The organism is Streptomyces regalis (assembly GCF_001509475.1).
Lineage (GTDB): Bacteria > Actinomycetota > Actinomycetes > Streptomycetales > Streptomycetaceae > Streptomyces > Streptomyces regalis.
The window spans coordinates 1-53,878 of record NZ_LLZG01000368.1; the positions used below are offsets into that span (position 1 = coordinate 1).

50 protein-coding genes and 1 pseudogene are annotated in these 53,878 nt (G+C 69.8%); 35 read left to right on the forward strand and 16 right to left on the reverse strand.

Annotated elements, in window-relative coordinates; genetic code table 11:
- The 25 genes from ADL12_RS51375 to ADL12_RS34705 all read left to right on the forward strand — a co-directional run.
- Positions 1–139, forward strand: a 139-nt coding sequence (locus ADL12_RS51375) for a DALR anticodon-binding domain-containing protein (RefSeq protein WP_244188155.1), incomplete at its 5' end; no start/stop codon positions are given.
- 17 nt (positions 140–156) lie between these two features.
- Complete coding sequence (lysA, locus tag ADL12_RS34590; RefSeq protein ID WP_062709703.1) at positions 157–1,548, forward strand: diaminopimelate decarboxylase; 1,392 nt, start codon at positions 157–159, stop codon at positions 1,546–1,548.
- A 169-nt stretch (positions 1,549–1,717) separates the two neighbouring features.
- Positions 1,718–3,010, forward strand: a complete 1,293-nt coding sequence (locus ADL12_RS34595; protein ID WP_062709705.1) for a homoserine dehydrogenase — start codon at positions 1,718–1,720, stop codon at positions 3,008–3,010.
- A 6-nt stretch (positions 3,011–3,016) separates the two neighbouring features.
- Entirely contained in the window at positions 3,017–4,075 is a 1,059-nt protein-coding gene (gene thrC / locus ADL12_RS34600; RefSeq protein WP_062709708.1) for a threonine synthase, read from the forward strand.
- A 330-nt stretch (positions 4,076–4,405) separates the two neighbouring features.
- Positions 4,406–5,323 (forward strand): homoserine kinase, encoded by a 918-nt coding sequence (gene thrB / locus ADL12_RS34605; RefSeq protein WP_062709711.1) that lies wholly within the window; start codon positions 4,406–4,408, stop codon positions 5,321–5,323.
- 408 nt (positions 5,324–5,731) lie between these two features.
- On the forward strand, positions 5,732–7,765 hold the full coding sequence (gene rho, locus ADL12_RS34610) for a transcription termination factor Rho (protein ID WP_062709713.1): 2,034 nt from the start codon (positions 5,732–5,734) through the stop codon (positions 7,763–7,765).
- Positions 7,766–7,940: 175 nt separating this feature from the next.
- On the forward strand, positions 7,941–9,728 hold the full coding sequence (locus tag ADL12_RS34615; RefSeq protein ID WP_062709818.1) for a trypsin-like serine protease: 1,788 nt from the start codon (positions 7,941–7,943) through the stop codon (positions 9,726–9,728).
- 205 nt (positions 9,729–9,933) lie between these two features.
- Positions 9,934–11,070 (forward strand): LCP family protein, encoded by a 1,137-nt coding sequence (locus ADL12_RS34620; RefSeq protein ID WP_062709716.1) that lies wholly within the window; start codon positions 9,934–9,936, stop codon positions 11,068–11,070.
- 196 nt (positions 11,071–11,266) lie between these two features.
- On the forward strand, positions 11,267–11,491 hold the full coding sequence (gene rpmE, locus ADL12_RS34625; RefSeq protein WP_062709720.1) for a 50S ribosomal protein L31: 225 nt from the start codon (positions 11,267–11,269) through the stop codon (positions 11,489–11,491).
- Positions 11,492–11,606: 115 nt separating this feature from the next.
- Entirely contained in the window at positions 11,607–12,683 is a 1,077-nt protein-coding gene (gene prfA, locus ADL12_RS34630; RefSeq protein ID WP_062709723.1) for a peptide chain release factor 1, read from the forward strand.
- 72 nt (positions 12,684–12,755) lie between these two features.
- The gene (gene prmC, locus ADL12_RS34635) at positions 12,756–13,595 is read left to right on the forward strand and encodes a peptide chain release factor N(5)-glutamine methyltransferase (protein WP_062709725.1); all 840 of its coding nucleotides are present in this window, start codon (positions 12,756–12,758) and stop codon (positions 13,593–13,595) included.
- Positions 13,596–13,647: 52 nt separating this feature from the next.
- The gene (locus tag ADL12_RS34640) at positions 13,648–14,295 is read left to right on the forward strand and encodes an L-threonylcarbamoyladenylate synthase (RefSeq protein ID WP_062709728.1); all 648 of its coding nucleotides are present in this window, start codon (positions 13,648–13,650) and stop codon (positions 14,293–14,295) included.
- Positions 14,292–14,972: an arsenate reductase/protein-tyrosine-phosphatase family protein gene (locus tag ADL12_RS34645; protein ID WP_062709731.1), complete on the forward strand. Its 681-nt coding sequence runs from the start codon at positions 14,292–14,294 to the stop codon at positions 14,970–14,972. The genes ADL12_RS34640 and ADL12_RS34645 overlap by 4 nt, the downstream gene beginning before the upstream one ends.
- A 72-nt stretch (positions 14,973–15,044) precedes the next feature.
- Positions 15,045–16,283, forward strand: a complete 1,239-nt coding sequence (locus ADL12_RS34650; RefSeq protein ID WP_062709733.1) for a serine hydroxymethyltransferase — start codon at positions 15,045–15,047, stop codon at positions 16,281–16,283.
- A 140-nt stretch (positions 16,284–16,423) separates the two neighbouring features.
- Positions 16,424–17,785, forward strand: a complete 1,362-nt coding sequence (locus ADL12_RS34655; RefSeq protein ID WP_062709736.1) for an MraY family glycosyltransferase — start codon at positions 16,424–16,426, stop codon at positions 17,783–17,785.
- Between the two features lie 317 nt (positions 17,786–18,102).
- Positions 18,103–18,540, forward strand: a complete 438-nt coding sequence (locus ADL12_RS34660) for a Cg1360 family ATP-synthase-associated protein (protein WP_062709738.1) — start codon at positions 18,103–18,105, stop codon at positions 18,538–18,540.
- 225 nt (positions 18,541–18,765) lie between these two features.
- Entirely contained in the window at positions 18,766–19,584 is an 819-nt protein-coding gene (gene atpB / locus ADL12_RS34665; protein ID WP_482262715.1) for a F0F1 ATP synthase subunit A, read from the forward strand.
- A gap of 75 nt (positions 19,585–19,659) precedes the next feature.
- Positions 19,660–19,896 (forward strand): ATP synthase subunit c family protein, encoded by a 237-nt coding sequence (locus tag ADL12_RS34670; RefSeq protein WP_062709742.1) that lies wholly within the window; start codon positions 19,660–19,662, stop codon positions 19,894–19,896.
- Positions 19,897–19,935: 39 nt separating this feature from the next.
- Positions 19,936–20,484 carry a F0F1 ATP synthase subunit B gene (locus ADL12_RS34675; RefSeq protein ID WP_062709745.1) on the forward strand — a complete coding sequence of 183 codons (549 nt, stop codon included), beginning with the start codon at positions 19,936–19,938 and terminating at the stop codon, positions 20,482–20,484.
- The gene (locus tag ADL12_RS34680) at positions 20,481–21,296 is read left to right on the forward strand and encodes a F0F1 ATP synthase subunit delta (RefSeq protein ID WP_062709748.1); all 816 of its coding nucleotides are present in this window, start codon (positions 20,481–20,483) and stop codon (positions 21,294–21,296) included. Before ADL12_RS34675 ends, ADL12_RS34680 begins: the two co-directional genes overlap by 4 nt.
- 126 nt (positions 21,297–21,422) lie before the next feature.
- Positions 21,423–23,030, forward strand: coding sequence for a F0F1 ATP synthase subunit alpha (gene atpA, locus ADL12_RS34685; RefSeq protein ID WP_062709751.1), 1,608 nt, complete (start codon positions 21,423–21,425; stop codon positions 23,028–23,030).
- A gap of 21 nt (positions 23,031–23,051) precedes the next feature.
- Positions 23,052–23,966 (forward strand): F0F1 ATP synthase subunit gamma, encoded by a 915-nt coding sequence (locus ADL12_RS34690; protein WP_062709754.1) that lies wholly within the window; start codon positions 23,052–23,054, stop codon positions 23,964–23,966.
- On the forward strand, positions 23,966–25,402 hold the full coding sequence (gene atpD, locus ADL12_RS34695) for a F0F1 ATP synthase subunit beta (RefSeq protein ID WP_062709758.1): 1,437 nt from the start codon (positions 23,966–23,968) through the stop codon (positions 25,400–25,402). The genes ADL12_RS34690 and atpD overlap by 1 nt, the downstream gene beginning before the upstream one ends.
- Positions 25,403–25,530: 128 nt before the next feature.
- Entirely contained in the window at positions 25,531–25,905 is a 375-nt protein-coding gene (locus ADL12_RS34700) for a F0F1 ATP synthase subunit epsilon (protein ID WP_062709761.1), read from the forward strand.
- A 162-nt stretch (positions 25,906–26,067) separates the two neighbouring features.
- Positions 26,068–26,514: a DUF2550 domain-containing protein gene (locus ADL12_RS34705; RefSeq protein WP_062709764.1), complete on the forward strand. Its 447-nt coding sequence runs from the start codon at positions 26,068–26,070 to the stop codon at positions 26,512–26,514.
- Between the two features lie 76 nt (positions 26,515–26,590).
- Here the strand turns inward: ADL12_RS34705 and ADL12_RS34710 are convergent, their stop codons facing one another.
- The 3 genes from ADL12_RS34710 to ADL12_RS34720 form a co-directional block, all read right to left on the reverse strand.
- Positions 26,591–28,414: a glycoside hydrolase family 18 chitinase gene (locus ADL12_RS34710; protein ID WP_062709767.1), complete on the reverse strand. Its 1,824-nt coding sequence runs from the start codon at positions 28,412–28,414 to the stop codon at positions 26,591–26,593.
- A 138-nt stretch (positions 28,415–28,552) separates the two neighbouring features.
- Positions 28,553–29,203: a response regulator gene (locus ADL12_RS34715; RefSeq protein ID WP_062709770.1), complete on the reverse strand. Its 651-nt coding sequence runs from the start codon at positions 29,201–29,203 to the stop codon at positions 28,553–28,555.
- A complete protein-coding gene (locus tag ADL12_RS34720; protein WP_062709773.1) occupies positions 29,200–30,396 on the reverse strand; it encodes a sensor histidine kinase in 1,197 nt (398 codons plus the stop codon). Before ADL12_RS34720 ends, ADL12_RS34715 begins: the two co-directional genes overlap by 4 nt.
- Positions 30,397–30,548: 152 nt before the next feature.
- On the opposite strand from ADL12_RS34720, the gene ADL12_RS34725 reads away from it, so the two are divergent.
- Complete coding sequence (locus ADL12_RS34725; RefSeq protein ID WP_062709775.1) at positions 30,549–31,136, forward strand: hypothetical protein; 588 nt, start codon at positions 30,549–30,551, stop codon at positions 31,134–31,136.
- Positions 31,133–31,321, forward strand: coding sequence for a DUF5708 family protein (locus tag ADL12_RS34730; RefSeq protein WP_062709777.1), 189 nt, complete (start codon positions 31,133–31,135; stop codon positions 31,319–31,321). Before ADL12_RS34725 ends, ADL12_RS34730 begins: the two co-directional genes overlap by 4 nt.
- Positions 31,322–31,516: 195 nt before the next feature.
- On the opposite strand, the gene ADL12_RS34735 is transcribed toward ADL12_RS34730, so the two are convergent.
- From ADL12_RS34735 to ADL12_RS34745, 3 genes and pseudogenes are all read right to left on the reverse strand, one after another.
- Positions 31,517–32,089, reverse strand: a complete 573-nt coding sequence (locus ADL12_RS34735; protein ID WP_062709778.1) for a cob(I)yrinic acid a,c-diamide adenosyltransferase — start codon at positions 32,087–32,089, stop codon at positions 31,517–31,519.
- A gap of 13 nt (positions 32,090–32,102) precedes the next feature.
- Positions 32,103–32,768, reverse strand: a complete 666-nt coding sequence (locus tag ADL12_RS34740) for an ABC transporter permease (protein WP_062709779.1) — start codon at positions 32,766–32,768, stop codon at positions 32,103–32,105.
- A gap of 12 nt (positions 32,769–32,780) precedes the next feature.
- Positions 32,781–33,574: pseudogene (locus tag ADL12_RS34745) on the reverse strand (ABC transporter ATP-binding protein).
- On the opposite strand from ADL12_RS34745, the gene ADL12_RS34750 reads away from it, so the two are divergent.
- The 4 genes from ADL12_RS34750 to ADL12_RS34765 all read left to right on the forward strand — a co-directional run bounded on the left by ADL12_RS34750 (position 33,511) and on the right by ADL12_RS34765 (position 38,457).
- Positions 33,511–34,098, forward strand: coding sequence for a TetR/AcrR family transcriptional regulator (locus tag ADL12_RS34750; protein WP_062709824.1), 588 nt, complete (start codon positions 33,511–33,513; stop codon positions 34,096–34,098). The pseudogene ADL12_RS34745 and the gene ADL12_RS34750 sit on opposite strands and share 64 nt — an antisense overlap.
- 137 nt (positions 34,099–34,235) lie before the next feature.
- Entirely contained in the window at positions 34,236–35,084 is an 849-nt protein-coding gene (locus ADL12_RS34755) for a 3-hydroxyacyl-CoA dehydrogenase family protein (protein WP_062709780.1), read from the forward strand.
- 214 nt (positions 35,085–35,298) lie between these two features.
- Positions 35,299–35,622 (forward strand): STAS domain-containing protein, encoded by a 324-nt coding sequence (locus tag ADL12_RS34760; RefSeq protein ID WP_030046661.1) that lies wholly within the window; start codon positions 35,299–35,301, stop codon positions 35,620–35,622.
- Positions 35,623–35,883: 261 nt separating this feature from the next.
- The gene (locus ADL12_RS34765; RefSeq protein WP_062709782.1) at positions 35,884–38,457 is read left to right on the forward strand and encodes a hypothetical protein; all 2,574 of its coding nucleotides are present in this window, start codon (positions 35,884–35,886) and stop codon (positions 38,455–38,457) included.
- 99 nt (positions 38,458–38,556) lie between these two features.
- Here the strand turns inward: ADL12_RS34765 and nucS are convergent, their stop codons facing one another.
- A complete protein-coding gene (nucS, locus tag ADL12_RS34770; RefSeq protein WP_062709784.1) occupies positions 38,557–39,228 on the reverse strand; it encodes an endonuclease NucS in 672 nt (223 codons plus the stop codon).
- Positions 39,229–39,493: 265 nt separating this feature from the next.
- Here nucS and ADL12_RS34775 point away from each other — a divergent pair, with 265 nt between their 5' ends.
- Positions 39,494–39,886 (forward strand): SCO5389 family protein, encoded by a 393-nt coding sequence (locus ADL12_RS34775; RefSeq protein ID WP_062709786.1) that lies wholly within the window; start codon positions 39,494–39,496, stop codon positions 39,884–39,886.
- Positions 39,887–40,001: 115 nt separating this feature from the next.
- Here ADL12_RS34775 and ADL12_RS34780 read toward each other — a convergent pair whose 3' ends face one another.
- Positions 40,002–41,030, reverse strand: coding sequence for an LLM class flavin-dependent oxidoreductase (locus ADL12_RS34780; protein ID WP_062709787.1), 1,029 nt, complete (start codon positions 41,028–41,030; stop codon positions 40,002–40,004).
- Positions 41,031–41,253: 223 nt separating this feature from the next.
- Between ADL12_RS34780 and ADL12_RS34785 the strand changes: the two genes are divergently transcribed.
- The gene (locus tag ADL12_RS34785) at positions 41,254–41,595 is read left to right on the forward strand and encodes a hypothetical protein (protein ID WP_062709788.1); all 342 of its coding nucleotides are present in this window, start codon (positions 41,254–41,256) and stop codon (positions 41,593–41,595) included.
- A gap of 19 nt (positions 41,596–41,614) precedes the next feature.
- On the opposite strand, the gene ADL12_RS34790 is transcribed toward ADL12_RS34785, so the two are convergent.
- The 7 genes from ADL12_RS34790 to mce all read right to left on the reverse strand — a co-directional run bounded on the left by ADL12_RS34790 (position 41,615) and on the right by mce (position 51,325).
- Positions 41,615–42,484, reverse strand: coding sequence for an ABC transporter permease subunit (locus ADL12_RS34790; RefSeq protein ID WP_062709789.1), 870 nt, complete (start codon positions 42,482–42,484; stop codon positions 41,615–41,617).
- Positions 42,481–43,716: an ABC transporter ATP-binding protein gene (locus tag ADL12_RS34795; RefSeq protein WP_062709790.1), complete on the reverse strand. Its 1,236-nt coding sequence runs from the start codon at positions 43,714–43,716 to the stop codon at positions 42,481–42,483. The genes ADL12_RS34790 and ADL12_RS34795 overlap by 4 nt, the downstream gene beginning before the upstream one ends.
- Positions 43,717–43,860: 144 nt before the next feature.
- Positions 43,861–44,631 carry an ABC transporter permease gene (locus ADL12_RS34800; protein WP_062709791.1) on the reverse strand — a complete coding sequence of 257 codons (771 nt, stop codon included), beginning with the start codon at positions 44,629–44,631 and terminating at the stop codon, positions 43,861–43,863.
- Positions 44,632–44,633: 2 nt separating this feature from the next.
- Positions 44,634–45,599: an ATP-binding cassette domain-containing protein gene (locus ADL12_RS34805; protein ID WP_062709827.1), complete on the reverse strand. Its 966-nt coding sequence runs from the start codon at positions 45,597–45,599 to the stop codon at positions 44,634–44,636.
- Between the two features lie 86 nt (positions 45,600–45,685).
- Positions 45,686–46,621: a coiled-coil domain-containing protein gene (locus ADL12_RS34810; RefSeq protein WP_062709803.1), complete on the reverse strand. Its 936-nt coding sequence runs from the start codon at positions 46,619–46,621 to the stop codon at positions 45,686–45,688.
- Between the two features lie 183 nt (positions 46,622–46,804).
- Complete coding sequence (gene scy / locus ADL12_RS34815; RefSeq protein WP_062709806.1) at positions 46,805–50,653, reverse strand: polarized growth protein Scy; 3,849 nt, start codon at positions 50,651–50,653, stop codon at positions 46,805–46,807.
- Between the two features lie 231 nt (positions 50,654–50,884).
- Positions 50,885–51,325 (reverse strand): methylmalonyl-CoA epimerase, encoded by a 441-nt coding sequence (gene mce / locus ADL12_RS34820; protein WP_062709809.1) that lies wholly within the window; start codon positions 51,323–51,325, stop codon positions 50,885–50,887.
- 148 nt (positions 51,326–51,473) lie between these two features.
- On the opposite strand from mce, the gene ADL12_RS34825 reads away from it, so the two are divergent.
- Both ADL12_RS34825 and meaB read left to right on the forward strand, forming a co-directional pair.
- On the forward strand, positions 51,474–52,676 hold the full coding sequence (locus ADL12_RS34825) for an acetyl-CoA C-acetyltransferase (protein ID WP_062709812.1): 1,203 nt from the start codon (positions 51,474–51,476) through the stop codon (positions 52,674–52,676).
- 50 nt (positions 52,677–52,726) lie between these two features.
- Complete coding sequence (gene meaB, locus ADL12_RS34830; RefSeq protein ID WP_062709815.1) at positions 52,727–53,683, forward strand: methylmalonyl Co-A mutase-associated GTPase MeaB; 957 nt, start codon at positions 52,727–52,729, stop codon at positions 53,681–53,683.
- Positions 53,684–53,688: 5 nt separating this feature from the next.
- Here the strand turns inward: meaB and ADL12_RS55735 are convergent.
- Positions 53,689–53,878: hypothetical protein (locus ADL12_RS55735; protein WP_208614678.1), on the reverse strand; the 190-nt coding region annotated here is incomplete at its 5' end.

Genomic DNA, 53,878 nt, shown 5'->3' on the forward strand with positions numbered 1-53,878 from the left:
CCTGCCCGCCGTCCTCCCCCGCGGTGCGGAGAAACCCTCGGCCGCCCACCGTGCCCGGCTCGCTCTCGCCGAAGCCGCCGGGACGGTGCTGGCCGGTGGCCTTTCCCTGCTCGGCATCGACGCACCCGAACACCTCTGAGAGAGCCCACGACAGTCATGAGCCGTTCCGCCCACCCCGCCGGGCCCCGCCACGCCGACGTCCTCCCCGAGGGGCACTACTCCGCCCCGCCCACCGACCTCAACGCCCTCGACCCGAAGGTGTGGGCCCAGACCGTTGCCCGCAACGCCGAGGGAACCGTCACCGTCGGCGGCATCGACGTGAAGACCCTCGCCGAACAGCACGGCACCCCCGCCTACTTCCTCGACGAGGCCGACTTCCGGGCCCGGGCACGGGCCTGGCGCAGCGCCTTCGGGTCCGAAGCCGACGTCTTCTACGCCGGCAAGGCGTTCCTGTCCCGTGCCGTCGTGCGGTGGCTGCACGAGGAAGGGCTCAACCTGGATGTGTGCTCCGGGGGCGAGCTCGCCACCGCCCTGTCGGCCGGCATGCCCGCCGACCGCATCGCCTTCCACGGCAACAACAAGTCCGTCGACGAGATCACCCGGGCCATCACCGCCGGCGTCGGCCGTATCGTCCTCGACTCCTTCCAGGAGATCGTCCGCGTCGCCCACATCGCCCAGTCCCTCGGCAAGCGGCAGCGCGTCCAGATCCGTATCACCGTCGGGGTCGAAGCTCACACGCACGAGTTCATCGCCACCGCCCATGAGGACCAGAAGTTCGGTATTCCGCTCGCCGGCGGGCAGGCCGCCGAGGCTGTGCGGCGGGCCCTTCAGCTGGACGGGCTCGAGCTCATCGGGATCCACAGCCACATCGGGTCGCAGATCTTCGACATGTCCGGGTTCGAGGTCGCCGCGCACCGGGTGGTCGGGCTGCTGAAGGACATTCGTGACGAGCACGGGGTCGAACTGCCCGAGATCGACCTCGGGGGCGGGCTCGGAATCGCCTACACCAGCGACGACGACCCCCGCGAGCCGCACGAGATCGCCAAGGCCCTCACCGAGATCGTCACCCGTGAGTGCGAGGGCGCCAAGCTGCGCACGCCGCGCATCTCCGTCGAGCCGGGGCGTGCCATCGTCGGGCCGACCGCCTTCACGCTCTACGAGGTCGGCACCATCAAGCCCCTCGACGGGCTGCGCACGTACGTCTCCGTCGACGGCGGCATGTCCGACAACATCCGTACGGCGCTGTACGACGCCGAGTACAGCGTCGCCCTCGTGTCCCGGACGAGCGACGCCGAGTCCATGCTCGCCCGCGTCGTCGGCAAGCACTGCGAGAGCGGGGACATCGTCGTGAGGGACGCGTTCCTTCCCGCCGACCTGGCACCGGGTGACCTCATCGCCGTACCGGCGACGGGTGCCTACTGCCGGTCCATGGCCAGCAACTACAACCACGTGCTCCGGCCGCCGGTCGTCGCCGTGAACGACGGTGAGGCCCGGGTGATCGTCCGGCGCGAGACGGAGGAGGACCTCCTGCGTCTCGACGTCGGATAGTCCCGAATGGACCCGGGACAGACCCGGGACAGACCCGGGGTGGAAGATCTCCTGTCTTCCACCCCTGTACAAATGAAATAGATGTCTCACGATCCGGACGAAGGGCAGAAACTCCCGTCCGGTGAGTGAGACTGGTGCAACCGTAGACGGTAAGAGGAAACGAGGTCGGATGATGCGTACGCGTCCGCTGAAGGTGGCGCTGCTGGGCTGTGGGGTTGTCGGCTCAGAGGTGGCGCGCATCATGACGACGCACGCCGACGACCTCGCCGCCAGGATCGGGGCTCCCGTGGAGCTCGCGGGGGTGGCCGTACGGCGGCCCTCCAAGGTTCGTGAGGGCATCGACCCCTCGCTCATCACCACCGACGCGACCGCCCTCGTCAAACGCGGCGACATCGACGTCGTGGTGGAGGTCATCGGCGGCATCGAGCCCGCCCGTACCCTCATCACCACCGCCTTCGAGTACGGCGCGTCGGTCGTGTCGGCGAACAAGGCGCTCCTCGCCCAGGACGGCGCCGCTCTCCACGCGGCGGCGGAAGCGAACGACAAGGACCTCTACTACGAGGCCGCCGTCGCCGGTGCCATCCCGCTGATCCGTCCGCTGCGCGAGTCCCTCGCCGGCGACAAGGTCAACCGGGTCCTCGGCATCGTCAACGGCACCACGAACTTCATCCTCGACAAGATGGACTCGACCGGCGCCGGATATCAGGAGGCCCTCGACGAGGCCACCGCCCTGGGGTACGCCGAAGCCGACCCGACCGCCGACATCGAGGGCTTCGACGCCGCCGCCAAGGCCGCCATCCTCGCCGGAATCGCGTTCCACACGCGCGTGCGCCTCGACGACGTCTACCGCGAGGGCATGACCGAGGTGACCGCGGCCGACTTCGCCTCCGCGAAGAACATGGGCTGCACCATCAAGCTGCTCGCCATCTGCGAGCGGGCCGAGGACGGCGCCTCCGTCACCGCGCGCGTGCATCCCGCCATGATCCCGCTGACCCACCCGCTCGCCTCCGTGCGCGGCGCGTACAACGCCGTGTTCGTGGAGTCCGACGCGTCCGGCCAGCTCATGTTCTACGGCCCCGGCGCGGGCGGCTCCCCGACCGCGTCCGCCGTACTCGGCGACCTCGTCGCCGTCTGCCGCAACCGGCTCAGCGGGGCAACGGGGCCCGGCGAGTCGGCGTATGCCGCCCTGACCGTGTCGCCGATGGGTGACGTCGTCACGCGCTACCACATCAGCCTCGATGTGGCGGACAAACCGGGTGTTCTCGCCCAGGTGGCGACCGTGTTCGCCGAGCACGGAGTCTCGATCGATACGGTTCGCCAGCAGGGCAAGGACGGCGAGGCCTCTCTCGTCGTCGTCACCCACCGTGCGTCCGACGCGGCCCTCACCGGGACCGTGGAGGCGCTGCGCAAGCTCGACACCGTGCGGGGTGTCGCCAGCATCATGCGGGTTGAAGGAGAGTAACCAGCAATGACCCACCAGTGGCGCGGAATCATCGAGGAGTACCGGGACCGGCTGCCCGTCTCCGACACCACGCCGGTCGTGACGCTCCGCGAGGGCGGCACGCCCCTCGTGCCCGCGCAGGTGCTCTCCGAGCGCACGGGCTGCGAGGTCCACCTCAAGGTGGAGGGTGCGAACCCGACCGGGTCCTTCAAGGACCGCGGCATGACCATGGCCATCAGCAAGGCCAAGGAGGAGGGGGCCAAGGCTGTTATCTGTGCCTCCACCGGTAACACCTCCGCCTCTGCCGCCGCCTACGCCGTGCGCGCGGGAATGGTTTCGGCCGTTCTCGTGCCGCAGGGCAAGATCGCGCTCGGCAAGATGGGCCAGGCCCTCGTGCACGGCGCGAAGATCCTCCAGGTCGACGGCAACTTCGACGACTGCCTCACGCTCGCCCGTGACCTGAGCGACAACTACCCCGTGGCACTGGTCAATTCGGTCAACCCGGTGCGTATCGAGGGGCAGAAGACGGCCGCCTTCGAGATCGTGGACATGCTGGGCGACGCCCCCGACATCCACGTCCTGCCGGTGGGCAACGCGGGCAACATCACCGCGTACTGGAAGGGCTACACCGAGTACGCCGCCGACGGTGTCTCGAAGCAGACCCCGCGCATGTGGGGTTTCCAGGCTTCCGGCTCCGCGCCCATCGTGCGCGGCGAGGTCGTCAAGGACCCGTCGACCATCGCCACCGCCATCCGCATCGGCAACCCGGCCTCGTGGCAGTACGCGCTTGCCGCGCGGGACGAGTCCGGCGGCTTCATCGACGAGGTGACGGACCGTGAAATCCTGCGCGCCTACCGGCTGTTGGCCGCGCAGGAGGGCGTCTTCGTGGAGCCCGCGTCCGCCGCGTCGGTCGCCGGTCTGCTGAAGGCCGCCGAGCAGGGCAAGGTCGACCCGGGCCAGACGATCGTGTGCACCGTCACCGGCAACGGCCTCAAGGACCCCGACTGGGCCGTCGCAGGCGCCCCGCAGCCTGTCACCGTCCCGGTCGACGCGGCGACGGCGGCCGAGCGGCTCGGACTGGCGTAAGCGGGGCCACACCCCGTCGTAGCGGCGCCCGAACCCGTCGTACGGGGCTCGTGTCCGCGCGTAAGAGGGCGCTTACCTGGGGAACTTCCCTACGGGGGGTGCACAGGGGGCATACGACACGCATCGTGCGCCTCCTGTGCGCCCTATGTCGCCACAGAACCCACCTTCGATAGGCTGTACTGAACCCGCCCGCCGCATATGCCTCCGCATGGGGTGCGGTGCCGCGCCGTCTCCGCGGCCCGGAAGCGGCCCCAGGGGTCTTCGTACGTCATCGAATGTCGTCATCGAATGTCTTCGACAATCACGCAGCTCAAGGAGAGTCATCGAGCGATGGCCGGTCCAGCCTTCCGCGCCGCCGCCGTCCGGGTGCGCGTCCCCGCCACCAGCGCCAACCTCGGCCCGGGCTTCGACGCCCTCGGCCTGTCGCTGGGGCTCTACGACGACGTGGTCGTCCGGGTGGCCGACTCCGGGCTGCACATCGACATCGCGGGTGAGGGCAGCGAGACGCTGCCGCGTGACGAAAAGCACCTTCTTGTACGATCCCTGCGCACCGCCTTCGACCTGCTGGGCGGCCAGCCGCGCGGCCTGGAGATCGTCTGCGCCAACCGTATCCCGCACGGCCGGGGCCTGGGATCGTCCTCGGCCGCCATCTGCGCCGGCATCGTCGCCGCGCGCGCCGTGACCATAGGCGGCGAGGCCAAGCTCGACGACACGGCCCTCCTGGAGCTCGCCACCGAGATCGAGGGCCACCCCGACAACGTGGCGGCCTGTCTGCTCGGCGGATTCACCCTCTCCTGGATGGAGGCCGGTGCCGCGCGGGCGATCAGGATGGATCCCGCCGATTCCATCGTTCCGGTGGTTTTCGTGCCCGGAAAGCCGGTCCTCACCGAGACCGCGCGCGGCCTGCTCCCGCGCACCGTGCCGCACGTCGACGCCGCCACCAACGCGGGCCGTGCAGCCCTACTCGTCGAGGCCCTGACCAGGCGCCCCGAGCTGCTGCTGCCCGCCACCGAGGACCGCCTCCACCAGGAATATCGTGCGCCCGCGATGCCGGAGAGCGCGGCGCTGGTGGAGCGGCTGCGGGCCGACGGCGTCCCGGCAGTCATTTCCGGCGCGGGCCCCACCGTTCTGGCGTTGGTCGACGCCGACAACGCCGACAAGGTGGCCCATCTGGCAGGCGACGGCTGGGCCGCGAACCGGCTCGAGCTGGACGCCCAGGGAGCGAGCGTGCTGCCGCTTGCGACCTGACACACGGTTGCCGGATTTCGAGAGGGGGAATGTTTGTTGGATCCGGTAGTGTTAATCTCAAGTCTGCACCCGACCCCACCATGGCGAGGTGCTTGTTGTCCCCGTCCGGGACAGACATTCTTCCGGGAGCCTCCCAAGCCGCACTGTGTTCCGTACGACGTACGCGGGCAGTACCTCGTACGCGGGCATTGAGCGACTTGCCGGGCACGCTCCGGAACCGGCGCGACCGAGCCGAGTGACACAGACACTGAGTGCCACAGCTCTGGGAAGCGCCATCACCAGATATTTCCTCCGCCGCTTCGGCGGAACACCGCCCCGGCACGGTCCACACACCAAGGACCGAAGCCGGACAGCACAACCGGTCGCCGAGCCAGACAGGCCGACGTCCGCTCCAGGGAAGGACCCTTCGTGAGCGACACCACCGATCTGATGGGCGCACGTGTCGAGGAGACCGCTGCCGCGCCCGCCACGGACGCCTCCGCGCCTGCCAGCGGTGCCGGCTCCCGGCGGCGCCGCGGTACCGGCCTCGAGGGCATGGTGCTGGCCGAGCTGCAGCAGGTCGCATCCGGCCTCGGCATCAGGGGCACCGCGCGCATGCGCAAGAGCCAGCTGATCGAGGTCATCAAGGAGGCGCAGGCCGGGGGAGGTGCCGCGGCTCCCAAGGAGGAGGCCGCCACCGAGACCAAGCCCAAGCGCCGCGCCACCTCCAAGGCTCGTACCGGCGAAGACGCCGAGAAGAAGGCGGAGAAGGCGGCTGCGGCCCCCGCCGAGAAGGCCGTGGCCCAGCAGCAGATCGAGATTCCCGGCCAGCCGGCTGGGGGCCCCTCCCGCGCGAGCGAAGCCGAGCGTGGGGGAGAGGACGCCCCGGCCGAGCGTCGGCGTCGCCGCGCCACCGCCGACGCCGGAGCCCCCGCGTCCGCCCCCGAGACGGTCGCGGCCGAGGCGAAGAGCGAGCCGAAGGCCGAGACGCCCGCGCAGTCGCAGGCCCAGCAGGGCGACGCCGGTGAGGGCGGCGAGGGCCGCCGTCGCGACCGCCGTGAGCGCGGTCGGGACCGGGACCGCGGTGACCGCGGTGACCGCCGCAAGGGCGACGACCAGCAGGGCGGCGGCCGTCAGGACCGCGGTCAGCAGCAGAGCCAGCAGCAGGGCGGCGGCCGTCAGGACCGTGACCGCGACCGCCAGCAGCAGGACGACGACGACTTCGAGGGCGGCCGCCGTGGCCGTCGCGGTCGTTACCGCGACCGCCGGGGCCGTCGTGGCCGCGACGAGATGGGCAGCGCGGAGCCGCAGATCAACGAGGACGACGTCCTGATCCCCGTCGCGGGCATCCTGGACATCCTCGACAACTACGCCTTCATCCGTACGTCGGGCTACCTGCCCGGTCCGAACGACGTGTACGTCTCCCTCGCCCAGGTCCGCAAGAACGGCCTGCGCAAGGGCGACCACATCACCGGTGCGGTCCGTCAGCCCAAGGAAGGCGAGCGGCGCGAGAAGTTCAACGCGCTGGTCCGTCTCGACTCCGTCAACGGCATGGCGCCCGAACACGGCCGTGGCCGCCCGGAGTTCAACAAGCTCACCCCGCTGTACCCGCAGGACCGGCTCCGTCTGGAGACCGACCCGGGCGTGCTGACCACCCGCATCATCGACCTTGTGTCGCCGATCGGTAAGGGCCAGCGCGGTCTGATCGTGGCCCCGCCGAAGACCGGCAAGACCATGATCATGCAGGCGATCGCCAACGCGATCACGCACAACAACCCCGAGTGCCACCTGATGGTCGTCCTGGTCGACGAGCGTCCGGAAGAGGTCACCGACATGCAGCGGTCGGTCAAGGGCGAGGTCATCTCCTCGACCTTCGACCGCCCGGCCGAGGACCACACGACGGTCGCGGAGCTCGCCATCGAGCGTGCGAAGCGGCTCGTCGAGCTGGGCCACGACGTGGTTGTCCTGCTGGACTCCATCACGCGTCTGGGCCGTGCCTACAACCTCGCCGCCCCCGCCTCCGGCCGCATCCTGTCCGGTGGTGTCGACTCGACCGCGCTGTACCCGCCGAAGCGCTTCTTCGGTGCCGCGCGCAACATCGAGGACGGTGGCTCGCTCACCATCCTGGCGACGGCTCTCGTCGACACCGGGTCCCGCATGGACGAGGTGATCTTCGAGGAGTTCAAGGGCACGGGCAACGCCGAGCTGAAGCTCGACCGGAAGCTCGCGGACAAGCGGATCTTCCCCGCGGTGGACGTGGACGCGTCCGGTACGCGTAAGGAAGAGATCCTGCTTGCCAGCGACGAGCTCGCCATCGTCTGGAAGCTGCGCCGGGTGCTGCACGCGCTCGACCAGCAGCAGGCGGTCGAGCTGCTTCTCGACAAGATGAAGCAGACGAAGTCGAACGCCGAGTTCCTGATGCAGATTCAGAAGACGACGCCGACGCCTGGGAACGGCGACTAAGCACTAGCGCTCCCAGTAGGTCTCAAATAGGCCGCTCCCCGTCAAACAGTGACGGGGAGCGGCCTTTTGGCGCTGATAGGGACGGGCGCATCTGTGCGCCCCTTCCTACTCTTGTGTCTCTGGGGGGACCTTCTTGACCACCACCCTGTCCGGCAGCGGTCGTCACAGACGCCGGATTCGTTTCGGGCTGCCCATCGCCGCCGCCGGCGTCGCCGCGGCCGTTGCCGCCGCGCTGCTGACCTCGTCCGCGGGGGCCGCCACCGCCGCGCCGACGCCCACCGTCAAGCCCGCCACCAGTTCGGCCTCGCTCGCCGAGCTGGAGCGGCGCGTCGCGGGTGCCGTCGCCGGGGACGACACCGCGGGGGAGACGGCCGCGAAGTCGTCGTACAGCACGAGCACCAGCAGCTCCTCCGGTGACTCCACCGTGAGTCCCATGGTCATCGGTGGCACCGAGACCACCATCACCTCGGCGCCGTGGATGGCGCAGCTCTGGTACTACGACGACCAGGGCACCGCCGACGAGGCCGACGACCTCGGGTTCTTCTGCGGTGGCGCCGTCGTCGCGCCGACGAAGATCCTCACCGCCGCGCACTGCGTCAAGGGCTACGACTGGTACAACTACGGCGCCGTCGTCACCGGCACCGCCCAGCTGCCGACCACCGACGACGCCGGCAACACCGACCTGCACGGCGGCACCGTCAGCCTGCCGCACCGGCAGTGGAACCACCCGTCGTACAGCTCGACGACGATCGACAACGACATCGCCGTCGTCACGCTGGCCAATTCGGTCAAGGCGACGCCGATCCGCATGACGACGTCCGGCGACACCGCCTCGTACGCCGCCGGGACGAGCGCCAAGGTCTACGGCTGGGGCCGGACCAGCTCCACCAGCCAGGACGTCTCCGAGACGCTGAAGACGGCCACGCTGCCCATCCAGTCCGACACCACCTGCACCGGCTACTACGGCACCGAGTTCATCAAGGGCCACATGGTCTGCGCGGGCCCGCCGGCCAGCGGCAGCGACAGCGGCACCACCTCCGCCTGCAACGGTGACTCCGGCGGGCCGCTGGTGGTGAACAACCGGATCGTCGGTGTCGTCTCCTGGGGTGTCCAGGACTGCGTCGCCGAGGGCGCGTACAGCGTGTTCTCCAAGGTCAGAAGCTATGTCGGTGCCGCCTACCCGCGGGTCGACGACACCAACATCAGCGGTGACCACAAGGCCGACCTGTGGGTGCGCAACTCCTCCACGAAGACCGGCTACTCGAAAAACTCCAACGGCAGCTCGTTCGCGGCGCGCGTGTCCTGGGGCAACTGGAGCGGCGTGAACGTCGTCCTGCAGACCGACCTCGACCGGGACGGCTACCAGGACCTGGTCTACCGGCGCAGCTCCGACGGCGACCTGTTCTGGACGCACTACGTGCCCTCCACCAACAGCTGGTCGACGAGGAAGATCGCCGACAACTGGGCCAGCCGCACCCGCATCGTCACCCCCGGCGATGTCACCGGCGACTACCTGCCCGACCTGCTCTCGGTCGACTCCGCCGGCTACCTGTGGATCTACCCGGGCAAGGGCAACGGCTATTTCGCCACCCGCGTGAAGGTCGGCTATGGCTGGAACCAGTACAACTCCCTGCGCGCCCACGGCGACTTCACCGGCGACGGCAAGACGGACCTGATCGCGCGGGCCAAGAGCACCGGCTACGTGTACCTGTACAAGGGCACCGGCAAGTCCGGCACGGGTGCGTTCTCGTCGCGGATCAAGGTGCGTACGTGGAGCAGCACGACGTACAACGCCTTCGACGCGGTCGGCGACATCAGCGGCGACGGCAGGGCGGACTTCCTGGCCCGTACGCCCGGCGGCACGCTCTACCTGTACAAGGGCACCGGAAAGGCCACCAGCGAGATCTTCGCCACAAGGATCTCGGTCGGCACGGACTTCAAGCAGTACGACATCTTCGGCTGAAACCACAGGTGAGACCGGCATACCCGGTATCACCGAGCAAGGACCGTGCCCACCGCTCCTCGGCGGTGGGCACGGTCCGTTGTGCAACCCTTCTCCGAGTTTCCCCGTCTGACCGGACGGGGTCACGATGGTGTGGTACGGGCCAAATGGCCACGCCTGACCCTGAAAGCAGGGGGTAACCGACCGGACGAGAACCGAGGAGCACATGTCAGCCGAGAGCACGCCGGAGCCCGGCATACCGGGTGAGACCGGCAGCACAGGTTCGCGCCACCGCGCCAAGGGCCGCCGCCGCAAGCCTCGTGACAAGCGCAAGGGCCTGCTGATCACGGCCTGGACGGCCGCCGGGATCGTGGTCCTGGGCGGCACCGGAGCCGGCTACCTGTACTTCAAGCTCAACGGCAACCTCAAGAGCGTCGACATCGACCAGGCCCTCGGCACCGAGCGGCCGGAGAAGGTCGACAACGGCTCGGAGAACATCCTCGTCCTCGGCTCCGACACCCGCTCCGGCAGCAACAAGAAGCTCGGCGGCGGCGCCGACGACGGCAGCGCCCGCTCCGACACGGCGATGATCGTGCACGTCTACGAGGGCCACAAGAAGGCCAGCGTGGTCTCCATCCCGCGCGACACCCTCATCGACCGCCCCCGGTGCACCGACACCAACGGCGACACACACGACGCGGCGTCCGGCGTGATGTTCAACGAGTCGTACTCCACGGGCGGCGCGGCCTGCGCCGTGAAGACCGTCGAGTCCATCAGCGGCATCCGCATGGACCACTATCTGGAGGTCGACTTCTCCGGCTTCCAGAAGCTCATCGACGAGCTCGGCGGCGTCGAGGTCACCACCACCAAGAACATCAACGACCCCGACAGCCACCTCAACCTCAAGGCCGGCACCCACCAGCTCACCGGCAAGCAGGCCCTCGGCCTGGTCCGTACCCGGCACGGCGTGGGCGACGGCTCCGACCTCGGCCGCATCCAGCTCCAGCAGGCCTTCATCAAGGCGCTGATCAACCAGGTCAAGGGCATCAACCTCTTCGGCAACCCGAAGAAGCTCATCGACCTGGCCACCACCGCGACCGAGGCCGTCACGACCGACTCCGACCTCGGCTCGGTCAACAAGCTCATGTCCTTCGCGAACGGCCTCAAGGGCATCAATTCCAAGAACATGACCATGGTCACGATGCCGGTCCAGTACGACCCGGCGGACCCGAACCGGGTGATCGTGGAGAAGAAGAAGTCCCAGCTGGTGTGGGACGCCCTGAAGAACGACAAGCCGATCCCGAAGTCGGCGACAAAGGACACGGCCACAGGCGATGCCAAGGGCGTGGTGAGCGCCCCTTAAGGGGCGCGGGGCTGTATCGATTTGCGGCTCCGCCGCGTGGGCGCGACAAGCCCCCACCGGCCCGCAGGGAACAAACAACAGCAACCCCCGGTTTTGGGGGATGGCCCCAGTCCTGGCAGACTGGTACGTCGGCTCCGGTTCACGCTCCCGCACCCCGCGGCTGCGACCCGGCGCCCTCCCGAAACTAGGAGACACCTTGAAGCGCGACATCCACCCCGAGTACGTCGAGACGCAGGTCAGCTGCACCTGTGGCGCGTCGTTCACCACCCGTAGCACGATCGAGAGCGGCACCATCCGCGCCGAGGTCTGCTCCGAGTGCCACCCGTTCTACACGGGCAAGCAGAAGATCCTCGACACCGGTGGCCGTGTGGCCCGCTTCGAGGCCCGCTTCGGCAAGGCAACTGCCGGCTCCAAGAAGTAGCGAGCTCCAATTCGCCGGTCCACGGTCCGCGTGCCCTTCCTTCAGGGAGGAGCTCGTGCCGGGACCGGCGTTTTTGGTCGCCCGCCCTTCACCCACGCATACACAGGAGCCCAAGATGTTCGAGGCCGTCGAGGACCTGGTCGTTGAGCACGCCGACCTGGAGACGAAGCTCGCCGACCCGTCGGTCCACGCCGACCAGGCGAACGCGCGCAAGCTGAACAAGCGCTATGCCGAGCTCACCCCGATCGTCGCCACGTACCGCTCCTGGAAGCAGACCGGCGACGACATCGAGACCGCGCGTGAGTTCGCCGCCGACGACCCGGAGTTCGCCGCCGAGGTCAAGGAGCTGGACAAGCAGCGCGAGGAGCTGACGGAGAAGCTCCGCCTGCTGCTCGTCCCGCGTGACCCCAGCGACGACAAGGACGTCATCCTCGAGATCAAGGCGGGCGCGGGCGGCGACGAGTCGGCGCTGTTCGCCGGCGACCTGCTGCGCATGTACCTGCGCTACGCCGAGCGCGTCGGCTGGAAGACCGAGATCATCGACTCCACCGAGTCCGAGCTCGGCGGCTACAAGGACGTCCAGGTGGCCGTGAAGACCAAGGGCGGCCAGGGCGCCACCGAGCCCGGGCAGGGCGTGTGGGCGCGGCTGAAGTACGAGGGCGGTGTGCACCGCGTGCAGCGCGTGCCGGCGACCGAGTCCCAGGGCCGTATCCACACCTCCGCGGCCGGTGTGCTGGTCACGCCCGAGGCCGAGGAGATCGACGTCGAGATCAACCCGAACGACCTGCGGATCGACGTGTACCGGTCGTCCGGCCCGGGTGGTCAGTCCGTCAACACCACCGACTCCGCCGTGCGCATCACGCACATTCCCACCGGAGTCGTGGCCTCCTGCCAGAACGAGAAGAGCCAGCTGCAGAACAAGGAGCAGGCTATGCGTATCCTGCGCTCCAGGCTGCTCGCAGCGGCGCAGGAGGAGGCCGAGAAGGAGGCCGCCGACGCCCGCCGCAGCCAGGTCCGCACGGTCGACCGCTCCGAGAAGATCCGCACCTACAACTTCCCGGAGAATCGCATCTCGGACCACCGCGTCGGCTTCAAGGCGTACAACCTGGACCAGGTCCTGGACGGCGACCTCGACTCGTTGATCCAGGCCTGCGTCGACGCGGACTCGGCCGCCAAGCTCGCGGCCGCGTAAGGCACGTACGAGTACGACCGGAGGACTTGCGTGCAGCAATTCATTGGGGGGCGATCCCCAAGCCCCCGCAGCGTGCTGCTCGCGGAGGTGGCCCAGGCCACCCAGCGGCTGGCCGACGCCGGCGTGCCCTCGCCGCGCAACGACGCGGAGGAGCTCGCCGCGTTCGTGCACGGCGTGAAGCGGGGCGAGCTGCACTCCGTGAAGGACTCGGACTTCGACGCCCGGTACTGGGAGGTCATCGCCCGCCGTGAGCAGCGCGAGCCGCTGCAGCACATCACCGGGCGGGCCTACTTCCGGTACCTCGAACTCCAGGTGGGGCCGGGTGTGTTCGTGCCCCGCCCCGAGACCGAGTCGGTGGTCGGGTGGGCCATAGACGCCGTGCGCGCGATGGACGTCGTCGAGCCCTGCATCGTCGATCTGTGCACGGGCTCCGGCGCCATCGCGCTCGCCCTCGCCCAGGAGGTCCCGCGCTCGCGCGTGCACGCCGTGGAGCTGTCCGAGGACGCCCTGCAGTGGACGCGCAAGAACGTGGCGGGGTCCAGGGTCGACCTGCGCCAGGGCAACGCCCTGGACGCCTTCCCCGACCTCGACGGCCAGGTCGACCTGGTCATCTCCAACCCGCCCTACATCCCGCTCACCGAATGGGAGTACGTCGCTCCCGAGGCGCGGGACTACGATCCCGAACTCGCCCTGTTCTCAGGGGAGGACGGCCTCGACCTCATCCGCGGTCTGGAACGGACCGCACACCGGCTCCTGCGCCCCGGCGGCGTCGTCGTCATCGAGCACGCCGACACCCAGGGCGGCCAGGTGCCGTGGATCTTCACCGAGGAACGGGGCTGGGCCGACGCGGCCGACCACCCCGACCTCAACAACCGCCCGAGGTTCGCGACCGCCCGCAAGGCGCTGCCGTGACCACCCCCCAGAGTCTTTTCCCGAAGTACGTGTACGAGGAGGCCCGCTAGATATGGCACGGCGATACGACACCAACGACGCGACCGACCGCACGACCGGTCTGCGCGAAGCCGCGTCCGCCGTCCGCCGTGGCGAGCTCGTGGTCCTCCCGACCGACACGGTGTACGGCATCGGCGCCGACGCGTTCTCCAAGGAGGCCGTGGGCGACCTGCTGGAGGCCAAGGGGCGGGGCCGCACCATGCCCACCCCTGTGCTGATCGGCTCCCCGAACACGCTCCATGGTCTCGTCACCGACTTCTCCGAGCTGGCCTGGGAGCTGGTGGACGCGTTCTGGCCGGGCGCCCTGACGCTCGTCGCCAAGCACCAGCCGTCCCTGCAGTGGGACCTGGGCGACACCCGGGGCTCCGTTGCCGTGCGCATGCCACTGCACCCGGTCGCCATCGAGCTGCTGACGGAGGTAGGCCCGATGGCGGTGTCGTCGGCCAACCTGACGGGCCACCCCGCTCCCGAGGACTGCGACGCCGCGCAGGAGATGCTCGGCGACTCGGTCTCCGTCTACCTGGACGGCGGCCCGACCCCCGGCAATGTCCCGTCCTCGATCGTCGACGTCACCGGCGAAGTGCCCGTTCTCCTGCGCGCGGGCGCCATCTCCGCGGAAGAGCTGCGGAAGGTCGTACCCGACCTCGAGGTGGCGAATTGACAGCCCCTGAGGCGGGGCGTGGCATAGGCAACGGGGAACGTGCCGCGGAGATCACGACGACGTTCGTCGGGCTTCCGCGCGACAGCTTCCGCATCCTCCACGTCAGCACCGGAAATGTGTGCCGCTCACCGATCACCGAGCGGCTGACCCGTCATTTCGTGGCGCAGCGGCTCGGTGTGCTCGGCGGCGGGCTGATCGTGGAGAGCGCGGGCACCTGGGGCCATGAGGGCGCGCCCATGGAGGCCAACGCGGAGACGGTCCTCGCCGACTACGGCGCGGACGCCGCCGGCTTCGTCGGCCGCGAGCTCCTCGACGAGCACGTCATCCGCGCCGACCTGGTCCTGACGGCCACCCGCGACCACCGCGCCCAGGTCATCTCCATGGGCCATTCGGCGGGCCTGCGCACCTTCACCCTCAAGGAGTTCACCCGCCTGGTGAAGGCGATAGACCCCGCGACGCTGCCTCCCCTGGAGGAGGGCGTGGTCATGCGCGCACGTGCGCTGGTGCGCGCTGCGGCGGCTCTACGCGGGTGGCTGCTTGCGCCGACGGCGGAGGCGGACGAGGTGTACGACCCGTACGGGGCGCCGCTGCCGTTCTTCCGGTCGGTGGGGGACGAGATACACGAGGCGCTGGATCCGGTCGTCACAGCGCTCACCGGAGTACCCGCGAGGGCGTAACAACCAGGCGTCCCTGCCGCCCCGGGCCTACATTGGACGTACGTCACCGTCGACGCACGCCCGGAGCCCACCATGACGGTTGCCCACGCCCTCGAGGCCGATGTCCTGCGCCGCCAGGACCCGCAGCTCGCCGACATCCTGCTCGGGGAGCTCGACCGGCAGTCGACGACGCTTCAGCTCATCGCCGCCGAGAACTTCACCTCGCCCGCGGTGCTGGCGGCTCTCGGGTCGCCGCTCGCCAACAAGTACGCCGAGGGCTATCCGGGCGCCCGGTACCACGGCGGCTGCGAGATGGTCGACGTCGCCGAACGGCTCGCCGTGGAGCGGGCCAAGCTGCTGTTCGGGGCCGAACACGCCAACGTGCAGTCGCACTCGGGGTCTTCGGCCGTCCTCGCCGCGTACGCCGCCCTGCTGCGCCCCGGTGACACCGTGCTCGCCCTCGGGCTGCCGTACGGCGGACACCTCACGCACGGCTCGCCCGCCAACTTCTCCGGGCGCTGGTTCGACTTCGTGGGATACGGGGTGGACGCCGAGACCGGGCTCATCGACTACGACCAGGTGCGCACGCTCGCCCGCAACCATCGGCCCAAGGCCGTCGTCTGCGGGTCCATCGCCTACCCGCGCCACATCGACTACGCCCTCTTCCGTGACATCGCGGACGAGGTGGGCGCGTATCTCATCGCCGACGCCGCCCACCCGATGGGGCTCGTCGCCGGGGGAGCGGCGCCGAGTCCGGTGCCGTACGCCGATGTGGTGTGCGCCACTACGCACAAGGTGCTGCGCGGGCCCCGCGGCGGCATGATCCTGTGCGGCTCGGACCTCGCCGAGCGGGTCGACCGCGCCGTGTTCCCGTTCACCCAGGGCGGCGCGCAGATGCACACCATCGCCGCCAAGGCCGTCGCGTTCGGCGAGGCGGCAACGCCGGCGTTCACGGCGTACGCCCATCAGGTGGTCGCCAATGCGAGGGTCCTGGCGGCCGGGCTGGCCGCGGAGGGGCTGGTCGTCACCACGGGCGGGACCGACACCCACCTCATCACCGCAGACCCGGCCCCGCTCGGCGTCGACGGCCGTGCCGCGCGCGGGCGGCTCGCAGCGGCCGGGATCGTGCTGGACTGCTGTGCGCTGCCGCACGGCGACGCCCGTGGCCTGCGCCTCGGCACGGCGGCCGTGACCACCCAAGGCATGGGGGAGGAGGAGATGGTGTGGCTCGCCGCGCTGCTGGCGGGTGTGCTGCGCGGAGAGACCGAAAGTCAGAAGGCTCGTGAAGAAGTGCGGGAGCTGGCCGGTAGATTTCCCCCGTATCCCGGCTGAGGCGGGGTAGACGCACCTGGGCACACAGCCACGCGTGCAACCATCGTCGCTACCCGGAAGTCCCCACACATATGCGTCGCGTATGTGTCCGTCGCTAGGGTGTGGGGCTGAGATGGCCAGCGAGACTTGTGGGGAAGCCTGTGCGTGAATACCTGCTGACGCTCTGCATCACGGCCGCGGTGACGTATCTGCTGACAGGGCCGGTGCGTAAGTTCGCGATCGTGGCCGGAGCGATGCCGGAGATCCGGGCACGCGACGTGCACCGGGAACCCACTCCGCGGCTCGGCGGGATCGCGATGTTCTTCGGCCTGTGCGCGGGCCTGCTGGTCGCCGACCACCTCACCAACCTCAGTGCGGTCTTCGAGAAGTCCAACGAACCTCGGGCGCTGCTCTCCGGAGCGGCGCTCATCTGGCTGATCGGCGTCCTGGACGACAAATTCGAGATCGACGCCCTGATCAAGCTGGGCGGCCAGATGATCGCCGCCGGCGTCATGGTCATGCAGGGCCTGACGATCCTGTGGCTGCCCATCCCCGGCTTCGGCTCGGTCGCGCTGACCCAGTGGCAGGGCACCCTGCTGACGGTCGCCCTGGTCGTCATCACCATCAACGCGGTCAACTTCGTCGACGGCCTGGACGGCCTCGCGGCCGGCATGGTGTGCATCGCCTCGGCCGCGTTCTTCCTCTACGCCTACCGGGTCTGGGTGTCGTACGGCATCGAGGCCGCCGCCCCCGCCACGCTGTTCTCGGCGATCCTGATGGGCATGTGCCTGGGCTTCCTGCCGCACAACATGCACCCGGCGCGGATCTTCATGGGCGACTCCGGCTCGATGCTGATCGGCCTGGTGCTGGCCGCGGGCGCGATTTCCATCACGGGACAGGTCGACCCGGACGCACTGAAGCTGTTCGCCGGCTCCGAGAAGGAGGCCGTGCACCAGACGGTGCCGGTCTACATCCCGCTGCTGCTGCCCCTGACGATCATCGCGATCCCGGCCGCCGACCTGGTACTGGCCATCGTCCGCCGCACCTGGCGGGGCCAGTCGCCGTTCGCTGCCGACCGCGGCCACCTGCACCACCGCCTGCTGGAGATCGGCCACTCGCACAGCCGCGCGGTGCTGATCATGTACTTCTGGTCGGCGCTGATCGCCTTCGGCGCGCTCGCCTACTCCGTGAACTCGGCGTCCATGTGGATCGTGCTGGGCGTGGTGTTCCTCAGCGCCATCGGCCTGGTCCTGCTGCTGCTCCCACGCTTCACCCCACGCGCCCCGCGCTGGGCGGAGGCCTTCGTGCCGCCGCGCTACCGCCGGGGCGCGGTCGTTGCCGAGCCCGCGGCCACCACGCCGCAGACCGCTGTCGAGGCGTCGGCCGACGCCGGGGCCGACGGCCGGCCCGAGGAGGAGCCGCGCACTCCGGTCGTCGCCGGTGTGGCCGGGGTCAACGGCGCGACCGCCATCGGCGCCCGTTCGCGCTTCCTGGACCGGCGGAAAGCCGGAACGTCGCGCTGACGGCCCGGGTAAGAGCGCGGCCAAGGTAAGAATCTGACTAGAGCATTGCCAAGTCATGGGGGAACGAAGCGCCCCTATACCAGACAAACCGACCGTGATTTTGCACAGACGCGCACGTTCACTCTCATGTGTGACACCGAGCACATCCTCCAGGTAAAGACCTCATCAAATAGTTTGTGATACGGTTCACGAGAACCCCCGGATTGAGCCGAAGGACCGCAGTGCGACGGTCCATTGGCGTGAGGTTCCCTCTCATCCCGGGACTACGCTCGTCCATGACGACACCCTGCCCCCACCGTGAAAGCGGAGTTGCCGCCATGCCGTCCAATGACGCCCGGAACCTTCTGCAGATCGCTGCGCCTACGGCCGCGGTCGGCGCGGTCGCCGTCGCCGTCAGCGGTGTGATCGCCGGTGGCGAGGGGGCGATCGGTGCGGCTGTCGGGACGGTGCTGGCCATCCTCTTCATGGGGATCGGCCTGTATGTCCTGCAATGGACGGCAAAAACGCTCCCGCAGCTGTTCCAGGCCATGGGGCTGATGCTCTACGTCGCTCAGCTCCTGCTGCTCCTGATCTTCGTCGCCCTCTTCAAAGACACCTCTCTCTTCAACGCGAAGGCGTTTGCGGTCTCGCTCGTCGTCGCGACCGTCGTGTGGATGGCCGCACAAGCCCGTGCGCATATGAAGGCCAAGATCTTCTACATCGACCCCGACCACGAGAAGAGCGGGAAGTCCGAGAAGACAGGGCCGTCGTCGTGAGGGGTAGGGCCGGGATAAAGGCTTGGGAGATCTCCTGCTATCGTCCGGTGCCAACTGCGGCATCGCGGGCGCGGGCATCTGAGCTGACGCCTGCTCAATCGCGAGGCTTGATGCCCCCCAGCCGCCCCCACATTCGTAACACCAGTCCAGTGCCGACCCGCGGCTGCGCGCCGCGCCGACACAACGAGGTTGCCGAACCCATGCGTCACGCCGAAGGAGCCCGTGGTGAGTGCTGACCAGACCCAGCTCGCCTTTGAGTGGAACTGTCGGATCATGTCCGACAACGGCTGTGGCTTCCCGGCTCCGGGCCTGCACTCGTTCCTGTTCCAGCCGATCGCCACGGTCGGGGGGTTCGAGTTCAACAAGGTGATGCTGCTTGCCCTCATCACCACGCTGCTGGTCGTCACCTTCTTCACACTCGCCTTCAGCAAGGCGAAGGTGGTACCGGGCAAGCTGCAGATGGTCGCCGAGGCCGGTTACGACTTCGTACGCCGCGGCATCGTCTACGAGACCCTCGGCAAGAAGGAGGGCGAGAAGTACGTCCCCCTGATGGTCTCGATGTTCTTCTTCATCTGGATCATGAACATCTGGTCCGTGATCCCGCTGGCCCAGTTCCCGGTGTCGTCGATCATCGCGTACCCGATCGTCCTCGCCGCGCTCGTCTGGGTCCTCTGGGTCTCGCTGACCTTCAAGCGCCACGGTTTCGTCGGCTTCTTCAAGAACGTCACCGGCTACGACAAGTCGCTCGGCGCCGTGCTGCCGCTCGTGATGTTCATCGAGTTCCTCTCGAACCTCTTCGTCCGGCCGTTCACGCACGCGGTGCGACTCTTCGCGAACATGTTCGCCGGCCACCTGATGCTGGTCATGTTCACGGTCGCGTCCTGGTACCTGCTGAACAGCTGGATGATCCCGGCGGCCGGTGTCTCCTTCGTCATGACCGTGGTCATGATCCTCTTCGAGCTTTTCGTGCAGGCCGTCCAGGCGTACGTCTTCGTGCTCCTCGCCTGCTCGTACATTCAGGGCGCTCTCGCCGAGCACCACTGAGCCCTTACCTGCCCGCAAACCCCTGTCGTCCGGTGGCCAACCCCCACCGGTCCGCAAAGAGAAGGAAGTTACAGCATGTCCGCTGTGCAGCTTGCCGCTGAGGTCTCCGGCTCCCTCGGTTCCATCGGCTACGGTCTCGCCGCCATCGGCCCCGGCGTCGGCGTCGGCATCATCTTCGGTAACGGCACCCAGGCCCTGGCCCGTCAGCCCGAGGCTGCCGGCCTGATCCGTGCCAACCAGATCCTCGGCTTCGCCTTCTGTGAGGCGCTCGCCCTCATCGGCATCGTTATGCCGTTCGTGTTCGGTCGCTAAGCACTAGCCACCTGACACTTTTCGACGAAAGGCACTGATGTGATCGCCAACCTGGTACAGCTGGCGGCCGAAGAGGAGCAGAGCCCGCTCGTTCCTCCGGGCCCCGAGCTGCTCGTCGGCACCATCGCCTTCGCCATCGTGTTCTTCTTCTTCTGGAAGAAGCTGCTTCCGAACATCAACAAGGTTCTGGAAGAGCGCCGCGAGGCGATCGAAGGTGGTATTGAGAAGGCCGAGGCGGCGCAGGTCGAGGCGCAGAGCGTCCTCGAGCAGTACAAGGCCCAGCTCGCCGAGGCCCGGCACGAGGCCGCGCGTCTGCGCCAGGAGGCGCAGGAGCAGGGCGCCACGCTCATCGCGGAGATGCGCGCGGAAGGCCAGCGGCAGCGCGAGGAGATCGTCGCCGCCGGTCACGCGCAGATCGAGGCCGACCGCAAGGCCGCGTCCTCCGCGCTGCGCCAGGACGTCGGCAAGCTCGCCACCGACCTGGCCGGCAAGCTCGTCGGTGAGTCCCTCGAGGACCACGCCCGGCAGAGCCGCGTCATCGACCGCTTCCTCGACGAGCTCGAGGAGAAGGCCGAGGCCGGACGATGAACGGAGCGAGCCGCGAGGCCCTGGCAGCCGCACGTGAGCGTCTCGACGCGCTGACGGACAACACGTCCGTCGACGCGACCAAGCTCGCCGACGAGCTGGCCGCCCTCACCGCGCTGCTCGACCGCGAGGTGTCGCTGCGTCGGGTCCTCACCGACCCGGCGCAGGCCGGCGAGGCCAAGGCGGAGCTGGCCCAGCGCCTGCTCGGCGGCCAGGTCGGCGGCGAGGCCGTGGACCTGCTGGCCGGCATGGTGCGCTCCCGCTGGTCGCAGTCGCGTGACCTGGTGGACGCCCTTGAGGTGCTGGCGAACACCGCCGACCTCACCGCCGCCCAGAAGGCGGGCACGCTCGACGACGTCGAGGACGAGCTGTTCCGGTTCGGCCGGATCGTCGCCTCGAACACCGGGCTGCGCGCCGCGCTGACCGACCGGTCCGCCGCCACCTCGGCCAAGAGCGAGCTGCTGCGCAGCCTGCTCGGTGGCCGGGCAAAGGCGACCACCGAGCGTCTGGTGACGCGTCTTGTGACCGCGCCGCGTGGACGTAGCCTGGAGTCGGGACTGGAGTCCCTGTCCAAGCTCGCCGCCGAGCGCCGGGAGCGCATGGTGGCCGTCGTCACCTCGGCGGTACCGCTGAGCGACCAGCAGAAGCAGCGCCTGGGCGCCGCCCTCGCGAAGCTCTACGGCCGCCAGATGCACCTCAACCTCGACGTGGACCCCGAGGTCCTCGGCGGAATCCGGGTGCAGGTCGGCGACGAGGTCATCAACGGCTCCCTCGCGGACCGCATCGAGGACGCCGGCCGCCGCCTGGCGAGCTGAGCAGCAACTCAATAGGCAGTACGTACTTACGACGGCCCTGGTTGGGCCGTGCAGAAGAATCCTGGGGGTCGCCCCCAGACCCCCAAAGTGAAACTTCGGGCCCAACAAGGAGAGCAGGGAACCCAGATGGCGGAGCTCACGATCCGGCCGGAGGAGATCCGGGACGCGCTGGAGACGTTCGTCCAGTCGTACAAGCCGGACGCGGCCTCGCGCGAGGAGGTCGGTACGGTCACCCTTGCCGGCGACGGCATCGCGAAGGTCGAGGGTCTGCCCTCGGCCATGGCCAACGAACTGCTGAAGTTCGAGGACGGCACCCTCGGCCTCGCCCTCAACCTCGAGGAGCGCGAGATCGGTGCCATCGTCCTCGGTGAGTTCAGCGGCATCGAGGAGGGGCAGCCGGTCTCCCGTACCGGTGAGGTCCTCTCCGTGGCCGTCGGCGAGGGCTACCTCGGCCGCGTCGTCGACCCGCTCGGCAACCCGATCGACGGCCTCGGCGAGATCGAGACCAGCGGTCGTCGTGCCCTTGAGCTGCAGGCCCCCACGGTCATGCAGCGCAAGTCGGTGCACGAGCCGATGGAGACCGGCTACAAGGCCGTCGACGCGATGACCCCGATCGGCCGTGGCCAGCGTCAGCTGGTCATCGGTGACCGCCAGACCGGCAAGACCGCCCTGGCTGTCGACACGATCATCAACCAGCGCGACAACTGGCGCACCGGCGACCCGAACAAGCAGGTCCGCTGCATCTACGTCGCCATCGGTCAGAAGGGCTCGACGATCGCGTCGGTCCGCCGCGCGCTGGAGGAGAACGGCGCGCTGGAGTACACGACCATCGTCGCCGCCCCCGCGTCCGACCCGGCCGGCTTCAAGTACCTGGCGCCGTACACCGGTTCGGCCATCGGCCAGCAGTGGATGTACGAGGGCAAGCACGTCCTCATCATCTTCGACGACCTCTCGAAGCAGGCCGACGCCTACCGCGCCGTGTCCCTGCTGCTGCGCCGCCCGCCGGGCCGTGAGGCCTACCCGGGTGACGTCTTCTACCTGCACTCCCGTCTGCTGGAGCGCTGCGCGAAGCTCTCCGACGACATGGGCGCCGGCTCGATGACCGGTCTGCCGATCGTCGAGACCAAGGCCAACGACGTCTCGGCGTTCATCCCGACCAACGTCATCTCCATCACCGACGGCCAGTGCTTCCTGGAGTCGGACCTGTTCAACGCCGGTCAGCGCCCCGCGCTGAACGTCGGTATCTCCGTCTCCCGAGTCGGTGGTTCCGCGCAGCACAAGGCGATGAAGCAGGTCTCCGGTCGTCTGCGCGTCGACCTCGCCCAGTTCCGTGAGCTGGAGGCGTTCGCCGCCTTCGGTTCCGACCTGGACGCCGCGTCGAAGGCGCAGCTGGAGCGCGGTCAGCGCATGGTCGAGCTGCTGAAGCAGGCGCAGTACGAGCCGATGTCCACCGAGGACCAGGTCGTCTCCGTCTGGGCCGGCACCACCGGCAAGATGGACGACGTGCCGGTCGTCGACATCCGCCGCTTCGAGAAGGAGCTCCTGGAGTACCTGCACCGCAAGGAGCAGGGCCTCATGACCTCCATCAAGGAGGGCGGCAAGATGTCGGACGACACGCTCACCGCCGTCGCCGACGCCATCGCGGAGTTCAAGAAGCAGTTCGAGACCGCTGACGGCAAGCTGCTCGGCGAAGAGGCTGCGGCCGCCCCGAAGGCGACCAGCGCCTCCAAGTGACGTAAGGAAGGGACCTGACTCATGGGAGCCCAGCTCCGGGTCTACAAGCGTCGCATCCGATCCGTCACCGCGACCAAGAAGATCACGAAGGCGATGGAGATGATCGCCGCCTCGCGCGTCGTCAAGGCGCAGCGCAAGGTGGCGGCCTCCACGCCGTACGCGGCCGAGCTCACCCGCGCGGTCACGGCGGTCGGCACCGGCTCGAACACCAAGCACCCGCTGACCACGCAGGCCGAGACGGTCACGCGGTCCGCGGTGCTGCTCCTGACGAGCGACCGCGGTCTGGCCGGCGCCTTCAACTCCAACGCCATCAAGGCGGCGGAGCAGCTGACCGAGCGCCTGGAGCGCGAGGGCAAGCAGGTCGACATCTACATCGTCGGCCGGCGCGGTGTCGCCCACTACAACTTCCGTGAGCGCAAGATCGCGGAGTCGTGGAGCGGCTTCACCGACGAGCCCACGTACGCGGACGCCAAGAAGGTCGCGGCTCCGCTGATCGAGGCGATCGAGACGGAGACGGCTGAGGGTGGCGTGGACGAGCTCCACATCGTCTACACCGAGTTCGTCTCGATGATGACCCAGCAGGCGCTCGACGCGCGCATGCTGCCGCTCAGTATCGAAGAGATCGCGGAGGAGAGGCCCAAGGGCGAGATCCTTCCGCTGTACGACTTCGAGCCCTCGGCGGAGGACGTCCTCGACGCCCTGCTGCCGCGCTACGTGGAGAGCCGTATCTACAACGCGCTGCTCCAGTCGGCCGCCTCCAAGCACGCCGCCACGCGGCGCGCGATGAAGTCGGCCACCGACAACGCCGGAGAGCTCATCGAGACGCTGTCCCGGCTTGCGAACGCGGCCCGCCAGGCCGAAATCACCCAGGAAATCAGCGAGATCGTCGGTGGCACCGCAGCCCTGGCCGACGCGACCGCGGGGAGTGACCGCTAATGACCACCACTGTTGAGACCGCGACGGCCACGGGCCGCGTCGCCCGGGTCATCGGCCCGGTCGTCGACGTGGAGTTCCCCGTCGACGCGATGCCGGAGATCTACAACGCCCTTCACGTCGAGGTCGCCGACCCGGCGAAGGCGGGCGAGAAGAAGATCCTGACCCTGGAAGTCGCCCAGCACCTGGGTGACGGCCTGGTCCGTACCATCTCCATGCAGCCCACCGACGGTCTGGTCCGCCAGGCCGCGGTCACCGACACCGGCACGGGCATCACCGTCCCGGTCGGTGACTTCACCAAGGGCAAGGTGTTCAACACCCTCGGTGAGGTGCTGAACGTCGACGAGTCCTACGACGGCGAGCGCTGGACCATCCACCGCAAGGCCCCGAACTTCGACGAGCTCGAGTCGAAGACCGAGATGTTCGAGACCGGCGTCAAGTGCATCGACCTGCTCACCCCGTACGTCAAGGGCGGCAAGATCGGTCTGTTCGGCGGCGCCGGCGTCGGCAAGACGGTGCTCATCCAGGAGATGATCTACCGCGTCGCCAACAACCACGACGGTGTGTCGGTGTTCGCCGGTGTCGGTGAGCGCACCCGTGAGGGCAACGACCTCATCGACGAGATGAGCGAGTCCGGCGTGATCGACAAGACCGCGCTGGTCTTCGGTCAGATGGACGAGCCCCCGGGCACCCGTCTGCGCGTGGCCCTCGCCGGTCTGACCATGGCGGAGTACTTCCGCGATGTGCAGAAGCAGGACGTGCTGTTCTTCATCGACAACATCTTCCGCTTCACCCAGGCCGGTTCCGAGGTGTCGACCCTGCTCGGCCGTATGCCCTCCGCGGTGGGCTACCAGCCGAACCTGGCCGACGAGATGGGTCTCCTCCAGGAGCGCATCACCTCGACCCGTGGTCACTCGATCACCTCGATGCAGGCGATCTACGTCCCCGCGGACGACCTGACCGACCCGGCCCCGGCCACCACGTTCGCCCACCTCGACGCGACGACGGTTCTGTCCCGTCCGATCTCCGAGAAGGGCATCTACCCGGCGATCGACCCGCTGGACTCCACGTCCCGCATCCTGGACCCGCGCTACATCACGGCGGACCACTACAACACCGCCATGCGTGTCAAGGGGATCCTGCAGAAGTACAAGGACCTCCAGGACATCATCGCGATCCTCGGTATCGACGAGCTCAGCGAGGAGGACAAGCTGGTCGTCCAGCGTGCCCGCCGCGTCGAGCGCTTCCTGTCGCAGAACACGCACGTCGCCAAGCAGTTCACCGGTGTGGACGGCTCCGACGTGCCGCTGGACGAGTCGATCACCGCGTTCAACGCGATCTGCGACGGTGAGTTCGACCACTTCCCGGAGCAGGCGTTCTTCATGTGCGGTGGTCTCGAGGACCTGAAGAAGAACGCCAAGGAGCTGGGCGTCTCCTGACGTACCGATGCTCTTGAGCCTTGTGCTCTTGGTGAGGGGGCGGGGCACGTCCCGCCCCCTCTGCCACGCCTACTAGACTTGTAACCAACACCCGGCAGAACCGCCGGGTGGTGACCCGAGGAGCCACCTTGGCTGCTGAGCTGCACGTCGCGCTGGTCGCCGCCGACCGTGAGGTCTGGTCCGGCCAGGCCACCCTGGTCGTCGCGCGCACCACGTCCGGCGACATCGGCGTCATGCCCGGTCACCAGCCGCTGCTCGGTGTGCTGGAGTCGGGCCCGGTGACCATCCGTACGAGTGAAGGTGGAACCGTCATCGCCGCAGTGCACGGCGGTTTCATCTCCTTCGCGGACGACAAGCTGTCGCTGCTGGCCGAGATCGCCGAGCTGTCGGACGAGATCGATGTCCAGCGCGCGGAGCGGGAACTCGAGCGCGCGAAGGCGGAGGGCGACGACGTCGCCGAGCGCCGCGCGGAGGTCCGCCTGCGGGCGGCGACGGCGCGCTGACCCCTGGGGGTAACGCCCGGGCCCTTTAGGCTCTGGGGGAGCGCACGCGATGACGTCACTCAGCCGCGGCTGGGACCGGAGCAATCCGGTGCCGGTCGCGGCTGAGGCAGATATGGAAGTTTTTTCCGTTCCGTTACCTAGGAGACGAGGAGGTCGGTGTCGATGGTCCTCGCTCTGACTGTGTGCGGAATCGTTGTCGCCCTCGTGGTGCTGGGGCTGTTCGTCTTCGGCCTGCGCCGCAGGCTCATCCAGCGTTCCGGCGGCACTTTCGACTGTTCCCTGCGCTGGGACGTGCCGGAGAAACCCGACACCAGCGGCAAGGGCTGGAGCTACGGCGTCGCCCGCTACAACGGCGACCGCATCGAGTGGTACCGCGTCTTCTCCTACGCCTACCGCCCGCGCCGCATCCTGGAGCGCTCCGCGATCGAGGTGGCCGGCCGCCGCGTACCCGACGGCGAAGAGGAGCTGGCGCTGCTCTCCGACGCCGTCATCCTCACCTGTCTGCACCGGGGCACGCGCCTCGAACTCGCCATGAGCGAAGACGCGCTGACCGGTTTCCTCGCGTGGCTGGAGGCAGCCCCGCCCGGTCAGCGAGTCAATGTCGCCTGACCGTCCTACGTGAGCGAGAAAGACGCCACGGACAGGCTCGTGACCTGTCCGTGGCGGGTGGGGGGAACCGTGCGGATTACTGCAGCCCGCTGTTGATGGCGCTCACCAGCTCGCCGTTGCCGGTGTCGCCGCTGAACTCCCAGAAGAACGCGCCGCCCAGACCCTGAGTCTTGGCCCACGCCATCTTCGTGCCGATGGTGGCGGGAGTGTCGTACGACCACCAGTTGCTGCCGCAGTGCGCGTACGCCGTGCCCGCGATCGTGCCGGTGGCCGGGCAGGAGCTCTTCAGGACCTTGTAGTCCTCGATGCCCGCCTCATAGGTGCCGGTCGCCGGGCCCGTGGCGGTGCCGCCGGGGGCGGACTGGGTGACGCCGGTCCAGCCGCGGCCGTAGAAGCCGATGCCGAGCAGCAGCTTGCTCGCCGGGACGCCCTTGGTCTTGAGCTTGGCTATGGCGGCGGCGGAGTTGAAGCCCTCCTTCGGGATGCCGGAGTACGACGTGAGCGGCGAGTGCGGGGCCGTCGGGCCGGTCTTGTCCCAGGCGCCGAAGTAGTCGTACGTCATCACGTTGTACCAGTCGAGGTACTGGGCGGCGCCGCCGTAGTCGGCCGCGTCGATCTTGCCGCCGGACGAGGCGTCGGCCGTGATGGCGGCGGTGATCAAGTAGTTCGAGCCGAACTCGGCTCGCAGTGCCTGGGCCAGGTTCTTGAAGGCCGCGGCGCCGGAGGTGTCGCAGGTCAGGCCGCAGGCGTTCGGGTACTCCCAGTCGATGTCGATGCCGTCGAAGACGTCGGCCCAGCGCGGGTCCTCGACCACGGCCTTGCAGGACTTGGCGAACGCGGCGGCGTTGGCCGCGGCCTGGCCGAAGCCGCCGGAGTAGGTCCAGCCGCCGAAGGAGTACAGCACCTTGATGTGCGGGTACTTCGCCTTCAGCTGCCGGAGCTGGTTGAAGTTGCCGCGCAGCGGCTGGTCCCAGGTGTCGGCGGTGCCGCTGACGGACTGGTCGGCGGTGTAGGCCTTGTCGTAGGCGGCGTAGGTGTCGTCGACGGTGCACTGACCGTTCTTGACGTTGCCGAACGCGTAGTTGATGTGGGTGATCTTCGACGCCGAGCCCGAGGTCACCAGGTTCTTGACGTGGTAGTTGCGGCCGTAGACGCCCCACTCGGTGAAGTAGCCGAGCTTGACCTTGCTGCCGGTCGGCGGCGGTTCCTCGGTGCTGCCCGTGGTGCGCACCGCGCGGGCGCCGCTCGCCGGACCGGTCTGGTCGGCGCTGTCGCGGGCCTGGACGGTGTAGGAGTAGTCGGTGCCGGCGCTCAGGCCGGTGTCGGTGTACGACGTGGTCGTCACCGTCGCGACCTTGGCGCCGTCGCGCAGGACGTCGTAGTTCTTGACGCCGTTGTCGTCGGTGGCGGCCGGCCAGCTGAGCTTCACCGAGGTGTTGGTGATGTCGGAGGCGGTGGGCGTGCCGGGGGCGGACGGCGGGTTGTCGCCGGGGACGCTGCCGCCGTCGCAGCTGCCGCCGTTCAGCTTGCAGTTCGCGGGGGAGCCGGTACCGGTGCCGTTGAAGCCGAAGGTGACGGAGGCGCCGGGGGCGAGGGTGCCGTTCCAGGACTTGTTCTTGGCGGTCCAGTGGCTGCCGGAGGAGGTGACGTCGGCGTCCCAGGCGGAGGTGACGGACGTGCCGGAGGGGAAGTCCCACTCGACGGTCCAGGAGCTGAGGGAGGTCGTGCCGGTGTTCTTCACCGTCCACTTGCCCTCGAAGCCGGAGCCCCAGTCCTGCGTCTTGACGTAGGTGGCGGTGGCGGAGGTCGCGGCCTCGGCGGGGCCCGCGAGGCCGACCAGGCCGGCGAAGGGGAGCAACAGTGTCGCGAACCCTGCCGCGGCTCTGTGTCTGAAGCGCATGCTGCGCCTCCTTGTTGGGGAGTTGGGGGGCATGCTGAGCCTCACGCCCACTCATGGTGCCGTGAGAATAGAAAGGTCTGGACCAGCGGTCAATAGGTCTGGACCATTTACCTTCTGTCTCGGGCGAGCCCTCTCCGCTCAGCCCCTCTGGATCCCCAACTCCTGTGCCAGTACGGCCGCTTGCACCCGGCTGCGCAGCTCCAGCTTCCCCAGCAACCGGCTGACGTGCGTCTTCACCGTCGCCTCGGCCATGTCGAGCCGGGTCGCGATGTCGGCGTTGGACAACCCCTCCCCGAGGCAGGCGAGCACCTCGCGTTCGCGGCGCGTGAGACTGTCCAGAACCGACGGGTCGGCCGTCGTCTCCCGTACGGGCTTCGCGGCGAACTCGGCGATCAGGCGCCGGGTGACGGCCGGGGCGATCAGGCCCTCCCCACGAGCCACCGTCCGGACGGCCTCGATCAGGTCCCTCGCCTCGGTGTTCTTCAGCAGGAACCCCGCGGCCCCGGCCCGCAACGCCCCGAACACGTACTCGTCGAGGTCGAAGGTGGTGAGCACGAGGACGTCGGCCAGCCGCTCGGCGACCACCTGCCGGGTCGCCGACACTCCATCCAGACGTGGCATCTGAACATCCATCAGGACCAGGTCGGGCCGCAGCTCGCGCGCCATGGCCACCGCCTGCTCGCCGTCCGCCGCCTCGCCGACCACCTCGACGTCGGGCGCGCTGCGCAGGATGAGGACGAGCCCGGCGCGGACGGCGGACTGGTCCTCGGCGACCAGGACTCGGATCATTCTCTGTCTCCTTCGGTCACGGGAAGCGTGGCGCGTACGACCCAGATCTTGCCGTCGATCGAGTCCCGGTCCTCGTCGGGGCCGGCCTCGAACGTGCCGCCCAGCAGCTCGACCCGCTCCCGCATCCCGACCAGACCGGCACCCGAGCCGGGCGCGCGGGGCCCGTCCCGGTCGCCGCCGAACGGGCTGGTCACGGCGACGGTGAGGCAGCCGTCCCGGTGCGCCAACGCGACCCTGACCCTGCCGGGGGAGGCGTGCTTGAGGGCGTTGGTCAGGGACTCCTGGACGATGCGGTAGGCGGCGAGCTCGACCGGGGCGGGGACGGCGGCGCAGGAGGCGTCGAGGGTGACGTCGAGGCCGTTGGTGCGGGCGCCCTCGACCAGCGCGTCGAGGCCGTCGAGCGTGGGGGCGGCGACCGGCTCGTTGTCGCCGCTGGAGTCGCGCAGGATGCCGATGAGCCGGCGCATCTCGGCGAGCCCCTGCACGCTGTTCTCGCGGATGACGGACAGGGCCTCCTGGGAGGTCTTCGGGTCGTCCAGGGAGAGCGCGGCCGTGGAGTGGATGGCGATGGCGGAGAGATGGTTGGCGACCATGTCGTGCAACTCGCGTGCCATGCGGGCGCGTTCCGAGGTGACGGCCTGGGTGCGGTCCATCTCGGCCAGCAGTGCGGTCTGTTCGGCGCGCAGGCGGGCGGCCTCGGCGGCGTCGCGGTGGTTGCGCACGATCCAGCCGGTGGCGGCGGGCCCGTACGCCACGATCCCGACGACCACGCCGATCAGCAGTGCCTCCGGAACGCGCCACACCGCGAACGGCACCAGCGTTCCGGCCACCGTGAGCAGACCGGTGATCCACTGGATACGGCGGGCCGAGGCGAGCGGGCCGTACAGCACGGCCGCGTAGACGATGTCGGTGAACATCAGGATCGTGGCCAGGCTGCCCTGGGTCACGACGTCCACGCAGATCGCGGGCGTGCCGATCAGCAGGGCTGTGCGGGGGGCCGTCCGACGCAGCAGCTCGCAGCCGGCCATCACGGTGAGCGGCACCAGGATCGGCCAAGGGCCGTCGAAGAGCGTGATCGGATCTTTGGCGGGCCGCGTGGCCAGGCCGATGCCCGCCAGCAGCAGGCCGCCGAGCAGCCCGCCGAGGGCGATGTGCACGTCGAAGCGGTGCGGGCGGGGCAGTCGTACGGCCATGTCTCCATCCAACACGGGCCGGGAGCTCACCGCTTGATGCTCGCGAAGGGTCCTGGACTGCATCTTTCGATGTACCGCCAGTTCGTCACCGCCGATGACGAAAGCGGCCGGTCCCGCCGGGAGCCTGGAAAGGTGACCGAAGGGAGCAAGTCGTGATAGTGGCCCTCATCATCGCCTGCGAGGTCGGCTTCTGGGTGCTGCTGGCCCTGGGCCTCGCCGTCCGCTACCTGCTGAAGTGGCGCCGTACGAGCGTGGTGCTGCTGCTGTGCGAGCCGGTGCTGGAGCTGGTCCTGTTCGTCGCGACGGCGATCGACCTGAAGAACGGCGCCGAGCCGGGCTGGGAGCACGGTCTGGCCGCGCTCTACATCGGCTACACCGTCGCCTTCGGCCACTACACGATCCGCTGGCTCGACGGCCACGCCGCCCACCGCCTGGGCGGCGCCCCGCCCCCGCAGAAGCCGCCCCGCTACGGTCGCGCCCGCGCCCGCCACGAGGCCAAGCTGTGGATGCGGGCGGTGTACGGGGGCGCGGTCGCCCTGGGCCTGCTCCAGCTGGCCGTCTGGTACGTCGGCGACTCCGGGGACGTCAGCTCCCTGCGCGCCTTCCAGTGGGTGGCGATCCGCACGGTCGGCATCTACGGCCTGATCGCGCTGGGGTACTGGATCTGGCCGAAGAAGGCCCCCGCCGGCGCCGAGGAGGAGTCCCGGCTCACGACCGGCAAGGAGCGTGTCCGGTCATGAGCCAGGCGTCGAAGAACCTGCTGGAAGGCATCGTCACCTTCTTGATCGGCCTGCCGCTGTGGTTGTTCACCGCGGACGTGGACGTGCCGGTCGTCACGCTGACGAAGGTGGGTCTGGTGATGATGTGTGGCGGCGGTGCCCTCGTCCTCGTAGGCCTGTACCGGCGGGTGCGCGAGAACCGCTAGCGCTCCCCACCGGGGACCCAGAGGATGTCGCCCTCGGACTCGTTCGCCGTCCTCGCGAGGACGCTGCATTTTCCGGGGGCCGACCCCCGGGCCCCCGGCCGGGGGCCGGTGTCCCCGGCGCCGGTTGCGGGGGACCCGGGGGTTTCGCCGTTGGAGCGGGCGTAAGCCGGATGGCCCGGTCGGTGGCCGGTTTGGTCAGCGTTCGCCGCCGGGGACCCAGAGGACGTCGCCCTCGGACTTGTTCGCCGTCCTCGCCAGGATGAACAGCAGGTCCGACAGGCGGTTGAGGTAGGTCGCCGTCAGCGGGTTCATCACCTCGCCGTGCACCTCCAGTGCCGCCCACGTCGAGCGCTCCGCCCGGCGTACGACCGTGCAGGCCTGGTGCAGGAGGGCGGCGCCCGGCGTGCCGCCCGGAAGGATGAAGGAGCGCAGCTTCTCCAACTGCTCGTTGAAGCGGTCGCAGTCCGCCTCCAGCTTGTCGATGTAGAACTGCTCGACCCGCAGGGGCGGGAACTCCGGGTTCTCCACCACCGGCGTAGACAGGTCCGCACCCACGTCGAACAGGTCGTTCTGCACGCGGGTGAGGACCTTGACGATCTCCTCGTCGAGCCCGCCCAGTGCGATCGCCGTGCCGATCACCGCGTTCGCCTCGTTGGCGTCGGCGTACGCGGAGATCCGCAGATCGGTCTTGGCGACCCGGCTCATGTCGCCGAGGGCGGTGGTGCCCTGGTCGCCGGTCCTGGTGTAGATGCGCGTCAGATTGACCATATGGCCAGCGTAGTTACGCTCCGGCGGTTCGGAACACGCGTGTGCCGACTGTCACGGCCAGTGCGGTGAAGGCGAGCACGACGAGGACCCCGTACAGCATGTGCGCCGTCGCGTACGAGCCGACGTACGCGTCCCGCACCGCGTCCACCAGATAGCGGAACGGCACGAAGTGGGAGAGGACATCCAGCCACCTCGGCCCCAGCGTCATCGGCAGCATCAGGCCCGACAGGAGCATCATCGGCATCGTCATGGCGTTGATCGCCGGGCCGAACTCCTGCGGTGTGCGGACCTTCATGGCCAGCGCGTACGACAGTGAGGCCAGCGACACCGTCAGCAGCGCGACGAACGCGAAGCCGATCAGCACGCCGGGCACCGGCGCCCGCAGCCCCATCACCAGCGACGCCAGCACCAGCAGCACCGCCTGGAACACGAACACGGTGGCGTCGCGCAGAACGCGCCCCAGCAGGAGGGCGAGGCGGCTGACGGGAGTCACCCGCATCCGCTCCACCACGCCCTGGTCCTGCTCGATGATGATCGTGAAGCCCGCGAACGAGGCCCCGAACAAGCCGAGTTGGAGCAGCAGCCCGGGCACCAGCACGCCGAAGAGCAGGGCGAAGCGGGAGCGCAGGGACTGGCGCAGGTAGCGGCCGTAGATCAGCGCGGTGTCGTGAAGCAGCATCGTCGAGGGGTCCTATACGGCTACGGGGGCGGCGTCGGCCGGCTTGGCGCTGCGGCCGGTGATGGCGAGGAACGTGTCCTGCAGGGAGGCGTCGATCGAGCCGCCGTACCGCAGCTTCAGTGCGCTCGGCGTGCCCTCCGCCACGACCGTGCCCTTGTCGACGACGACCAGGCGGTCCGAGAGGGCGTCGGCCTCGTCGAGGTAGTGCGTGGTCAGGAAGACGGTCGTGCGGTGCTCGTCGCGCAGGCGCCTGATCAGGTCCCACCGGTCGGCCCGGCTGCCCGGGTCGAGGCCGGTCGTCGGCTCGTCGAGGAACAGGACCTTCGGGCGGTGGGTGAGCGCCATCGCGATGTCGAGGCGGCGCCGCTGGCCGCCGGAGAGGGCGCCGGCCTTGCGGTCGAGGAGCTCGGTCAGGCCCAGGTCGCGGGCCAACTCCTCGGCACGCCGGGCCGCCTGCGTCTTCGCCAGGCGGTACAGGCGGCCCTGGGTGACGAGTTCCTCCCGCACGGAGATCTGCGGGTCGACCCCGCCCGACTGGGCCACATATCCGCACGCCCGGCGCACCCCGGCGGGGTCGGTCGCGAGATCGCAGCCCGCCACGGTGGCCGCGCCCCCGGTAGGCGCCAGCAACGTCGTCAGCATCCGCAGCGTCGTCGTCTTGCCCGCCCCGTTCGGCCCAGGAAGCCGAGGATCTCGCCCTCACGGACGGCCAGGTCGATGCCGCGTGTCCCTGGCGGGCGGCCTGAGCCGTGAGCTGGGCGGGCGCTTCGCGCCCGCCCAGGATCCGGTTCTCCCGCCGGAGGCATCCGCGGCCGACGTGTCCGTCAACACCGTCTACAACTACTTCCCGGCCAAGGAGGACCTCTTCTTCGACCGCTCCGCCGGCGTCGTCGAGCAGCTGTCGCGCTGGGTCCGCGCCCGGGACAAGGGCGAGTCGGCCGCCCGCGCCGTGCTGCGCGAGCTGCGCGCCGAGGCCGAGGCGGTCTCGCCCCGGCTCGGCCTCATGGAGGGCTACGACCGCTTCATGCGCGTCATCCACGAGGCGCCGCCGCTGCGCTCCCGGCTGTGGAGCCTTCAGCAGGAGATCCACGACCACCTCGAAGCCACCCTCCGCGAGGAGGCCGGCGCGCCCGACGGCGACCCGCTGCCGGGCCTGATCGCGGGTCAGATCGCCTGGACCCATCAGACGGTCTTCGTCACCGTCGGCCGGGAGATGCTCAAGGGGCGCAATCCGGACGAAGTATCACGTGAGGTACTCGTGCTTCTCGACGACATCGAGGAGCTGTTGAGCGAGAAGGTGCTCAACTACGCCGTCCGTGGCGCTCAATGACCCGTGCCGGTGTGATGTCCGTCAGATGAGACGTGACTCGCGTTACTAAGCGGTCACACAGTCCCTCACGAGCGCTAAGGTCCGCCGAAGAGGCAACCTAAACAGGGTGTAAGGCGTTTCAAAGGGGAGTCGCAACAGTGGCACGGAAGCTTGCCGTCATCGGCGCCGGCTTGATGGGTTCCGGGATCGCCCAGGTCTCCGCTCAGGCGGGGTGGGACGTGGTCCTGCGTGACGTCACCGACGAGGCGCTGAAGCGAGGCACCGACGGCATCAAGGCGTCGTACGACAAGTTCGTCAGCAAGGGCAAGCTGGAGGCGCACGACGCCGACGCCGCCCTCGCCCGTATCACCGCGACCACCGACCTGGACGCCGCCGCCGACGCGGATGTCGTCGTCGAGGCCGTCTTCGAGAAGCTCGAGGTCAAGCACGAGATCTTCCGCGCGCTCGACAAGATCGTGCGCGACGACACCGTGCTCGCCTCCAACACCTCCGCCATCCCGATCACCAAGATCGCGGCGGCCACCGAGCGCCCCGAGCGGGTCGTCGGTGTCCACTTCTTCTCGCCGGTGCCGATGATGCAACTCGTCGAGCTGGTCCGCGGCTACAAGACGAGCGACGAAACCCTCGCCACCGCACGGGAGTTCGCCGAGTCCGTCGGCAAGACCTGCATCGTCGTCAACCGGGACGTCGCCGGCTTCGTCACCACCCGGCTCATCTCGGCGCTCGTCGTTGAGGCCACCAAGCTCTACGAGTCGGGTGTCGCCACCGCCGAGGACATCGACCTCGCTTGCAAGCTGGGCTTCGGTCATGCCATGGGCCCGCTCGCCACGGCCGACCTCACCGGCGTCGACATTCTGCTGCACGCCACGAGCAACATCTACACCGAGTCCCAGGACGAGAAGTTCGCCCCGCCGGAGCTGATGCGCCGGATGGTGGACGCAGGTGACATCGGACGCAAGAGCGGGCAAGGCTTTTACAGCTACTGAGCTTTCGTAAAGCACCGCACAGTCCCCTGATCGCGTCACGCGATGGGGTGAATTCGGTATCGGTTCGCTTACAGACGGCAACCTCTGACCGCTCAACGGAGTCAGAGGTTGCATCACCGGCCACAGCGAAGACTCGTAGCAAACACAGGCACAGCCACAGCCACAGACGCAGACAACGCATCGCGGAGCACGAACGCACGCTTGGGGAGCGCATATGCACATCAGGGGCGACCACGCCGAACTGGTCGTCGGGGGCGTCCTCGACGTCCGCAGCGCGGCGGACGCCCGTACGGTCCTGCACTCGGCCGTCGACGACGGAGTCGGCGATCTGGTGCTCGACCTGTCCGAGCTGGACTCCTGGGACGCCACCGGACTCGGGGTGATCATGGGGGCCCACCGGCGGGCCGGCCGCTGCGGCCGGCGCCTGGTGCTGCGCGGCGTACCGCCGCAGATGCAGCGCCTGCTGGTGGCCACCCGGCTGCACCGGATCCTGGCGATCGAGGGCGGCATCGGGGTGGAGTCCCTGCCCCGGGTGTGACGCCCGGCACGGGTGGGGCGGGACCGTCGGACGTTCCGACTGCGAAGCGCACGTCGGGCACAATCCTCACGAGACTGTGACGTCTCGGACGGCGCGGTACCCCGACCTGTCGTAGATACTGTGCGAAGGTTTAGGGTTCGGCTGCCCGCCGACTAGACAAACCCCTTCGAGCGGGCCCGGACCAGAAGCGACAGCGCGGTGTGCAAAGGCCGGGAGGGGCCAGGACCCGCAGCACACGACGCTTTTGGGGGGCATGAAGCTATGGACCCGAACAACCGGGGACCCGAGGAGTACGGACATGACGGCGACGCCCAGGCGTCGCGCCAGCGCCCGCCCAGGGATCCCCTCACATCTGACTTCGGACAGCACACGCCCGTACTCGCCCGCACGGTGCAACTGGTCTCGGGCGACTTCCTGCTCACCGTCAACCCCGTCGACGGCAGCGAGATCGAGGTCTGCCCGCCGGCGGAGCGTCCCGCACGGCCCGAGAAGCTGACCCCGGCCGACCGCGCCGAGGCCGACCGCGCCGCCAAGCCGCCCGTCCCGCCCGGCCCGACCCGTCCCGCCCAGCCGCTGCTGGCCCGCCAGGACGAGCGCGAACAGCTGGTACGCCTGCTCGCCCGCGGCCGCTCCGTACGCCTCGTCGGCTCCCCGGGCGCCGGCCGCACCAGCCTCCTCGACCTCGTCGCCGAGGACTGCTCGGACCTCGCCCCCGACGGCGTGGTCCGCCTCACCGGCTTCCACCGCACGCCCGCCGACCTGCTGTACGACCTCTTCTACGCCGTCTACAGCGCACCCCTGCACCGCCCGGAACCGGACGAACTGCTCACCTTTGTTCGCGAGATCGGCGCAGTCGTCGTCCTGGACGACCTCGAGTTCGGCGGCGCCGCGCTCGACGAGCTGCTGGACGCGACCCCCGAGTGCGCCTTCGTGATCGGCGTCACGCCCGACGTGCCCGCGCCGTCCGCCGAGTCCGGCATCGAGGACGTCGCCCTCGGCGGTCTCGACCGTGCCGCGAGCGTGGAGCTCCTGGAGCGCGGGGTCGGCCGGGTCCTCACCGAGGACGAGTTGAACTGGGCGGGCGACCTGTGGTTCGAGTCCGAGGGCCTGCCGCTGCGGTTCGTCCAGGCCGGGTCGCTGCTGCGGCAGCGGGACCGGCTGCGGGCCGGGGCGGACGCCGTCGACGAGTTCGGGGTCTTCGAGGACGCGGCCCCCATCGACGCCCCTATCGACGCTCCCTTCGACGCGCCGTTCGGCGGCGAGACCGGCCGCGAGGAGGTGCCTCTGCCGTCGCTCGGCGAGGCGGCCGGGCCTGCCCCGCTGCTCGCCTCGCGGCTCAGCGCCTCGGCGCGCGCCACCCTGAAGTTCGCCGTCGCGCTCGGCGGCGAGGTGCCGCACCAGGCGCATCTGCCGGCGCTGGTCGGTGACACCCATGCCGACGCCGCGCTGGGCGAGCTGGCCGACTGCGGGCTGGTCACACCGGTCGGCTCCCGCTACCGGCTCGCCGCAGGCGTGCAGGCCCAGCTGGAGGCCGTCGGATACGCCGAGGATGTCCGGGGCGGCGCCCTCACTGCCGCGCAGCACTACGCCTGGTGGGCCGGGCACCCCTCGGTCACGCCGGAGCGCGTGTGCGCCGAGGCGGACGCCGTGCTTGCCGCGCTCGGCGTGCTCGTGCCGGGAACCACGCCGCCCGCCGAGGGCGAGGAGAACCCGACCGTGCAGCTGGCCCGTACGGCCGCGCCCGCGTTCGCGGCGGGGCTGCACTGGAGCGCCTGGGAGCGGGCGCTGCGGGCGGGCGCCGAGGCCGCTCGCCTCGCCGGTGACGTCTCCGAACAGGCCTACTTCCACCACGAGTTGGGCATCCTCGCGCTCTGCGGCGGCCAGCTGGACCGGGCCCGCGCCGAGCTGGAGACCTCCGTCGGCCTGCGGGGCGCCCTCGCCGACAAGCGGGGCACGGTCGCGGGCCGCCGGGCCCTGGCGCTGGTCTCGGACCGCTCCGGTACGACCCCGGGGGTGGCCGCGTTCGGTGCCACGGCGGGGGAGGAGGTGCCGGACGCGCGGTACGAGGAGTCGCAGTCGCCGCCGGGCGGAGTGCCGGCCGCCGCCTTCCCGCCCGGCGGGGACGCCACGACGCTGGTCACCCACCGAGCGTCCTCGCCTCCGTCGCCGTCGTCCTCGCACAAGGCCCGCGGCGGCGTCCGGGGCTTCGCCCGGCGCAACCTCGTCGCGGCCGGCTCCGGCGCGCTGCTCGTGGCCGTGCTCGGCACGGTGGTGACGCTCGGCGCGACCTCCGACAACGACCCCAACACCCCGTCCACCCAGGTCGGCGTCAACCCGTCCGCCAGCCAGGGGGTCGGCGACGACAGCCTCGGCGCCGACAAGGCGGAGGGCGACGACAGCAAGGGCTCCGGCGACACGGGCACGGCGACGAGCCGGCCTACGGATCCGGGCCCCGACGGCACCCTCGGGACGTCGGACGACCCTACCCCCACGGACACTGCGGGGCCGTCGGACGACCCGACCGGGACGCAGGGCTCCGGCGGCGGATCCACGAACTCGCCGACGAAGCCGCCGTCCTCGACGACGAAGCCGCCGACTTCGAGGCCCCCGACCTCCGAACCGCCGACGTCCGAGCCCCCGACGTCGGAACCGCCGACCAGTGAGCCCCCGACGTCCGAGCCGCCGACCAGTGATCCGCCGACGGACTCCCCGTCCACGACCACCTCGGCGAGCGGTCCGGCCCCGACCAGTCCGGCGGAGACCTCCACCTCCGCCAGTGCGCCGACGTCCACCGACGCGGGGTCGCCGAGCAGCAGCTCGGACTCTGTGATCTGACGCACTGATCAAGACAAGAGGGCCGGGTCCGTTCCTCGGACGCGGCCCTCACCGTCGTAGAACTGTCAAAAACTGCCAGGGATTGCCGACAACCGCGCGTCAGAACAACCGCAACTTGTCGTCCTCGATCCCGCGCATCGCGTCGTAGTCCAGGACCTGGCAGCCGATCCCACGGTCCGTGGCGAGGACCCGGGCCTGCGGCTTGATCTCCTGTGCCGCGAAGACGCCCCGGACCGGCGCGAGATGGGGGTCCCGGTTCAGCAGCTCCAGATAGCGCGTGAGCTGCTCCACGCCGTCGATCTCGCCGCGCCGCTTGATCTCGACGGCGACCGTCTGGCCCTCGGCGTCCCGGCACAGGATGTCGACCGGCCCGATGGCCGTCATGTACTCGCGGCGGATGAGCGTGTAGCCCTCGCCGAGGGTTTCGATGCGGTCGGCGAGCAACTCCTGGAGGTGCGCTTCCACGCCGTCCTTGATCAGGCCGGGGTCCACGCCGAGTTCGTGCGAGGAGTCGTGGAGGATCTCCTCCATCGTGATGATCAGCTTCTCGCCCGCTTTGTTGGTGACCGTCCAGACATCCTTCTGCTCGCCGTCCCCCTCCTTCAAAGTGCAGGGCGGCGACATCCAGTTCAGGGGCTTGTAGGCCCGGTCGTCCGCGTGGATAGAGACGCTGCCGTCCGCCTTGACCAGGATCAGACGGGGCGCCGAGGGCAGGTGGGCGGTGAGCCGGCCCGCGTAGTCGACGGAGCATCGGGCAATGACGAGACGCATGGTCGGCAACGCTACTCGACGGGTCCCGGTCGACGCGATTCGCCCTGGGGGAGTCCGTATGACCCCGGACTGCCCCTGTTCATTTCTGGCCGATTGTGTGCCTAACGGGGACCGCCCATGTACGCATTCTGCTGGTGCCGTCACCGTCTGTTGCCTACCGTATTAAACGGGAGGTCGCGAGGCGTGTACGCAGAGTGTCCGATATCGCGAACTCCCCTATCTGTCCGGCAACCCCTGGTGTTCTGGGGGTGCGAGAGGAGAACCCATGTCGCTCGACGTCTCACCGGCCCTACTCGAACAGGCCGAGCGAGGCGAGGTCGACGAAGCCGAATTCGTCGACTGCGTCCGGACCTCCCTGCCCTATGCATGGGAGATGATCAGCTCCCTGGTGGCTCAGCTGAAGGTCGACGGCGGTCAGTTCGCCGACAACCAGACGCCCCCGCCGGACGAGCAGGCACGTGGCCAGCTGCTGCGTGCGCTTGCGAGTGACGCGATACGCGGCGCGCTGCAGCGGCACTTCGGGGTGCGACTGGCCTTCCAGAACTGCCACCGGGTGGCGGTGTTCCCGCTTGACGCCTCGGTCGACGAGACGCTTGCCCGCTTCACCTCGGTCCGCAGTCAGCTGCTGAACCAGTCCCCGGAATTCAGGGACTGCTGACGCACTGAACCGCTTGCTTGCCGCTCCGTACGCGGGAGGTGCAATCAGTACTGGGGCGGCAAGCCCCCTGGATCGGGCGTTCAGTCATGACGGAGCCGTCCTGCGGCAGGGCGATTCAGCCGAGGTGCGGCAGCACTTCGGCGCCCAGCCGCCGTACGTTCTCCTCGGTCGCCGCCAGGTCGCCCGAGCCCTCGACGAGCAGGGCGAAGCGGGAGATGCCGGTCCGTTCGCTGGTCGCCGCCAGGCGGTCGGCGCACAGGCGCGGGGTGCCCACCGGGTGCAGCCCGCAGAGCAGTTCGGTGTACGCCAGCGGGTCGCGCATCGCGCGAGGGCGGCCGTCCACCGTCACATGGGCCTCCAGGCCCTGCCGGAGCCAGCCCGGCATCGCCTTCGTCAGGGTCTCGACCGCGTCCGTGCGCCGGTCCGCGATCTGGCAGACGCCGGCCGAGACATGGGCCGCGCCGAGAATCTCCTCCGCCGGACGCCCGGCCGCGCGGGCGTGCTCCCGCCACAGGGCGACCATCTCGGCCTTCTCCTCGTCGCCCACGTGCATCCCCAGCAGCATCGGCAGCCCGCGCTCGGCCGCCAGGCGCACGCTCGCCGGCGATGTGCACGCGACGACGACCTCGGGCCCCTCGGCGTCCGTCAGGCACTCCGACGGTCTTGGTACGACAGGGACTTCACGGAAACCGAAACGGTCCCCGGCGGCCGCGACCGAGGGCTCGCGCAGCCAGCGCACGAGCAGATCGAGTGATTCCGGGAACCCCTCCTCGTACGCCCGAAGACCCGAGCCGAACACCTCCAGGTCGACCCACGGCCCGCCCCGCCCCACACCCAGCGAGAACCGCCCGCCGGAGGTGATGTGCAGCAGCGCGGCCTGTTCGCCGAGGGCCACCGGGTGCACGGTGGGCAGCACGCTGACCGCCGTGCCGACCCGCAGTCGCTCGGTGCGGCCGAGCAGTAACGCGGCCAGGGTGATCGCGGACGGACAGGTGCCGTACGGCACGAAGTGGTGCTCGGCCAGCCAGACCGAGTCGAGCCCCGCTTCCTCGGCGACCTCGGCGGTGCGGACCGCGCGGTGCAGCGCCTCCCCGTCGCCCTGCCCCGGGAACCGGGCCGCCAGTACGAAACTTCCTACGTGCATTGCCTTTTCCTGCTTCCTTGGCTCCGACGCGGAGCTCCCCCGCCCGGCATAACCGTCTGACACGTGCCGAGGACACGGCTTGGCGAAGGGATTTGCGGATTGTCTGCAGAATGAAGCGCCGGGGTGAGGGACTTGTGGGGGTTGGTGCCGTACGACTACCCCTGTCCGTGCCGCGTAGGCTGGACATGACCCGTGCATCCTGTATAGCCCCGAGAGGTGTTCCGTGTCCCCGCGTCGCAACCGACCCAACGGCCCTAAAGGAGCCGCCTCGTCCGGAAGAAGCGCCGAGGACGACAGCCCGGTCCGCTACGGCGGCTGGCAGTCGGCCGAGAGCTGGCAGGGCGAGGACTGGAACGTACGGCATGTGGCGGGCGCGAGCGCGCAGGGCAAGGCGTACCGCTGCCCGGGCTGCGACCAGTTGATCCCGGACGGCGTCCCGCACGTGGTCGCCTGGCCGGACCACGCGGGCGTCGACGACCGCCGCCACTGGCACAGGGCGTGCTGGAACGCGAGGGACCGCCGCACCACGCGGGTGCAGCGGTCCCGTAACGCGCCGAAGTTCTAGCGGTTCCGGCCGGGTCGGCTCACACGTCCCGCTGCTCCAGCAGGGCATAGGCGCCGGCGAACGCGGCGGCCGTCACGACGAGCATGATCCACAGCGGGTCCCAGCCGGACGGGCCGGTTTCGCTCAGGGACTGCTCGTAGAAGACGCTGAGCTGGTTCGGGATCGAGTACTCGAACAGGGCCCGCTGCAGGTCCTCCAGCGACTGCGAGAACATGAACAGCGCGATGACCAGCGGCGCCAGCAGCACGCCGATCATGATCGTGATCGCGCCCGCCGAGTGCCGGATGATCGAGCCGACGACGAGCGAGAGCAGGCCGAGCAGCGCGATGTAGAGCGAGATGCCGACCGTGCCCTTCAGCCACTCCTCGCCGCTGGGCTCCCGCGCGTCCAGCATGGCCACGTCCGCGAGGGCGACGAGGAGGACCGACGCCAGCGTCACCACGAACGCGACCGCGAAGAACACGATCGCCTTCGCCGCCAGTACCCGGCCGCGGGTCGGGCACGCGGTCATCGTGGTCCGGATCATGCCGGTGCCGTACTCGGAGGCGGTGGTCAGCACGCCGAGCGTGATGATGCACATGCTGCCGAGCAGCAGCCCGAAGAAGCCGAACGACAGCGGGTTCTCCTCGCTCAGGCCGGCGCCCGAGGAGTTGGCGGCGACCAGTGCGGCGGCCGCCAGGCCGATGCCGACGACGAGCAGCACGAACACGCCGAGCGTCCACATCGTGGAGCGCACCGAGCGGATCTTCGTCCACTCCGAGGCGAGCGCGTGCCCGAGGTGCGTGCGCACGACGGGGATCGGCGAGGTGTAGGTGGGGTACGACGAGCCGGGCGCCGCCTGCCAGTTCGGTGCGGCGGTCTGCGGCATCGGGGGCTGGGGCGTGCTCATCGGGCGTCCTCGGGCTTGGTCGGGGCGGCAGGGGCGGAGGCAGTGGCGGGTGCGGCGGGCGGCTGAGCCGGGGCCTGCGGGGGTGCGGCAGGGGGCTGAGCCGGGGGCTGGGGCGCCTGCGGGGCCTGCGCGGCGTACGGGTTGGGCACACCGGCTCCGGGCGTGGCTGCGGGCGCGCCAGGGGCGCCGTACGGCCCCTGCCCGCCCTGCTCGGGCGGCGGCGGGGCGTACCAGCCGGGCTGGCCCTGACCCGGGACCGGCATCGGCGGCTGCGCGCCCGGCGGCAGCTGCTGCATCAGCCCTGCCTTCTGGTCGGTCGTCGAGCGGTAGTCGACCGCTCCCTGCGTCATCCGCATGTACGCCTCCTCCAGCGAGGCCTGGTGCGGCGACAGCTCCCACAGGCGTACGTCGGAGTCGTGCGCGATGTCGCTGATGCGGGGGAGCGGCAGCCCGGTCACCCGCAGTGCGCCGTCCTGCTCGGGCAGCACGTGCCCGCCCGCCTCGGTGAGCGCGCCGGCCAGCTTCTCGCGCAGCTGCGGCTCGGTGTCGGGCGTACGGACCCGGGCGAAGCCGGCGGAGTTCGCCGCGATGAAGTCCTTGACGCTCATGTCGGCGAGCAGCTGGCCGCGGCCGATGACGATCAGATGGTCGGCGGTCAGCGCCATCTCGCTCATGAGGTGGGAGGAGACGAAGACCGTCCGCCCCTCGGCCGCGAGCGACTTCATCAGGTTGCGCACCCAGAGGATGCCCTCGGGGTCGAGGCCGTTGACCGGCTCGTCGAACAGCAGCACCTGCGGATCGCCCAGCAGTGCGGCGGCGATGCCGAGCCGCTGGCCCATGCCGAGCGAGAAGCCCTTGGAGCGCTTCCTGGCCACGTCCTGGAGGCCGACCACGCCGAGCACCTCGTCGACCCGCCGGGCCGGGATGCCGGACAGCTGGGCCAGGGACAGCAGGTGGCTGCGGGCGGCCCGGCCGCCGTGCACGGCCTTGGCGTCCAGCAGCGCGCCGACCTGGCGGGGGGCGTTGGGCAGCTTGCGGTACGGGTAGCCGCCAATGGTGACGTTGCCCGCGGTCGGGTTGTCCAGGCCGAGGATCATCCGCATCGTCGTCGACTTGCCCGAGCCGTTGGGGCCCAGGAAGCCGGTGACGGCACCGGGCCGCACCTGGAAGGACAGGTTGTACACAGCGGTCTTGTCGCCGTAGCGCTTGGTCAGGCCGACTGCTTCGATCATGCTCCGCACCCATCGAAAGGATCAGGACAGCAGGGCACACGCCCCCGTAAGGGTTAGGAGCTTATCGGGGAGCTGACGGTTCCACCCATGAGTGAGTAAAGGCTTTCGGCGAGCGAGTAAGGGCTTTCCGCCGCGCGGCCGTCGCTATGCGTCCCGCCGCTTCAGCAGGACGTAACCGCCGGCGAGCGCCGCGATCACCCAGAGCAGCATGATGCCGAGCCCGCCCCAGGGGCCGTACGGGGTGTCGTCGTCGACCGGGGTGACCACCTGCATGATCTTGCTGCCGGCCTGGTCGGGCAGATAGCGGCCGATCTTCTCGGTGGCCCCCACATTGCCCAGGATGTTCGAGATCAGGAAGAAGAACGGCATCAGGATGCCCAGCGACAGCATCGGTGAACGCAGCATCGCGGCGACGCCCATCGAGAACATCGCGATGAGGGTCATGTAGAGCCCGCCGCCGATCACCGCCCGCAGCACGCCGGGATCGCCGATGGCCGCCTTGTGCTCACCGAGCATCGCCTGCCCGAGGAAGAAGGCGACGAAGCTCGTGGCCATGCCGACGACGAGCGCGAGGCCGGTCGCCACCGCGATCTTGCTGAACAGGAACGTGCCCCGCCGCGGTACGGCGGCCAGCGAGGTGCGGATCATGCCGGTGCTGTACTCGTTCGAGACGACGAGCACCCCGAACACGATCATCGCGAGCTGGCCGAGGGTCATCCCGGCGAAGCTGATGAAGGTCGGGTCGAAGGACAGCTGGTCCCGCCGGTCCATGTTGTCGAACTCGTTCTTCGACAGGGCCGAGATCAGCATGCCGAGGGCGATCGTGACCACCACGGCGAGGGAGAGCGTCCACACGGTGGAGGCCACGGACCGGATCTTGGTCCACTCGGAGCGGATCACCTGGGTGGCTGCCATGGTCAGCTCCTCCTCCAGCCTTCGCCCCACGGCTGCTGCTCGGCAGGCTGGGCCTGCGGCGCCGCGGAGTGTGCGTGGTACTCCACCGACTCCGCGGTCAGCTGCATGAACGCTTCCTCCAGCGAGGCCTGTTGCGGGCTCAGCTCATGCAGCACGACCCCGTGCCGCGCCGCCAGCTCCCCGATCTGCTCCGCCTTGCCGCCGTCGACCTCGAGCGTGCCGTTGCCCGCCTCCACGGCCGTGATCCCGGCCGTGTGCAGCACGTCGAGCAGCAGCTCCCGCTGCGGGGTGCGGATGCGGACGTACGACTTCGAGTTCCGCGCGATGAAGTCGGCCATGGACGTGTCGGCGAGCAGCCGGCCCTGTCCGATGACGACGAGGTGGTCGGCGGTCAGCGCCATCTCGCTCATGAGGTGCGAGGAGACGAAGACGGTGCGGCCCTGCGCGGCAAGGGATTTCATCAGGTTGCGGATCCAGTGGATGCCCTCGGGGTCGAGCCCGTTGACCGGCTCGTCGAACATCAGGATCCGTGGATCGCCCAGCAGCGCGCCTGCGATGCCGAGCCGCTGCCCCATGCCCATCGAGAAGCCCTTGGTCTTCTTGCGGGCGACCGACGTGAGACCCACCGTCTCCAGCACCTCCCGCACCCGCCGCCGCGGAATGCCGTTGCTCTGCGCGAGGCACAGCAGGTGGTTGTAGGCGCTGCGTCCGCCGTGCCAGGCCTTCGCCTCCAGCAGGGCGCCGATGTACGTCAGGGGGTCCTTGAGCTGGTCGTAGTGCTTGCCGTCGATACGGACGTCGCCGGCCGTGGGGTGGTCGAGGCCGAGGACCATCCGCATCGTCGTGGACTTCCCGGCGCCGTTGGGACCGAGGAATCCGGTGACGATGCCGGGTCTGACGGCGAAGGTGAGGTTGTTGACCGCCACCTTCTCGCCGTACCGCTTCGTCAGCCCCTCGAGCTCGATCATGCCGCCCACGCTAAAACGCCACAAAGCCCCCTGCCACCGGAGTGGCAGGGGGCTTCACAGATGTTCAGACGACGTACGCCGAACGGTTACCGGGTCTGCTGCGCCGGGACACCGCGGGAGATCGGCTCGTCCTCGGCCGGGGTGCCGGCGGCGGCCACCGCGGCGCCCGTGAGGGTCGCCAGCATCTCGCGGACGTTCGTCAGCTGAGCGTTGATCGAGTCGCGGCGGTTGGTGAGAGCCGCGAGCTCGCGCTCGGATTCCGAACGGATCCGGTCGGCCTTGGCGTTGGCGTCGGCCACGATGTCCTCGGCCTGGCGCTGAGCCGTCTCCACCGTCTGGCGGGCGCGGCGCTCGGCGTCGGTGCGCAGCTTCTCGGCCTCCAGGCGGAGCTGCTCCGCGCGGTGCTCGATCTCCGCGAGGCGCTTCTCGGCCTTGGCCTGACGGGACGCCAGGTCGCGCTCGGACTGCTCGCGGCGCTTGGCGAGGTTCGTCTCGAAGTCGGCGGCGGCCTGCGCGGCCTTGGCGCGGGTCTCCTCGAAGAGGGCGTCGGCCTCCTCACGCTTGGACTGCGCGTCCTTCTGCGCCTCGGAGCGCAGCTGGGACGCGTCACTCTTGGCCTTCTCGACGATCCGGACGCCTTCGTCCTCGGCCTTGGCCTTGCGCTCCGCAGCGAACGATTCTGCGTCGTTGCGGACCTGCTGGGCCGCCGATTCGGCGAGCTCGCGGTGCTGCTCGGCGGCGCGGCGGGCCTCCTCGCGCAGATCCTTGGCCTCTTCCTCGGCGAGGCGGAGGATCTTCTCGACACGCGCGCCGAGACCGGCGTACGACGGCTCCGCGTCGGTTACCTGGGCCTGGGCGTTCTGCGTTTCGAGGTGGAGCTCCTCGATGCGCTTTTCCAGAGCGGTGATGCGGGCGAGAGCGCTGTCACGGTCGGAGACGAGCTTGGAGATTCGTTCGTCCACCTGAGCGCGGTCGTACCCACGCCGCACAAGCTCGAAGCCGTAGGGGGAAGTGTCGCTCATGGGGTTCCTGTCGAATGAGACCGGTGAGGTGATAAGTGGAATCCTAGGGGCCGAAGCGGTGTGTCATCGAGCGGATACGTGTTTGATCTGGAGAATGAGACCCCTTTTGAGTGGCTAACCGTAGGACGGCTTGCCAAAAACTGGGTCAAAGGCCCCAGGAGACACCGGAACCCGCTCGTTGCGCTAGCTCTCTGACGACTTGCCACCCGATCGGGGGGCACCCACTGCGGCACCCGCCTTGACCCCGCCGTCCTTGCCGGCCGACGGTGCCTCGAAGGATTCCAACGCCTCCAGGACGTCCTGGACACGCGAGATCTCGGCGTTGATGTCCTCGCGGCGCCGGACCAGGACCTCCAGCTCGCGCTTGCCCTCCTCGACCGTGCGCTTGGCCTCGCGGATCGCCTCGGCCTTGAGTTCCTCGGCCTCCCTGATCAGCGTGGACCGCTTCTGCTCGGCCTCCTTCAGCAGGCCCTCGGCCTTCTTCACGGCGGCGATGCGGACCTTGCCGGCTTCGGAGTTGGCCTCCGAGACCAGCTCCTTGGCCTTCGCCTGGGCCTTGGCCAGCTGCTCCTCGGCTGCCTTGATGAGGGCGTCGCAGCGGTCGCCGGTCGACTTCATCGTCTCGGCGGACTCGCGGCGGGCCCGCTCGTGCAGCTGCTCGATCTCGCTGGTGATGCGGTCGCGCAGCTCCTCCGCGCGCTCCCTGATCGAGGTGGCGTCCCGGCGGGCGCCGACGAGCAGCTCGTCCGCGTCCGTGCGGGCCTTCTCCACCAGGGAGTTGCCCTCGACCGTCGCCTCGGAGACCAGCCGGTCGGCCTCCTTGCGGGCGGCGCCGACCATGGTGTCGGCCTGTCCCTCGGCGTCCGCGGTCGTCTTGTGCGCCTGCTGCTGCGCCTCGGTGAGCAGCTTGTCCGCCTCGGCCGTGGTCTCGGTGATGAGCTTGTCGACCTGCTCGGCCACGTCCTGGCGCCGCTTGCCCGCGTCCTTGCGGGCCTCGTCGAGGGTGCGCTCGGCCTCCTCGCGCGCGGACGTCACCAGCCGCTCGGCCTCCGCGGCTGCCTTGGCCTTGACCCGCTCCGACTCGCTGCGGATCCGCTCGGCGTGCTGCTGTGCCGACCCCACCGTGTGCGCGGCCTCGGCGCGCAGCCGCTCCGCGTCCGACGTGGCGTCCCCGACCAGCTTCTCGGCCTTGGCGAGCGCGTCGGTGCGCACCCGGTCGGCCTCCGCGATCGTCTCCGACTGCAGCCGCTCCGCCTCGGAACGCGCCTCGGTGATGAGCGTGTCGGCCTGCGTCGCCGCGTCCGACCGGATCCGGTTGGCGTCCTCGCGGGCGTCCGCCCGGGTGCGCGACGCGGCCTGGTCGGCCTCGGCGATCGCGTCCGACGCCTCCGTACGGACCCGCTGGGCGTGCTCGGCGGCGTCCGACCGCAGCCGCTCCGCCTCGGCGATGGCCTCCCCGACCGTCCGCTCGGCGAGGGACTTGGCGGCCTCCGACTCCTCGTTGGCCTCGCGCCGGATGCGGCCCGCGTCCTCGCTGGCCCGCTCCCGCTCGGCGTAGGCGTCGGAGCGGACCCGGTCCGCCTCCTCCTGCGCCTCCCGGCGGGTACGGTCCGCCGCGTGCTCGGCGGCGCTGCGCAGCCCGGTGATCTCCTCCTGGGCCTGCTCGTGCAGCCCGGACACGGAGTCGCGGACCTGCTGGGCGTGCTGCTCGGCCGCCGACACCATCTCGGTGGCGCGCCGGTCGGCCTCCTCGACCAGCCGCACCGCCTCGGCCTGCGCCTCCTCCACCCGCTTGCGGGCGGAGGCCAGCAGCTCCTCGCTCTGCTCGCGGGCCCGCTCGCGCTCCTGGTCGGCCTCCTGGCGGGCGGAACCGAGGGTTTCCTCGGCCTCGCGGCGACGCCGGGTGGCCTCCTCCTGGGCGGCGGCCAGCGTCTCGGACGCCTCGGTGGCGAGCCGCTCGGCGGCGGCCTGCGCCTCCGCGCGAACCCGGTCGGCGGTGTCCTGCGCCTCCGACTTCAGCCGCTCGGCCTCGGCCGCGGCCTCCGACCGCAGGCGCACGGCGATGGCCTCGCCCTCGGCACGGGACGCGGACGCGTCCGAAGCGGCCTCGGTGCGCAGCCGGTCGGCCTCCTCCTCGGCCTGCTGCTGGAGCGTGCGGATCCGCTCGGCGGACTCCGCGCGCAGCCGGTCGGTCTCCTCGGCGGCCTCGCGCCGGATGCGCGCGGCCGCCTCGCGGGCGTCGGTGAGCGCCTGCTCGGCGGCGGCGAGGCGCTGCTCGGCCTCCGACTGCAGCCGCGTCAGCTCCTCGGCGGCTTCCGCGCGGCGGCCCTCTATGGCCCGCTCGGTCTCCTCGTGCAGCTCCCGCGCGGCGCGCTCGGCGTCGGCCTTGATGCCCTCGGCCTGCTCGACGACCTCCTCGCGGTGCCGTTCGGCCTCCTGACGGGTGCGCTGGAGGGTCTCCTCGGCCTGGCGGCGCAGCGTCGTCGCCCGCTCGATGGCCTCGGTGCGGACCTTCTCGCTGTCCGTCGTGGCCTTCTGGCGCAGCTCGTCCGCGTCCTGCCGGGTCTTCGCCAGCAGCTCCTCGGCGGTCTTGGCCGCCTCCTCGATCTGCTGGACGGCCTCCTTGCGGGCCTCCGCGCGGATCTTCTCGCCCTCGGCGACCGCCTCGGAGCGCAGCTGCTCGGCCTCGCCGCGCAGCCGGCGGGCCTCCTCCTGCAGCTCGACCGTCTTGGCGCGGTACTCCTTGGTGTCGTCCTTCGCCGCGCCCTTGAGCTGCTCGGCGATGTCGTGCGCCTCGGCGCGCAGCCGATCCGCCTCGGCCTCGGCCTCGCGGCGGATCCGCTCGGCCTCCTCGGCCGCGGCCTTGGTGGTGTTCTGGGCGTCCTCCTGCGCCTTGTTGAGGACGTCCTCGGCGGTCTTGGCCGCCTTGGACAGCTGGGTCGCGCTCTCCTCGGCGGTGATCGTCCGGGCCTTCTCGGCGGCCTCGGCGAGGAGCTTCTCGGCCTCGGCGCGCGCGTCGGCGACGACCTGCTCGGCGTCCGCCTTGGTGGACTCGGCCTCCTTGGTGGCCTCGCTGACCAGGCGGGCGACCTGCTCCTTCGCCGTACGCATGCGCTGTTCATTGGCTGATTCGGCGCTCGACAGGGCCTTCTCGGCGGCCGTCTTGGCCTCGGCGACCAGCTTCTCGGCCTCGGACTGCGCCTTGCGCAGCGCCTCCTCGGCCTCCGTCATGCGCTGCTCGGCGGCCCGGCTGAGCTCGGTGGCCTGCCGGCGGGCGGCGTCCGACTCGGTCGCGGTGGAGCTGCGCAGCTGCTCGGCGTGGTCGGTGGCCTCCTGGGCCTGCGTGGAGGCGGCGTTCAGCAGCCGCTCGGCGTCCGTGCGGGCGCGGCGCAGGATCTGCTCGGCCTCCGCACGGGCCTCCTCGGCCGCGCTGGTGAGGCGCTGCCGGGCCTCGCCGGTGAGCCGCTCGGCCTCGGCGCGCGCGGTCGCCATGGCCTGCTCGGCCTCGGCACGCGACTCGTCGAGGAGCCGGCGGGCCTGCGACTCGCTGCGGGCGCGCAGCTGCTCCGCCCACGCCACGTTCTCGTTGACGTGCGACTCGACGGTCTGGCGCCGCTCGGCCAGCTCCTGGTCCAGCTGCTGGCGGCGGGTCACCGCCTCCTGGTGCAGCTCGGCCTGGAGGCGGGCGGCCTGCTCGGCGTGCTCCTGGAGGATCCGCTGGGTCTGCGCGCGGGCCTGGCTCAGCTCCCGCTCGGCCTCCTGGCGCAGCTGGTCGGCCTGCACCTGGGCGTTGCGCAGCAACTGTTCGGCCTGATAGCCGATGTCACCGCCGTCGAAGGCCGGCCGGGACATGATGGTGCGCCGCGCCTCGTGCAACTTGGCGCGCAGCACCTCGACCTGGTAGCCGAGGTCCTCGGCGTGCTGGATCGCCTTTTCCCGCTCGGTCTTCAGCCGATCCATCTCGGCCTCGAACCGAGAGAGGTGGTCGACGTCAGCCGCCGGCTCTCGCTCCTGGCGTTCGTAGCCCCGCACTGCGCGGTCCCATCCGTCCCCTGGTCGCAAGTCTCTCCATACGGGCACCGTCCTCCGCCGAACGGGGCCCCCGGGGAATGGTGTCAGATCAACGGCGAAGCACGGGCTGCTGCCCCACCCTCGTCCCCCGAAACCCGGACCCCGGACGGTCCCCCCGCAGGACGGAGGGGCCGGGTCACCCTGGAGTGAGCGGCGACCACCCCCAACCCTACCGGCCCATATGTACGAGGGTCAGTGCTCAGGTGACTCAACAGGCGCCGAAGTGACCAGTTCTGTCAGTACGCCGTGGCAATCCTTCGGGTGCAGGAAAGTGATTCGTGACCCCATGGAGCCGCGCCGGGGCTCTTCGTACAGAACGCGTACGCCCTTGTCCTTGATGTCGGCGGCGTCGCCGTCCACATCCGCCGTACCGAAGGCGATGTGGTGGACACCCTCGCCGTTCTTGTCGAGCCACTTCGCGACGGTGGAGTCCGGGCGGGTGGGCTCGAGAAGCTGCAGGTAGGAGGCACCGCCGTCGTCAGTCTCGTTGATCTTGAGCATGGCCTCGCGGACGCCCTGCTCCTCGTTGACCTCGGAGTGGAACACCTCGAAGCCGTACGTGGCCCGATAGAACTCGACGGTCTTGTCGAGGTCGAAGCAGGCGATCCCGATGTGGTCGATTCGCGTCAGCATGCTGTTAGTGCAGCGCTCCGGAGGTTGTTACGCAACGTGCGAGCGATCACACCGACAGCCCGGTGACGGCACGGAGTGCCACTCAGTACATTCGAAGTAAACCCTCGTTCACTCCTCGGCAGTGCAGCCGGTAAGGGGATCGCAGCTCATGTCTGGATCGAACAGCACGACCTCGGTGATCGTCGCAGGCGCCCGTACGCCCATGGGACGGTTGCTGGGCTCGCTGAAGTCCTTCTCCGGAGCCGACCTCGGCGGCTTCGCGATCAAGGCCGCCCTCGACCGTGCGGGAATCGGCGGCGACCAGGTGCAGTACGTCATCATGGGCCAGGTGCTGCAGGCCGGCGCGGGCCAGATCCCGGCGCGCCAGGCGGCCGTGAAGGCCGGTATCCCGATGAACGTCCCGGCGCTCACCGTCAACAAGGTGTGTCTGTCCGGCCTCGACGCGATCGCCCTCGCGGACCAGCTGATCCGCGCCGGCGAGTTCGACGTGATCGTCGCGGGCGGCCAGGAGTCCATGACCAACGCCCCGCACCTGCTGCCGAAGTCCCGCGAGGGCTTCAAGTACGGCGCGGTCGAGATGATCGACGCGATGGCGTACGACGGTCTGACCGACGCCTTCGAGAACATCGCCATGGGCGAGTCGACGGAGAAGCACAACACCCGCCTCGGCATCCGGCGCCCCGAACAGGACGAGATCGCCGCCCTGTCCCACCAGCGCGCCGCCGCCGCGCAGAAGAACGGCATCTTCGAGGCCGAGATCACCCCGGTGGAGATCCCGCAGCGCAAGGGCGAGCCGGTCGTCTTCAGCAAGGACGAGGGCATCCGCGCGGAGACCACGGCCGAGTCGCTGGGCAAGCTGCGCCCGGCGTTCTCCAGGGACGGCACGATCACGGCGGGTTCGGCGTCGCAGATCTCGGACGGCGCCGCCGCGGTCGTCGTCATGAGCAAGGCCAAGGCGCAGGAGCTCGGCCTGGACTGGATCGCCGAGATCGGCGCCCACGGCAACGTGGCGGGCCCGGACAACAGCCTCCAGTCCCAGCCCTCCAACGCCATCCTCCACGCCCTGAAGAAGGAGGGCCTGGAGGTCTCCGACCTCGACCTGATCGAGATCAACGAGGCCTTCGCCGCCGTCGCGGTGCAGTCAATGAAGGACCTCGGAGTGTCATCGGAAAAGGTGAACGTCAACGGCGGAGCCATCGCCCTGGGTCACCCGATCGGTATGTCGGGTGCGCGGCTCGTCCTGCACCTGGCCCTGGAGCTGAAGCGGCGGGGCGGCGGCGTGGGCGCGGCCGCGCTGTGCGGTGGCGGCGGGCAGGGTGACGCGCTGATCGTGCGGGTACCCAAGGCCTGAGTTCTCCTTTTGTAGGACCTCTGTAGGACCTCTCTGTGAACGGAGCTGTGATGCAGGACGTCTCCACCCTGGTGGCCCAGGCCAGGGAAGGTCGGCCGCGGGCCGTGGCCCGGCTGATCTCCCTGGTGGAGGGGGCGTCCCCGCAGCTGCGGGAGGTCATGGCGGCACTGGCCCCGCTGACGGGCAACGCCTACGTGGTGGGGTTGACGGGCTCACCGGGAGTCGGCAAGTCCACCTCGACTTCGGCGCTGGTGACCGCGTACCGCAAGCAGGGCAAGCGGGTCGGCGTCCTGGCCGTCGACCCGTCCTCGCCCTTCTCGGGCGGCGCCCTGCTCGGCGACCGGGTGAGGATGTCCGACCACGCCTCCGACCCCGGCGTCTACATCCGCTCGATGGCGACGCGCGGCCACCTGGGCGGCCTCGCGTGGGCCGCCCCGCAGGCGATCCGCGTCCTGGACGCGGCGGGCTGCGACGTGATCCTCGTCGAGACGGTCGGCGTCGGCCAGTCGGAGGTGGAGATCGCCTCACAGGCCGACACATCGGTGGTGTTGCTGGCCCCGGGGATGGGCGACGGCATCCAGGCGGCGAAGGCGGGCATCCTGGAGATCGGCGACGTGTACGTCGTCAACAAGGCCGACCGTGACGGCGCCGACGCCACCGCCCGCGAGCTCAACCACATGCTCGGCCTCGGCGAGTCCCGCGGCCCCGGCGACTGGCGCCCCCCCATCGTCAAGACGGTCGCCGCACGCGCCGAGGGCGTCGACGAGGTGCTGGAAGCCCTGGAGAAGCACCGCGCCTGGATGGAGGAGCGCGGAGTCCTCACTGAACGCCGCCGCGCCCGAGCCGCCCGCGAGGTGGAGACCATCGCCGTCACGGCCCTGCGCGAACGCATCGCCGACCTCCACGGCGACCGCCGCCTCGGCGCACTGGCGGAGAAGATCGTCGCCGGCGAGCTGGATCCCTACCGGGCAGCGGACGACCTGGTGACGGGGCTGACACAGGCCTGAGTCCTTCATCGGGCTGCTTTGAGGGGGCGGGCGGCTCGGGGGTGTGCGGGTCCTTTCGTGAGGTGGGCCTGGGTGGCCGGCTTGCGGGTGTGGTGGGCCATTTCGTGCGGTTGCCGCCAGTAAGTCGGCGGCGGGTGGGCGGCGGCGTCCATGGCGGGCCGGCTGTCGGTGCCGGGCTCGGGGGTGTCAGGATCC

Excerpts from the sequence above, each read along its gene's own strand:
- ADL12_RS34780 (WP_062709787.1), bottom strand. The coding sequence starts at position 41,030 with ATGCACGTAGGAAGTTTCGTACTGGCGGCCCGGTTCCCGGGGCAGGGC.
- ADL12_RS34705 (WP_062709764.1), top strand. The coding sequence starts at position 26,068 with ATGGTCCTCGCTCTGACTGTGTGCGGAATCGTTGTCGCCCTCGTGGTG.
- prfA (WP_062709723.1), top strand. The coding sequence starts at position 11,607 with ATGTTCGAGGCCGTCGAGGACCTGGTCGTTGAGCACGCCGACCTGGAG.
- ADL12_RS34810 (WP_062709803.1), bottom strand. The coding sequence starts at position 46,621 with ATGAGCGACACTTCCCCCTACGGCTTCGAGCTTGTGCGGCGTGGGTAC.
- ADL12_RS34825 (WP_062709812.1), top strand. The coding sequence starts at position 51,474 with ATGTCTGGATCGAACAGCACGACCTCGGTGATCGTCGCAGGCGCCCGT.
- ADL12_RS34595 (WP_062709705.1), top strand. The coding sequence starts at position 1,718 with ATGATGCGTACGCGTCCGCTGAAGGTGGCGCTGCTGGGCTGTGGGGTT.
- ADL12_RS34730 (WP_062709777.1), top strand. The coding sequence starts at position 31,133 with ATGAGCCAGGCGTCGAAGAACCTGCTGGAAGGCATCGTCACCTTCTTG.
- ADL12_RS34670 (WP_062709742.1), top strand. The coding sequence starts at position 19,660 with ATGTCCGCTGTGCAGCTTGCCGCTGAGGTCTCCGGCTCCCTCGGTTCC.
- atpA (WP_062709751.1), top strand. The coding sequence starts at position 21,423 with ATGGCGGAGCTCACGATCCGGCCGGAGGAGATCCGGGACGCGCTGGAG.
- ADL12_RS34720 (WP_062709773.1), bottom strand. The coding sequence starts at position 30,396 with ATGGCCGTACGACTGCCCCGCCCGCACCGCTTCGACGTGCACATCGCC.
- ADL12_RS34775 (WP_062709786.1), top strand. The coding sequence starts at position 39,494 with ATGTCGCTCGACGTCTCACCGGCCCTACTCGAACAGGCCGAGCGAGGC.
- thrB (WP_062709711.1), top strand. The coding sequence starts at position 4,406 with ATGGCCGGTCCAGCCTTCCGCGCCGCCGCCGTCCGGGTGCGCGTCCCC.
- ADL12_RS34760 (WP_030046661.1), top strand. The coding sequence starts at position 35,299 with ATGCACATCAGGGGCGACCACGCCGAACTGGTCGTCGGGGGCGTCCTC.
- ADL12_RS34690 (WP_062709754.1), top strand. The coding sequence starts at position 23,052 with ATGGGAGCCCAGCTCCGGGTCTACAAGCGTCGCATCCGATCCGTCACC.
- ADL12_RS34795 (WP_062709790.1), bottom strand. The coding sequence starts at position 43,716 with ATGATCGAAGCAGTCGGCCTGACCAAGCGCTACGGCGACAAGACCGCT.
- ADL12_RS34765 (WP_062709782.1), top strand. The coding sequence starts at position 35,884 with ATGGACCCGAACAACCGGGGACCCGAGGAGTACGGACATGACGGCGAC.
- ADL12_RS34800 (WP_062709791.1), bottom strand. The coding sequence starts at position 44,631 with ATGGCAGCCACCCAGGTGATCCGCTCCGAGTGGACCAAGATCCGGTCC.
- atpD (WP_062709758.1), top strand. The coding sequence starts at position 23,966 with ATGACCACCACTGTTGAGACCGCGACGGCCACGGGCCGCGTCGCCCGG.
- ADL12_RS34620 (WP_062709716.1), top strand. The coding sequence starts at position 9,934 with ATGTCAGCCGAGAGCACGCCGGAGCCCGGCATACCGGGTGAGACCGGC.
- ADL12_RS34710 (WP_062709767.1), bottom strand. The coding sequence starts at position 28,414 with ATGCGCTTCAGACACAGAGCCGCGGCAGGGTTCGCGACACTGTTGCTC.
- ADL12_RS34650 (WP_062709733.1), top strand. The coding sequence starts at position 15,045 with ATGACGGTTGCCCACGCCCTCGAGGCCGATGTCCTGCGCCGCCAGGAC.
- ADL12_RS34735 (WP_062709778.1), bottom strand. The coding sequence starts at position 32,089 with ATGGTCAATCTGACGCGCATCTACACCAGGACCGGCGACCAGGGCACC.
- meaB (WP_062709815.1), top strand. The coding sequence starts at position 52,727 with ATGCAGGACGTCTCCACCCTGGTGGCCCAGGCCAGGGAAGGTCGGCCG.
- ADL12_RS34715 (WP_062709770.1), bottom strand. The coding sequence starts at position 29,203 with ATGATCCGAGTCCTGGTCGCCGAGGACCAGTCCGCCGTCCGCGCCGGG.
- ADL12_RS34790 (WP_062709789.1), bottom strand. The coding sequence starts at position 42,484 with ATGAGCACGCCCCAGCCCCCGATGCCGCAGACCGCCGCACCGAACTGG.
- ADL12_RS34660 (WP_062709738.1), top strand. The coding sequence starts at position 18,103 with ATGCCGTCCAATGACGCCCGGAACCTTCTGCAGATCGCTGCGCCTACG.
- ADL12_RS34680 (WP_062709748.1), top strand. The coding sequence starts at position 20,481 with ATGAACGGAGCGAGCCGCGAGGCCCTGGCAGCCGCACGTGAGCGTCTC.
- mce (WP_062709809.1), bottom strand. The coding sequence starts at position 51,325 with ATGCTGACGCGAATCGACCACATCGGGATCGCCTGCTTCGACCTCGAC.
- ADL12_RS34640 (WP_062709728.1), top strand. The coding sequence starts at position 13,648 with ATGGCACGGCGATACGACACCAACGACGCGACCGACCGCACGACCGGT.
- ADL12_RS34805 (WP_062709827.1), bottom strand. The coding sequence starts at position 45,599 with ATGATCGAGCTCGAGGGGCTGACGAAGCGGTACGGCGAGAAGGTGGCG.
- thrC (WP_062709708.1), top strand. The coding sequence starts at position 3,017 with ATGACCCACCAGTGGCGCGGAATCATCGAGGAGTACCGGGACCGGCTG.
- nucS (WP_062709784.1), bottom strand. The coding sequence starts at position 39,228 with ATGCGTCTCGTCATTGCCCGATGCTCCGTCGACTACGCGGGCCGGCTC.
- lysA (WP_062709703.1), top strand. The coding sequence starts at position 157 with ATGAGCCGTTCCGCCCACCCCGCCGGGCCCCGCCACGCCGACGTCCTC.
- ADL12_RS34740 (WP_062709779.1), bottom strand. The coding sequence starts at position 32,768 with ATGCTGCTTCACGACACCGCGCTGATCTACGGCCGCTACCTGCGCCAG.